Raw genomic sequence first — 56,745 nt, forward strand, 5'->3', positions numbered from 1 at the left:
TCTTGCACGAGACGTGTCTTTTCTAGGATTCCGGTATAGTCTTGGGCGCTGGAAATCAGCTCGTCTGGAATATATAGAGTGGTTTTGACAGCTATCATATATGGTAATATATGGTGAAAAATGCCATATGTCAAGAGAATGGGAGCGGAAAATCGTTTCGGAGGCGGAAAAGTGATTCCGCATGGTGCTTAGCAGAGAAAATTTCGAAAGTACGTAACCTTCTTCCCTAATGAGTGATTTACTTATGTCACATAATGCCCGCATATCACACTGAAGTCGAGCTGCGCATGAAGCTGAAGATCCAAAAATCCTTCTTCCTTGCATAAATAATGCCAGCAACTAGGGAATAGCTGCTAAAACCTTGACCAGGGACCCTGGGTAAAAATACTGTGTATTTCTAGCTCCTCTCTGGGAGCGGGTAGATAGACATGCCCTCTTAGCTCAGTGGTAGAGCACTTCCATGGTAAGGAAGGGGTCACCAGTTCAAGCCTGGTAGAGGGCTAAGTTCGAATAGGTCTGTAGTTTAATGGTAGAACAAGGATCTCCAAAGTCCTTGGTGGGAGTTCGATTCTCTCCAGACCTGGAGTTTTTCCGCAGGTTCTTTGAGTTTAGGAAGGATTTATATAGTGAAGTTTGGCGCATTTGTACAAGAATGTAGAGAAGAACTGAAAAAAGTTCAATGGCCGAATAGACAAGAGGTGATGCAGTCCACCATCGTTGTTCTAGTCACGGTGTTATTTTTCTCTGCCTTTCTATTCTTTTCGGATACTGCGATTGTGAAGCTTCTTACCGGATTCTGGAATCTGTAAGAACTTAGGATAAAATGTGATTATGATGGCTGATTTGAAATGGTATGCGTTACAGACTTATTCCGGTCACGAGAATAAGGTCCAGAAAAATCTGGAAAAGCTGATCCAACAGCGCAAGCTGGAGGAGAAGATTTCTCAAGTGCGTATTCCTACCATGGAAGTCGCCGAGATGAAGAACGGCAAAAAGAAGGTCACTAAGAAGAAACTTATGCCGGGCTATGTTCTTGTTGAAATGGATATGGACGAAGACCTTCGTTTCATGATCCAAAGTCTTCCTTCTGTTTCTACTTTTGTAGGATCAAAAGATGGAGGACCTGAACCTCTTTCCGTAGACGAAGTGAAAAATCTTTTCGCGGAAACCGGAGAGTTCCAATCAGAGGAGCCAGTTACTCCTAGATTGTTGTTTAAAGTGGGAGATAGCCTGAAGATTATCGATGGCCCTTTCGCGAATTTTACTGGAGTCGTAGACGAGATCTTCCCGGACAAAGGAAGGCTCAGAGTGAAGGTGGAGATTTTCGGACGCTCTACCCCTGTGGAATTAGATTATCTACAGGTCAAAACCGAACCCTGACCGGTGGGAGAACCGGGAGAAACAAATAAGGTGTTTCGCCAATGGCAGCAAAAAAAGTAGTAAAGCAGATTAAGCTCCAGGTTGAAGCCGGTAAGGCCAACCCTGCTCCTCCAGTCGGACCGGCACTCGGTCAGGCCGGATTGAACATCATGGAGTTCTGCAAGCAGTTCAACGAGAGATCTAAAAACCAAATGGGTTATAAGCTCCCCGTTGTAATCACAGTATTCTCCGACAGGAGTTTTACATTCATTACCAAGTCTCCTCCGGCAGCTCTTCTTGTTAAGAAGGCAATCGGATTAGAGTCTGGTTCCGCAACTCCTCACACCACTAAGGTTGGGAAGATCACTCGTAAGCAATTAGAAGAAATTGCTAAAACCAAAATGGAAGACCTAAACGCGAATGATCTGGACGCAGCTGTTCAAATTATCGCCGGAACTTGTCGTTCCATGGGCGTTACGGTAGAGGGTTAATTCATGAAACGCGGAAAAAAATATCGCGCGGCTAAAGAGAAAGTCGACGCAACTAAAGTTTATCCGATCGATAAAGCTGTAGAATTAGCTCAAGCTTCTTCTTATTCTAAATTCGATGGAACGATAGAAATCGCTACGAAAGTAAATTATAAATCTCTCCAAAACGTGAGGGGAACTATTTCTCTTCCTCACGGAACCGGTAAGCTGGTTCGGGTTCTTGTTTTCTGTAAAGGAGACAAACAAAACGACGCGAAAAACGCAGGTGCGGAATTCGTGGGCGATATGGACCTGATCGAGAAAGTTGCCGGCGGTTGGACCGACTTCGACGCTTGCGTTGCTACTCCTGATATGATGAAGGAAGTAGGTAAGCTTGGGCCGATCTTAGGACGTAAAGGTTTAATGCCTAAGCCTAAGGCTGGAACAGTGACTAACGATGTTGCGAAAGCAGTTGGCGAACTGAAATCAGGACGTATCGAATATCGTCCAGACAAAGGCGGAGTCGTTCACCTAGGTGTTGGTAAAGTCAGTTTTGATCACACCAAACTAGTAGAAAACATTCGTACAGTAGTTCAAACTCTTCTCCGGGATAAACCTTCGGATGCAAAGGGTGATTATCTGAAAACTTTCTCCGTTTCCCCAACTATGGGTGCCGGTGTGAAAGTAGACGTTAAGGAACTGGTCAACACATCCATTTAAGGATGTAGTAGACGGGAGTAGGAACAATGCCCAGCCAGGAAAAAATTGAAGCAGTTGCCGAATTAAAAGGCAGATTAGAAAAACGTAGCGACTTTATCCTAGCCAGCTACAGCGGACTCACAGTAGAAGATATCACTAATCTTCGCGCGAAACTTCGTAAAGAAGGTTCCGAGATGAAAGTGATCAAGAACAATCTCTTTCTACTCGCACTTAAAGAATCCGAGAAGCATAAGGATAAGAACATCGCCTTTGGATCCGAATACCAAGGACCTCTAGCGGCGATTTTCTCGGACGCAAATCTTCCAAACGCAGCGAAGATCCTAAAAGAATACGCTAAGACGAATAAAAATCTTATTCTGAAAGCGGGATATTTAGACGGATCCGTTCTGAACGCGGAAGATGTGGAAGCAATCGCAGGTCTTCCGTCAAGAGAGCAACTCTTGGCTCAGATCGCAGGCGGTATCAATGGTCCGGCAAGAAGCATCGCTTCTGGTCTAAACCAAATTATCGCAGGTCTTGCAAGAGCTATCCAAGCAGTCGCAGAGAAGAACAATCAGTAAGAACCAATTTAGTTAGTAAGTAGTTTAAAGGACCAAACGGAATCAAAGGAGCACCAAATGTCTACCACTGAAGCGTTATTAGAGCAACTCGGAAAACTTACCCTTGTGGAAGCAGCCGATCTAGTTAAAAAAATGGAGGAGAAGTTCGGAATTTCCGCAGCGGCTCCAGTAGCAGTAGCAGCTGCAGCACCAGCAGGTGGCGGAGCAGCGGCAGGAGCAGAAGAGCCTGCTTCTTTCAACGTTGTATTGAAAGGTTTCGGCGATAAAAAAATCGAAGTTATCAAGGTTGTTCGCGAGATCACTGGTCTTGGCTTGAAAGAAGCAAAAGATCTAGTAGAAGCTGGCGGAAAGTCTGTTAAAGACGGCGTTGCGAAAGCAGAAGCTGACGACATTAAAAAGAAATTAGAAGCTGTCGGAGCTCAAATCGAACTTAAGGCTGTCTAATCAGGGAGCCGAGGCTTTGTCTCCTCGATATCTGATTATAATCCTTTCACTCAGGCAAGGAGGCCAGCGTACTTCCTTGCCTTATTGCATTTTTTCGCGCAGTTATAATTTTCCATCATCCCAGGGAGCACACGAATGTACGGTCAAGTAGAAAGAAAACGGGTAAACTTCGGTAAGATCACCAATTTGGATTACCTTCCTAACTTGATTCAGATTCAGAAGAAGTCTTTCGATTGGTTTCTTCAATCAGAAGTTAAGGATCCCACAAAAAGAAAAAATCAGGGACTAGAAGCGGTTTTTAGAGAAACCTTCCCTATCGAAAGTCCAAACAACGATATGGTGATGGAATACAGTCACTATGTTTTAGGAGATGCTAAAAAATCTCCTCAAGAATGTAAGGACACAGATGCTACTTTCGCTCTTCCTTTAAAAGCGGTCATTCGACTCATTATCAAAGAAACCGGAGAGATCCGCGAGCAGGTCGTCTATATGGGCGATCTTCCTGTAATGACAGAGCAGGGAACTTTTATCATCAACGGAGCTGAGCGTGTTGTAGTTTCTCAGCTCCACCGTTCTCCTGGTATCTTCTTCTCTTATGATGAAGAAAGAGATACCTACTCCGCCAGAGTGATCCCTTATCGCGGATCCTGGTTGGAATTCGAAATGGACAATAAGGGAATTCTGGTCGCAAAGATCGACCGTAAGAAAAAATTCCCTGCAACTCTTCTTGTTAAGTCTTTAGGACACGGAACAAACGAAGAAATATTACGTTTATTTTATAAATCCTCCAAAGCAAAGATCGGAGGAGCTTCCACGAAAGAACTTAAACGTCTGATCGGACGCAGAGTGATCGCGGATGTGATCAACATGGAAACCGGAGAGGTAATGCTCGATGCCGGTTCCAAAATCAACGAAGACAACATTTCCATCTTAAAAGAGATGAAGGTGAAGGAAGTTGAACTCGTAGAATATCCTAAAGATAAGGATAATCCTGTTTTAGTAAACTGTTTGGAAAAAGACGGAGTCAACGATTACGAAGACGCAGTTCTAAAATTCCATGGCATCATGAGACAAGGTGAACCTTCTACGATCGAGAACGCGGAAGCGGAATTGAATCGTCTATTCTTCTCTCCTAAATCTTTTGATTTGGGCGACGTAGGTCGTTATAAGATCAATAGCAAATTTGAATTCAATAATCCAAAAGAATTCACAAGCGCGACAGAAAGAGTTCTTCGTCCTGCTGATATCATCGAGACTGTACGTTACCTTCTTAACTTGATCTCCGAGACAGAGAACTACTATCCGGATGATATTGACCACTTAGGAAACCGTCGTATTCGTTCTGTCGGTGAGTTGATCTCAAACCAACTTAAAGTTGGTTTCACTCGTGTAGAAAGAGTGATCAAAGAAAGAATGACTGTTCAAGAAGTTGGAACTCAAACACCACAACTTCTGATCTCAATCAAGCCGATCACTGCAGTTATCAATGAGTTCTTCGGATCCAGCCAATTGTCCCAGTTTATGGATCAGACAAACCCTCTGGCAGAGCTCACTCACAAACGTCGTTTGAACGCTTTAGGACCTGGGGGTCTTTCCAGAGATAGAGCAGGATTCGAAGTGCGTGACGTTCACTATAGCCACTACGGCCGTATGTGTCCGATTGAAACTCCTGAAGGTCCAAACATTGGTCTTATTCTCTCCATGTCTTCTTATGCGAGAGTGAACGATTACGGATTCTTGGAAACTCCTTACAGAGTAGTAAAAAACAGCAAAGTATCCAATAACATAGAATACTTAACCGCAGATAAGGAAGAATATCATTCTATCGCGGTATCTTCTTCTCCTGTAGATGAAAAGGGAGAGTTTAAAAATAAACTTATCTCTACTCGTCACAGATCTGATTACCCTTTCCGCAACCCGAACGAGATCCAATACATGGACTTAGCTCCAATGCAAGTGGTATCCGTTTCTACTGCGCTGATCCCATTCTTAGAGCATGATGACGCGAACCGTGCGCTCATGGGCTCTAACATGCAACGTCAGGCGGTTCCTCTTCTTCGCCAAGAGGCTCCTTTCGTTGGAACTGGAATGGAAACTCGCGCTGCTTACGATTCTCGTATTTGTATCATCTCTAAACAAGACGGTGTGGTTACATACGTTGATGCGGAGAAGGTGGTGATCGAACGCAAGGGCGGAAAAGAATCCGACACTTACGATCTAACTAAATTTAAGAAAACCAACCAAGGTACTTGTTTCAACCAAACTCCTGTAGTAGGAGTGGTTCACTCAGAGATCGACGGTAAAGTTACTAAAGTCGGAAAAGAGAAGATAGAAGTAACCGCAGACAACGGAAACGTTCGCGAATACAATCTAATCTCCGGAAACAAACAATACCAACCGATCGTTTCTAACGGCGAAGAAGTTCGCAGAGGAACTACTATCGCAGGTCAGATCGTGTCCGGCGAGAGAATGGATGATAACGGTAACATTCTACAGAAGGGAACTGTTCTTGCGGACGGTCCAGCGGTAGACAATGGAACTCTTGCACTAGGACGTAACGTTCTTGTGGCGTTCATGCCTTGGGAAGGTTACAACTTCGAGGATGCGATCTTAATTTCCGAAAAAGTTGTAAAAGACGATATTTTCTCTTCTATCCACATCGAAGAGTTCGAGATCCAAGCAAGAGAAACCAAACTTGGACAAGAACAGATCACAAGAGATATTCCGAATCTTTCGGACAAAGCTTTCCGTGATCTAGATGAAACCGGTGTGATCCGTGTCGGTGCAGAAGTAAAACCGGGAGACATCTTGGTAGGTATGGTGACTCCTAAAGGAGAAACTGATCTAACTCCTGAATACAAACTTCTTCACTCCATCTTCGGAGAAAAAGCGAAGGAAGTAAGAGACTCTTCTCTTCGTATGCCGAACGGTTTCGAGGGAACTGTAATCGATATCAAACGTTTCTCACGCGAGAAGGGAGATGAACTTCCTGCCGGCGTAGAAGAAATGGTGAAAGTTTTCGTAGCTCGTAAACGTAAACTTCTGGTCGGAGATAAAATGGCAGGACGCCACGGTAACAAGGGTGTCGTTGCGCGTATCATGGCGGAAGAAGACATGCCTTACATGGAAGACGGTACTCCAATGGATATCGTTCTAAACCCGTTAGGTGTTCCTTCTCGTATGAACCTCGGGCAGATTTTCGAAACTCAACTCGGACTTGCTGCAAGCAAACTGGGTATCAATTTCGAAACTCCAGTTTTCGACGGAGCTACTGAAGCAGATGTAGAGAAGTATTGCAAAGAAGCAAATCTTCCTCTTAGCTCTAAATTCAAATTATACGACGGACGTACCGGTTTGCCTTTCATGAATGAGGTATTCTGCGGTTACATCTACATGTTGAAACTCGCTCACTTGGTGGACGATAAGATCCACGCTCGTTCTACCGGACCTTACTCTTTGGTTACTCAACAACCACTTGGAGGAAAGGCTCAGTTCGGTGGTCAGCGTTTGGGAGAGATGGAGGTCTGGGCTCTCGAAGCTTATGGCGCATCTCATACTCTTCAGGAACTTCTTACCATCAAGTCGGACGATATGCTCGGAAGAGCAAGAATCTACGAAGCTATCGTTAAAGGTATCCATTCCATTAAACCTGGAATTCCGGAATCCTTCAACGTATTGGTACAGGAACTCAGGGGTCTTGCATTGGATATCGTCATCACCGACTCGGAAGGTAACAGCGTTGATATCTCCGACTACGAAGACGAATATTCCAAGAGCAAGAAGAAGATTAAGTTCGAAACGATCGAGAACGCCTAAGGGAAGAAAGGTAGCATGAGATCCAATAACGATTTTGAATCAATAACAATCAGATTAGCGTCTCCGGAAAGGATCAAAGAATGGTCTTACGGAGAAGTAAAGAAGCCTGAGACAATCAACTACCGTACTTTAAAGCCCGAGAGAGACGGTCTTTTCTGCGAGAAAATTTTCGGAACTACTAAGGACTGGGAATGTTACTGCGGAAAGTTCAAGTCCATCCGTTACAAGGGTGTAGTTTGCGATAAGTGTGGTGTTGAGGTAACTCACTCCAAAGTTCGTCGTGAGCGTATGGGTCATATCGAACTAGCTGCGCCGGTCTCTCATATCTGGTACTATCGTTCCGTTCCTTCCAGAATGGGACTTCTCTTGGACATGACTATCAATCAGCTCAAGAGCGTTCTTTATTTCGAAAAATATGTGATCATCGATCCGGCTGATACCGGAAGAAATCGCGGCGAGTTAATCGACGAAGAAGAATATCACGCTTACCTAGACGAATACGGCGACAAGTTTGTTGCCGGTATCGGTGCGGACGCGATCAAAGAACTTCTTTCTCGTATCGATGTTGATGCAGAAGCACGTATCATTCGCCAAAAGATCCAAGAAAAAGAAAAGATCTCCGATAAAAGAATCCTGAAACGTTTGGAAGTATTAGAAGCTTTCCGCGATTCAGGAAACCGTCCTGAATGGATGGTTCTGGATGTGGTTCCGGTCATTCCGCCTGAACTTCGTCCAATGGTTCAGTTAGAAGGTGGACGTTTTGCTACTTCCGACTTGAACGATCTATATCGTCGTGTTATCAACAGGAACAACCGTCTAAAACGCCTTCTTGCGTTAAAAGCTCCTGAGATCATCGTTCGTAACGAAAAACGTATGCTCCAAGAAGCGGTTGACGCGTTATTCGATAATAGCCGCCGCAAACGTACCGTAAAAGGTAAAGGTAACAGACCTTTAAAATCCATTTCAGATATGCTGAAAGGAAAACAAGGACGTTTCCGCCAGAACTTACTCGGTAAACGTGTGGATTACTCCGGTCGTTCCGTGATCGTAGTTGGTCCTGAGCTGAAATACCACGAGATGGGTCTTCCTAAGAAGATGGCTCTCGAACTATTTAAACCTTTCATAATGAAACGTTTGGTGGATCTGGACTTAGCTCCTAACATCAAATCTGCTAAGAAGAAAGTAGAAGCAGAAGAAAAAGAAGTTTTCGACGTTCTGGAAACAGTAGTGAAAGAGCACCCGGTAATGTTAAACCGTGCTCCTACTCTTCACCGTTTAGGGATCCAAGCATTCCTTCCAGTCCTTGTAGAAGGAAAAGCGATCAAACTTCACCCTCTTGTATGTCACGCATTCAACGCTGACTTCGACGGGGACCAGATGGCGATCCACGTTCCACTGACTCCAAAGGCTCAGTTGGAAGTATGGATGCTCATGCTTTCTCCTCATAATATCTTGAACCCTGCAAACGGTCACCCGATCTGCGGACCTACTCAGGATATCGTACTCGGAATTTATTATCTTACTTCGGAAGTTCCTTCCGAGGCGGGAGTTCCTCTTAAATCTTTCGCGAACCTCGACGAGGTTACTTACGCAATCGATAGAGGAGTGATCGAATACAGAACTAAAATTTCCGTTCTACACCAAGGTAAAATTCTGGAGACTACTCCGGGCCGTTTGATCTTCAACACGGTTCTTCCTGAAGGATATCCGTATGTAAACCGTGCGCTTTCCGATAAGGAGACAAACAGAATTATCGCAGAAGTGTATGAGAAATACGGACCGGCACAAACCGTTCTGATGCTAGACGATATTAAAAAATTAGGATATCGTTATGCTACTATCTTTAGCCCGACTATCTCTATCGAAGACATCAGAGTGTCTCCGGGTAAAGTTACTCTTGTTGGCGACGCTAACAAAGAAGTAGAGAGAGCCGACGGAGAATATCGTAAAGGTATTATCACTAACGAAGAACGTAAGAAAAAAGTGATCGAGATCTGGACTAAGACCAATGACCTCATCACCGACTCGATGTTCAAGGAATTGGAAAAAGATAAGGGTGGATATAACCCGGTCTTCATCATGGCTGCGTCCGGCGCTCGTGGATCTAAACAACAGATCCGTCAGTTGGCAGGTATGCGCGGTCTGATGGCGAAGCCTTCCGGAGAGATCATTGAACTTGCAATTCGTTCCAACTTCCGCGAGGGATTGAGCGTTCTTGAATTCTTCATCTCTACTCACGGTGCTCGTAAAGGTCTTGCGGATACCGCGTTAAAAACTGCGGACGCAGGTTACTTGACTCGTCGTTTGGTAGATATTTCTCAAGACGTGATCGTCGCTGAAGATGATTGCGGAACCGAAGAATGTATTACCCTCGGAACTGTAAAAGAAGGTGAGAACGTAATCGTTTCACTTAGCGACCGTGTATTCGGACGTTATACTTCAGAAGACATCGTTGACCCTGTTTCCGAAAGTGTAGTTTATCCTAAAGGATCTTTGATCACTAGAGAAGTAGGGCAGAAGCTTGAAAATCTTGGTTACGAAAAGATCAAGGTTCGTTCTCCTTTAACTTGCGAAGCTCGTTGGGGAATCTGTATTAAATGTTACGGAATGGATATGGCTCGTCTGACTCCAGCTGAGATTGGAGAAGCAGTCGGAACCATCGCGGCTCAGTCCATCGGACAACCTGGAACCCAGTTGACGATGAGAACATTCCACATCGGTGGTGCCGCTTCCGCAAAAGTACAAGAGAAGGAACACAAAGTCGGATACCGCGCAGTCGTTAACGCGATCAACGGTAGAACTTTACAGACGAATGATAGAGGTTTGATCTTCTCTCGTCGTGGATCGATTGTAGTTCAAAGATTGATCCAACAGTTTAATTCTTCCGACTTAACCAACCTTAGAGTTGAGAACGGTCAGAAAGTGGATAAAGGAGAGTTGGTTGCAACTCTTGCTTCCGGTGAGAACGTAACTTCAGACGCACCAGGAACAGTAAAAATCGCAGACGGACTCTTCAGAATTCTGGGAGAAGAAGCGGTTGTTCCTGTAAAAACTTCTACTACTCTGAACGTAAAAGTTGCACAGATCACCGAACCTAACCAAGCATTGGGAGAATTCGACCCGTTCAACGAGATTGGTGTTACCGAAATTGAAGGAACTGCCGCATGGGTGGATCTGGAAGTCGGTAAGAACGTTCGTAGGGACGAGGACGTTAAGACATCTAACGTTAATTATAAAGTCATCGAACAACGTAGGGAAAAATTGATCCCAAGGATCGTGGTATCTTCTGGCGGAAGCAAAGAAGAATATCTGGTTCCAGTGGATGCGATCATCTCCGTCCAAAACGGAGACAAAGTGAAAGCAGGAGATATCCTCTTCAAAATCCCAACTGTTGCAGAAAAAACCCGGGATATTACCGGTGGTCTTCCAAGGGTAGACGAACTTTTCGAAGCTCGTCGTCCTAAAGACGCAACCACTCTTGCAGAAACTGATGGAAAGATTGAAGATAACGGAGAGATCGTAAAAGAAAAACGAGTTCTCTATATCGTTCCTGATAACGAAGAGCTGGATAAAGTAAAAGTAACCATTCCGATCGGAAAACAATTACGTGTTCGTCACGGAGACTTCGTTAAACGCGGAGATCAAATGGACGATGGAAACCTGGATCCACACGATATCTTGAGAGTAAAAGGTGTTACTGCACTCCAAGTGTATCTTGTGCAAGAGGTTCAAGAGGTTTACAGACTACAAGGGGTGCATATCAACGATAAGCATATCGAAGTAGTTGTTCGCCAGATGATGCGTAAGGTTTTAATTACCGATTCCGGAGATACATCTTTTGTTAACCAACAACAAGTAGATCGTTTCGCCTTCTTGGAAGAAAACAAGAGAGTGATAGCTGAAGGAGGATCTCCTGCTCAGTGTGTTCCGATTCTATTAGGTTTAACGAAAGCATCTTTGAATACTGAGTCGTTCTTCTCGGCTGCTTCCTTCCAGGAAACAACTAAGGTGTTAACTGACGCTGCAATCAAAGGAAAAACTGATAACTTAGCGGGACTTAAAGAGAACGTTATTATCGGTCACATGATCCCTGCGGGAACCGGAATGAGAAAATATCGCGACGTCGCGGTGTTCAAAGAAACTTACGGGGATCTAGATCGTCCTCTGGAAGTGGAAGAGGAAGAAATTCCGATGGCCATACCGGAAGACAACGAGAATTAAAGGAAAGCTTTACAATAGAGCAGGGTCGGTAGAACTGGTAAAATAGGTCACCGGCCTGCTAAAAAGAAGAAACTCATGCCTACAATTAGCCAACTTATACGTCACGGCAGGAAGAAACAGGTTAACAAATCTAAATCTCCTGCATTAAAAAGTAGCCCGCAACGCCGGGGAGTGTGCACGAAGGTGACTACCTTCACACCAAAAAAACCGAACTCAGCTTTGAGAAAAGTTGCAAGGGTTCGTTTAACAACCGGTATCGAAGTGACCGCTTATATTCCCGGTGAGGGACATAACCTGCAAGAGCACAACGTTGTTCTGATTCGCGGGGGAAGGGTCAAAGACCTTCCAGGGGTTCGTTATCATATTATCCGTGGTACCTTGGATACTCTTGGTATCGATAAACGTCGTAAGAGTCGTTCTAAATATGGAACGAAAAAACCTAAGGCGTAAGGGAGTTAGGAATGTCTAGAAGAAGAGGAAAAGTAGAACCACGCAAAATCCAACCGGATTCGGTTTATGGAGATGCAAACATCGCGAAGTTTATTAACTGCTTGATGTTGGACGGAAAGAAATCCGTAGCAGAATCTTTGTTTTATGACGCTCTGGATCTGATCCAAAAAAAGACCGGAAACGATCCTTACGTTACTTTTAAAGAAGCATTAGAAAACGTTAAACCACAAGTGGAAGTAAAATCCCGTCGCGTGGGTGGTGTGACTTACCAAGTTCCGATCGAAGTTCGCCCGGAAAGACGTTTAGCTCTTGGAATCAGATGGTTGATCCGTTATTCCAGGGACAGAAACGAAAAAGGTATGGCTAACAAACTTGCTGCAGAATTTATCGAGGCTCAAAAAGGCACCGGAGCAGCAATCAAGAAGAAAGAAGATATCCGCAAAATGGCAGATGCTAACAAAGCATTCAGCCACTATCGCTGGTAAGAATCTTTTAACTTATAGTTCGCGGTTGCATGAGACCGCGGACAGGTTTGATGAAGGGACTCTCGAGAGAGTCCCTTTTTTATTTCTTCATGCCTACTAAGATAAGATTCCCTGCTTCTTTTATATGGACAAAAGAATTTCTCGGGAAAGAATCAGGTCATGGGACAAAAACTTTCTACCTTACTTCTCTTCTTCATAATACTTTTGCTTTCCTGCGGAGGGCCATACGTGAAAATTCCGGATTCCGCAGAATTAGGGAAAGAATACACTTTTCCCGAGGAAGAATCTATTGCTAAACGAACTTTGGAACTAACTCTAACTTCTCTTAAGGAATCCTATAAGGATGGAGCTCTAGTAAGAAGGGACGCACATCCAAAACATCACGGTTGTGTGGCCGCAACCTTTACTGTAAAAAAAGATTTAGACCCACAGTTTACATTGGGAGTCTTCCAGCCTGGAAAATCTTACCAAAGTTTAATCCGTTTCTCGAATGGATCTCAAAAGCCGAAAGCAGATCTGGAAGGGGATATTCGAGGGATCGGGATCAAACTTTTTGACATCCAAGGAAAAAAGATCCTAGCTGAAGAAGCGAAAGAAACAACTCAGGATTTTTTACTGATCAATCATCCCGTTCTTCCTGTAGGTGCACCTGATGAATACTTGGCTTTATTTGAGGCTGCGTTTGCAGGTAAACCAGGTTCATACTTTTTCGGTTGGAATCCGTTTGCTTGGAAACTGGGCGGCCTTTCTAAAGTAAGAGCGATCAGAGGTAAAAAAATTACCAGTCCATTAGAAATTCGTTATTGGTCTACAACCCCGTATGCTTTTGGAGAAGGAAAGGCGGTTAAATATTCCGTAAAACCCTGCTCTGAAACTAAATCTGAAATCTCTGATAGTCCTGCCGAAAATTATTTGAGAGACACAATGAGTAAACAACTGAAGGAATCTTCTGCTTGTTTTACTTTTATGGTTCAGGTCCAAAAAGATCCTAAGTCTATGCCTGTAGAAGATCCAGCAATTGTTTGGGACGAAGAGATTTCTCCATTTTATCCCGTAGCGGACATTCTGATCCCCAAGCAGGAGTTTACGAATGAAAAGATGGATTCTCTTTGTGAAAATGTATCATACACTCCTTGGCATTCTCTTCAAGAGCATAAACCTCTAGGCGGGATTAATCGAGTTAGAAAATCCGTTTATCAAGCTATTTCGGAATATAGACACGGACAGAATAAAACTCAGAGAAAGGAGATCAATAAGAAGGATATACCGACTAAGTTGCTTCCTTAGTATTAAACGTTTACAAATTATTAGGCCTGGACGTTCAAGCCAGGCTTAATAATTATAATTTTGATGAGAAAGATCTGTTTTATATTACTACTCCTATTTGCGATCTCTCCAAATCTCATATCCGCAAAGGCCCATTTCGAAACAAAACAATCAAATCTACTCGGAATTTATTGGGGACCTGAAAACAGGACTTTCGGTTGGTATTTAGAATTCAGAGAAGACTTTACATTTTTTGAAAATTACGATGGAGACGGATGCGGAGGATACTCCGGAACTTATAAGATAGAATCAAACAAGATTATTATGCAAGCTTCCGAAGAAGAACCTTGTAAACCATATAATTTCCAAGCTAATAGAACTTGCAGCATTGTCCCCACAAAATATTCCTTCCGTTATTCTGCAAAATTATACTGCTCCAATGATGCGAGCTATTTTGGAGGATTTCTTCTTCCTGAATCTACGGATAGAAAGATCGAAGGAGTTTCGGTTAAAACCATTCCAGGAAAATCGAAATACTTATCCAAATCAAGTCCTGCACGAATCGGTCCGGGTTATGAGTTTCCTTCTATAATTTGTAATACCAGTGAAGATGAAAAAAGGATCCAAACGGATAGATTTCCGGAAAGATCAAAGCTAGTACTTCTTGCTAAAGCTCAAGGAGCCAAGGATCCCAAAGGAAAATCCGAAACCTGGTATTATGCAGATATCCCATTAGATTGGGGTGGAGGCTGTTATTACAAAGGCAAAAGTTATACAAGCGCTTGGTTTCCGGAGTCGGTTCTTTTTGATTTGAGCGATTCGAGAATAGAGCGCTACGATTGAGTTAACGTTCCGTATTAAGAATTTAACAAATGAATTAATATTTTTTCTAATATACGCTCACTTTATTTTTTATTTTGATAAATTCTAATTTCTTCTTTTTTGTCGGAAAAATTTTTAATTAAGGTGAAAGATTTAAATATCTCATCATATCTTTTAATTTTATCGGGATACTTACTCGGATTTTTATAATACCTTTCGAATGAAGCGGTGCTTAGAACTAAAAAATCGAATTCATTTTTTATATACCAATCAAAAGTATTTTCTGAAAGATTTCCAAAGGCTGATACTTTGTAGCTTGTCGGATCTACGAAAGGCGAATAATTTTCTAAAGCAATTTTAGAGTTCTTCGGAATCTCCGCTTCAATCCAAACTCTGGCTTCGTTCCTTGCTTTTGGGCTATATAAATTCATATCGATGGTAACGGAACTGATAACAAGAGGTAAAATAAATCCTAAAGGAAGTAAAGATATCCACTTGGAAGCTGAGGAGAATTTAGTAGAACGACTTTGGATCCATTGAAAGGCTGTGCGAAAAAAGAGAAAAGACAGTAGTAATAAGTTAGGAATGATCGGAAGGATTGTTCTATCATTTCGAACTGTAAAAGTCGAAACAAATCCCAAATAGAGAATAACAAATGCAGAAAGAAGAATGGTCTCTTTATTTTTACGGTATAAACCGATAAAAATTTGAAGAATTGCAAAAGGAAAAAGGAAATTTAAATTTTCCCATAAGTAGCTTATGTACCAAGAGAATGTATTTCCCTCCATTCCCGGATGCTCGGTTGAATAATGAATTGCTTCTGATTGGAGTTGAAATAAAAAAATATTTTTTTCTATATAGGCATAGGGCGTTGTGAAAAGAAAGCCTAAGACACTGCAAGCGACAGCTTTATATAAATTTAGGTCTTTCCATCCGCTTACGCCAGTTCTTAAAAAATGTGCAGCAGGGATTACGATTCCAATTAAGACTGCATTGTATTTGCATGAGCCTGTAAATCCTAAGAAGAGCCCTGAGATTATGTACTGCCAGGGCTTACCTTCTTCTAAAATAGAAATTGAAAAATAAAGGGTAACTAAAACAAAGAAGGTAGCAAAAATATCCGGCGTAATCGTCTTACTTAATAAGATGATTGTAGGGCAACAGGCAACGGCTAGAGCGGAATAAATTCCTATCGAGCGATCTTTATATAACCGATTTGCAATTGCGTAAGTAAGTAAAATACATCCAATTCCAAAGAAGGCAGAAATAGATCTGATAAGTAAAAATAATCCGGGCTGCATGGTTTTTGCAGTTCCCATCGATAGAAAAATTAAACTTTGGATGTCGTAAGTGGTATTTATGGTTCCAAAGAGCTTGCCGATAATGTAATAAGGACCTATTGCTAAAAAATTAATATAAAAAGGTAAAGTCGGATACGCGAAAAAATTCGGATTTAAAGTTCCATAGGCAAACATGCGTCGACTAACATCAAAATTTGTGGGCTCATCCGGATGAAAAATATACGGTAAATCGTAATTGATGCCGGTAAGGATTAATAAAGCACCCAGGGATACTATAAAAGTTATTATTATATTGTTTTTCAATGTGAGTAAGTCTCTTTTCTTATTCTCAAAATATATTTTATCGCTTTCTATCGCAAGAGAAATTACTATACTTGAATTCTCTATTAATATATAACCCTAAATGCTCCTTGTGTTCCCGCAGGAACATCTTTGATCGGTTCGAACTTTAATCCTGTTTCCTGAGCATTTTCAAAAACAGTTTGAGTGATTAGGATCTCTCCCGCTTCCGCAGTATCTTCTCCCAACTTACTTGCAGTGTTTACTTCTGAACCGAAAACATCAGAGTCTCCGATTTTTAAAACCTTACCGTAGCCGAGTCCAACGCAGAGAAGTATCTTTTCTTCCGGGATTTTGTCCTTATTATATTCTAATAATTCTTTTTGCATTCTGATCGCAGCTTGAAGTCCTTTGGCTACGTTTCGGAAGATCACTAAAAAACTGTCTCCTTCCGATTTGAGAAGGATCCCGTCATGATCTTCTATGATTGGTACTAAAACTCTTTCGGATTCGTGAATGGTTTGTAGAAAATGAATGATCCCAAATTTTTCCACACCACGCGAAAATCCGGAAAGGTCCGTAAACATAATACACCAAACTTCTCCGAATAGATCCCAGATGCGGGCGTCTATTTTTTCCTTGTCGGCTCCAGGTTTTAATCTTTCTAAAACTAGGTTTTCCAATCTGTCTTCGGACGCGCTTGCGAATATACTTCTTTTGAATGCCATAAGAATCGATTATTGGAAGGTTTTTGTTCGGATCCGTCGACCTATTTTTTGACAGACTAAATCTTTATAATCGGTTATTCTAAACTTGGAAGGTTGGGATGAGATTTGTTTGTGAACTAAGTTGGGAATACTGCGTATCAGGTTTCGCTCTTTATCAGTTAAAAATGAATTTCCTGCGTTATTATCCGATTGCAGGCATTGCATTTCTGGTCTTTTGGGTCTGGAAAAAGGACTTCTTTCAAAAATTCAGGATCCAAAAAGATTTCCCAAAGAAGGAAAGGGTCATCTTTGAATTAAAACAATCTGCGATCACTCTCATCATGTTCAGCACGATTGCCGTTTCGGTGTATGTTCTCGGAAAATTAAAGATACTTCACATTAAAACGTATAAGGATTTTGCGGAATATGGGTTAAGCTATGCGATATTCAGTTTTGTTTTACTTACGATCTGGCATGAGACCTGGTTTTATTGGGCTCATAGGATCATGCATCATCGAAAGATTTACCCTTATATACATTCTGTTCATCATAGATCCGTAAATCCCTCTCCGATGGCTGCATATAATTTTCATTGGGTAGAGGCTTTTTTAGAAGGTGTATATGTCGTTCCCGCTCTTTGTATCCTTCCTCTTCATTTTTATGTTTTTCTAATCCATACTTTTTATGCGATGGTCATGAATATTTGGTGGCATCTGGGCTATGAATTATTTCCAAAAGGCTGGACCACTCATCCTGTCCTGAAATGGATCAACACTTCTACACATCATAACCTTCATCACCAGAAGTTTCACGGGAACTATAGTCTCTACTTTAATTTTTGGGATAGAATAATGGGAACGAACTTTAAGGATTATTCTGAAATTTTCGAGAATGGTGCGGGAGCGGAGAAGAAGAAGGAGATCTCCGTTATCTCCTCCAAATACTTGCAAAAATCTTAATTTATTCTTTGATCCTGACTTTTAGATATCTTCTTCTTAGGCGTATTTCATCCTCTAAAGATCTAGATAAGGCTCCAAACTTTTTGTTTTGAAGATCTACGTTTTCCACTAATGTCTCATACATCGGATTTGTTTTTCCATCAGGAACTAAAAAGCCGGGTTTAACTTCTCCTTCCGTATAAACCTTAAAAGAAGCAACGTTTGCGTCTTCGTCTATGAATAATACTGCTCCTCCATGAGATGTCATCGGTTGGATCGTATCTACTACCCAGCCCCCCGTGTTGAATACTTCTTTGCCGGAAATTTTTAAACCTAAGTCTTGGGTTTCGACTGCAAATGGTTTATGAGTATGGCCGAAGATAAGAGTGTAATCGTTTGGAAATTCCCTTTTAGTTTTTTGTGTCTCAGCTTTCCATTGTGCAGGAAGAGTTTCTCCTAAATAGGACTCCATATTATGCACGACTTCATCGCTTAGAACGGAATTGGACATTCCTCTTTCCGCTTGTCCTACTTTTACTACGATCTTTGTAAGAATGTAGGAAAAACCTTTATATAGGAGCCATTTGATCCCTAATATACGAAGTAAGAAAGGAAGATTCAAATTTCGTAATAAATAAGCCGATACGTTTTGAGCTAATTTTCCAACGGCTTTTGTATCTTGGAGCATATCATAAATGAGTCCGATGCCTGTTCCCACTTTTCCAGACCTTCCAAGTGTAGACCAGAAGAAGTCGATCCAAGCAAAATTCTCTCGCTCGAGAACGTAAATGGATTTTGGAGTGGTGATTTCCTTAGCCCTTTTAAATGGGTTATAATCGTTCATTTTGCTCCAGACGGAACGATTGAGCTTAGGTGCATCTGGATCGTCATCAATTTCTGGAAGCAAGACCCTTTGCACCGTACTCATCAAAGAATAGATGTTCTCTAAAAAATGTCCGTGTGTTAAGAACACGGAACGTTTTCCGCTCTTAGAAGAAATTTCCAAGTTCGGATACGCAATCACTGCTTCTGCTCTCTTTAACTTTTTATTTCTTCTTAAAATTCCCGTGAGCAGATCCGATTGTATAAAGTCGGGATTTACCATCTTTGTGGTATGCCAAGTTTGATTGATGTACTGATTCGGCTTTAAGTTTGCAATATAGTCCATATACTGCTTTTCTCTCGCAGTTTCCCAGAGATGGTGATCGTGATTGCCCGGAATATATAGAATACTTTCGGAAAAATGATGTTTTGTTTCCTTATATGCGATCTCTAAAAATCTTTCGAAGGTCATGGATGCTTCGTTAATATCACCTAATGCTAATTCAAGCACGTCACCTAATAGTATGAACTGAGGCGGTTTAGAAGAGCCATTTACCGAGTGGACGATATGTTTTAAACAGTTTAGAAGTTCTGCAAGTGCAGGAGAAGTTTTCTGAGGATTTACTTTGAATCTATCAGAGTCTTTTACTGGATCAGGAAACTCTTCGATGTATGTAAGTAAACTGTTATATGCTCCCAGGTGAATGTCGGAGATAACGATATATTTAATTTTACTCTTAGGCATTTAGGATGTGAATCATTCAAAAAACGTTAATAAAATCAATTAATTATTGCTATTTTTAGGTAAATGCGGCAAATAAGTAGATTTTTTGACGTTAGGAGGACTGCTTGAAATTTTACGAGGCTATAATAATCGGAACCGGCTTCGGCGGCTCGATCAATGCTTGTCGTTTGTCTAAAAAATGGCCAGGCAAAGTTTTAGTACTCGAACGAGGGAAAGAATATCCTAAAGGCTCTTTTCCGAGATCTCCGGAGGGAATGTCTAAAAACTTCTGGAATATTCCCGAAGAAGGTCCTATTCCCAGGTCTTCCAAGTTCAAAAGAGCAGGCAGACAAACTGGATTATTCGATATTCGTAATTATCCAAAACTAGATGTAGTTCTTTCAGCAGGTTTAGGCGGGGGTTCTTTAATTTATGCGAACGTATTTTTGGAACCTCCCGATCATATTTTCGATCATCGCTGGCCGGAAACTATTAAAAAGAAACATTTAAAACCTTATTATAAAATAGTAAAAGACATTTTAGGATCAAGGCCCATCCCCGATAATGGAGATGATAGACGTAAAGTAGTTCGGACCGAATTATACGAACATTTTGCCAAGCACGAGTCTAGAGTTTCCAAAAGAGCAGACCTTAACGTATTTTTCGGAAATGATTTTAAAAAGCCTACTCCGATCGGGGTCCAGGAAAAAAACCGTTTTGGAGCAGTTCAGACTTCTTGTACGTACTGTGCAGAATGTGATGTTGGATGTAATACCCATTCTAAAAATACTCTGGATCTGAATTATCTCTTTGTAGCAAGGCATTCAAATAAGGCGGAGATCAAGACAGAGCATCTTGCTACTAAAATTGTTCCTTTGAATAGTAAAGGAGAAGAAGATACTTCTCAATCAGGGGAATACGGCTATAGAGTTCATTATTTGAACTTACAAAATGGAAATCCTTCCGAATCTTTTGCAGACACAAAACGTATTGTGGTTTCTGCGGGGACTTTGGGATCTACGGAACTTTTACTTAAATGTAAAACAAAGTTTAAGACCTTAACCAAGATCTCGGATAAACTAGGAACTCAATTCTCAGGGAACGGTGACTTTCTTTCTTTTGCGGCAAAGGGGAAGAAGCCTGCGGATCCGAATTATGGCCCGGTGATCACTCAATATACTGATTATAATTTATTCTCCGGTTTCGATTCCAAAAAAGCGTTCTTGTTGGAAGATGCAAGTTATCCTGTATTTGCTTCCTATTTCGTTTCAGGCGCGATCCCTATCATATTCAAGTTGAAGTATGTTTTTCATTTTATCGGAGAGCTTTTCAAGAGTATCTTTAGCGGAAAAATTTTTGGTAGAGTAGGATTCCTTCTAAGTGAAGCTTTGAAAGGAGATCTTTCTTATACTTCTGCAGTTCTTCTCTGTATGGGGATAGATACTTCCGATGGGCAGATGTATCTGGATAAAAAGGGAAATCTTCAGATACGGTGGCCTCAAAAAGAGAACCTAACGCTTTATAATACCATAATGGACGTGAACAAAAGGTTCGCGAAATTTACAGACGCAAAAACCAGATTCCCAATGCCGACATATTCTTGGCCTGTCCGTAATAACGTTACTGTTCATCCTTTGGGTGGTTGTGTTTTAGGACCTTCTGCAAATGCTGGAGTTTGTTCTTCTGATCCTAAAACTTTCGGAAAGGTTTTCGGTTACGAAGGTTTATATGTTGCGGATGGTAGTTTACTTCCTACCGCAGTGGGTGCTAACCCTTCTATGACTATTTCTGCTCTTTCGGAAATGGTGGCTGAAGGGATTACAGGCAAGAAGCCGAATGCAAGTTTAAGGTAGGATATTCGATTGGCTACAGCAACAAAAAAGAAATCAAAGAAGAATGTCGGCAAATCTAAGCTAGGCAAAACAGGAGTCAATTCTCATCCGGTAAGTTTGGAATTCACGGAGGAAATGAAAGGTTTCGTTTCCATGCCTGGATCTTTTAATTATCAAGAAGATTATGCTGCAGGGAAGAAGGCCGGAAACTATCTGATGTTTCACCTAACGATCCGTGTTCCTGATACGCAATTTTTTGTGTATGATCCTGATGAAACAGGAGAGGCAATCGGTTGGGTAGAATGCCAACCTATAGGTGGGAGATTTGAAGTAGAAAAAGGGGTCTTCAATTGTTTCGTGGATTCCGGAAAACCTTCCGCCAATGAAAAACATATGAAGTATCGTTTGTTCCTGAAGAATAAAGCAGGAAAGAAGATCACGTTAAGCGGATTTAAGAAGGTAGTAGACGACGGTATCTTAAATATCTGGAGAGACACTTCTACTCTTTATACAACTGTATATGAAGGATATGTGGAAGAAAAGGCGGAACCGAAAGCAAAGGTTCTTGCTAAAGGTATTCTGCATATATTAGAAAAAGATTTTATTAAACAGATGACCACCTTCAAATCAAATGGTCGTACTTTTTCGGAAAGAAAAGATGCTTTATTCAGATTCGGTGAACTGTTTATGGGGAATCTTTGGGAAATCTACGGAGCGCAATTCAGAAAAGCGGAGCCTGAATTATGGAGAGAAAGAGATATTCCCGTATTCACTTTGGACGGGGTTAAAAATTCAAAGATCACTTTTCATCCATTCACAACGGATGATAAAATTTCTCTTAACTTAGTACGTTTTCAAAAGAAGGAGAGTAAGGACGTTGTAGTGCTCATGCACGGACTTACTACTTCCACGGATATGTTCGTTATGCCTGAGCATAAAAATCTTGTAACATACCTGCATGAGAGCGGCTTTACCGACGTATGGAGTTTTGACTGGAGAGGAAGTTTACGTTTTAATTATAATCTTTTTCCTCATCGGTATACTTTAGACGATATCGCTCTTTATGACGTACCTGCAGCATTAAAGGTAATAAGAGATGCAGTGGGTCCTGGAAAAAGAATACACTTTGTCGTACATTGTGTAGGTTCCATCTCATTCTTCATGAGCTTGTTTGGAGGAAAGATCGACGGAGTCACTAGCGTTGTCTCCAATAGTGTGTCTTTAACACCTAATGTCCCTACTTGGTCTAAGATCAAATTGGCATTCTCTCCTTTTTTAATGGAGTCGGTTTTCAGATTTCCGAATGTGAATCCTCGTTGGCATTACCTTCCTGGATTCGCTTCAGGCAAGGTGCTTGCAAAGTTCGTCAGTTTATTCCATCACGAATGCGACGAACCCGCTTGTCATATGCTGAGTTTGATGTGGGGAACAGGATGGCCTGCTTGTTATGAGCACGCAAATCTACCGGACATCACTCACAGAAGAGTGGGGGATCTATTCGGAGCAACTTCTATGAATTATTATAGGCACATTAGGAAAGCCGTGGGTCGCAAGGCTATGATCAAGTATACTCCTACAGATACTCGTTATAATTCCTTGCCGAATAATTATCTTGATAAGGCATCCGATATTAAAACTCCGGTCCTGTTTATGACCGGTGATCAAAATAAAGTATTCAAAGATTCTAATATTATCGCTTATGAAACATTGAATCGTTTGAATCCAGGAAATAAAAACGAACTGTTCATCGCCGAGGGTTATGGCCATCAGGATACTTTGATGGGGAAAAAGAGCGATAAGGATGTGTTCCCTCGGATAGTGGAGTTTTTACGTAAGAATTCCAACGGAGTGAAAAAAGGATAAATATGTCTAAGGAAAACCGCCCAGTCGTTTTTCTAACAGGAGCAGCAGGGGGGATTGGCAGGGAAACTGCGACCCTGCTTTCGGAAAAAGGATATCTTCTCTTTTTGACCGATCTTCAAAAACAATTTTCCGATCTGAAAAAGTTCGCAGATACATTAGGAAAAGATCATATTGTATTTCCTTGCGATATCTCTAAGGCTGCGGATTCGGAAAAAGCGATCCAAGAATGTGTAAAAAAATTCGGAAAGATCGACATACTAGTGAATAATGCCGGGATCATGAGGCCTTCTAAATTCGAAAACCTCACTCAAGAGGAGATAGATGAGCAAATAGAGATCAATATTATCGGCACCATTCGATTGACTAAATTGGGAATGCCTTCTCTTAAAAAATCCAAAGGTAAGCTAGTGATTTTGTCTTCTTTGGCAGGGATTGTCCCTGCTCCTAATCATTCTATTTACAGTGCGACTAAATTTGCGCTTAGAGGTTTTGCTTTAAGCTTATATTTGGAATGGAAAGAAATAGGTATACGAGTTAGTTCTATTTTGCCTGGGACCATTCAGTCTCCTATGACCAAGTATATGGCATCTAGAGATAGTTCTCCTATGGCTTATATCAATCCACCTTTGCCGCCTTCAGCAGTTGCAAAAGCAATTTGGAAAGCGATCCAAACGGATAAGTCCGAGATCTACGTTCCGTATTCTCAAGGACTGCTTGCGAGAGTTGCGTTATTATTCCCTTCTTTATTGTCTTTGATCTATCCGATCATGGCCAAAAAAGGAGCTCGAAATTTCGAATCATGGAAAAGAAAAGGGGTCTTTGACTAATAGCGAAATTAGAAATTGTTTTCGCTTAACTCTTTTAATTTTTGATTCATTTTGATATGTGAATTGCGTACTGCGGTTTGGATATGCGAACTAAATACACTAGGCATAATCCCGGTTAAGATTGCAGTGTGGCTAAATTTGGTGCGACCGGGAGTGATCTTTTCGAAAGTGAAACGATGATCTCCGGCAAACATGTATTTGAAAAAGAGTGGAAAGGCACCTTTCCAAGATATGGATTTAGAATTGGTGAGTTCGTATATCAATGCCTTGGTCGGTAGATACACTCCCGTAAAATAATAATCGAAAACAATAATCGTTCCGCCTTGCACCGGTTTGCCGAGAATCCTCTTTAAGAAAGGATTCCAGGAAGGAAACTTGGAGAAGTCGGTAAAAATACTCCAAATTTTTTCAGGGGATGCCTGGATTTCTATCGAGGTGACGATTGTTTGAGGATTCATTCGTCACATATCTGATGTTCTATCTGAAAAATGTCCATCTAATAAATGTTTAAAATTCGGTAATTTATGAATTGTAAAAGTTTTATTCTCTATATCATTTTCTCCACGTTATTCGCGAGTTCTTCTTTATTCGCTGTAGATAAGATCCGCGTTAGTAAGGATATTGAACGATTACCTTTGGGTAAGTCTGTATATTATCTCGAAGATCCCGAAAGAAAATTAACCTTCGAAGACATCTCTAAGCCCGACGCGGAACCCAAGTTTATCAAGTCCGATAAGGATTCTTTGGATTTTGGTCAGTTAAATTATAATTATTGGTTTCGACTAACTTTCGAAAACGATACTCCCGAATCTGTTTCCAAACTTGTAGAGATCAATTATAGTAATATAGATATAGTACAATTTTATAAACCGAATTCTGACGGTACATATTCTAAGGAAGAAAGTGGGATGCTTTTTCCCTTCTCTGCCAGAAGTTTCAAAAATAGAAATTTCGTTTATCAGATAGAGTTGCAGCCTGGACAACAAAAAACTTACTATTTAATGACTTGGACAAGTGGAGGTTTGAATATTCCGCTTACTCTTTGGGATAAGGAAACATTCTCTCAATACAATGCCGACGTTCAACATGGTTTAGGTTTATATTATGGAGTGATGATCGTAATGATCCTCTATAATATTTTCATCTTCTTCTCGGTAAGAGATGTGAGTTATTTTTACTATGTGTGTTATATTCTTGGATTTCTTGGAATACAGTTGGTTCTAACCGGACATGGATTCCAATATTTATGGCCTGCATTTCCCTTTTTGCAAAGGAATTTTTACGTGGTCTTTACAGGGATCTGTATGGCCTCGGTTCTGCTATTCACGAAAAGGTTTTTAAATACTAAGGAGAATGTTCCGAAGTGGCTGGATAAATCTATGAAAGCGTTGATCGTCGCTCATGGATTCATCATGCTGACTCCTTTGGTTTTACCTCCTGAGATTACCGTAAAATTAGCATTAGTTTTGACCCTTCCTGTTCTGATATTCATTCCCGCCGCTACAGTGATCAGCTTCATGAAGAAATTCCGTCCTGCACGTTATTTTCTCTTGGCGTTCACGGTTCTTACAGTTTCAGGAACCGTAGTGGTTCTTCGGTTTATTAATGTTTTAGGATCTACCTTCCTGACAGAATACGGATTGTATTTGGGTTCCACTATGGAAGTCATTCTTCTTTCTATCGCTTTGGCGGATCGTATTAATATTATGAAGAAGGAGAAAGAAGAAGCTCAGGCAAAAACTTTGGAGATGCAAAAGATCCTAACAGAGTCTTATGCCAGATTCGTTCCGAAAGACTTTTTGGCTAACTTAGGAAAGGACTCCATTCTGGATGTGAGATTAGGAGATCAGATCCAGAAAGAGATGGCAGTTCTATTCAGCGATATTCGTTCCTTTACTACGTTGTCCGAACAGATGACGCCAGCCGAAAATTTTAATTTTATCAATTCTTATTTAAGCAGGATGAGTCCCATTATTCAAAGGCATAACGGGTTTATCGATAAGTTTATAGGCGATGCAATTATGGCACTGTTTCAGAGAAACGTAATAGACGCAGTATCTGCCGGCGTCGAGATGCAAAGATATCTGAAAGAATATAACGAACATAGGAATCGCCAAGGTTACATTCCTATTCAGATCGGAGTCGGCATACATTCCGGTTCTTTAATGTTAGGAACGATAGGCGCGGAAGAAAGGTTAGAAGGTACAGTAATTTCAGACACAGTCAACCTGGCTTCTAGAATAGAAAGTCTCACCAAGGTATATGGATCAAGGATTGCGGTCAGCGAAAGTACAATCGAAGAAGTTAAAAAGGACGGAAAATTCCATTTCCGCTTTTTGGACAGAGTGAAAGTAAAAGGAAAACAAAGACCTGTTTCTGTTTATGAAGTGTTTGACGGAGATGAACCCCAATACCAGGATCTGAAATTAAAAACTAAAGAATCCTACGAAAAAGGTGTAAAGGCATTTTATTCTAACTCATTCGAGGATGCAAAACAACAGTTTGAGAATGTAATATCGATCTTTCCGGATGATAAGGCTACTCAACTTTACTTAAAACGTTTGTACCCTGTAACTCACGAACGCAAATTAGAAGAAGTAGAGGAATAACCGTCATCCCAGGACGGTTCTGGTACTGACAAATCACCCGTTATTGGGAACTTGAAAGGGCTATTTTATTCTTTCCTAAAGAAGGGAGGAGTAAAATATTCCTACAAACGTGTTCCAATGTACCTATTCAGGGCCTTCGTTCTAATTTTATGTTTTTCGGCCTCGCCTTTATTTTCGGAGGAGGCCATTCCCTTATCTTCTCAAATAGAACGTAAAAGAATTAGTACTGAGGTCTATTTTTTAGAAGATTCTAATAAGGGACTCGGAATAGAGAAAGTCTCTTCCGGAGAATATTCCGGAAAATTCAAAAAATCGGATATGGATCCTCTGAACTTCGGGCAGACTAACTTCGATTATTGGATTAGGATAACTCTTAAAAACCCAGAAAAGACACAGATCCGAAAAATTTTAGAACTAGATTATACGAATATTGATCGAGTGGATTTTTTTGCGGAGAATACTTCCGGCAAACAAGAGTTAGTCAATTCCAGCGGGATGGCTTTTCCTTATCCTGTTCGAAAAGTAAATCACAGAAACTTCATCTACAGCTTAGATTTCCAACCGGAACAGACACGCACTTTTTATCTGAAGTTGAACACGAGCGGCGGTTTGGTCTTCCCGCTGATACTATGGAATCCCGAGACATTCTATCATCATAATGCAGATATTCATTTAGGTCTCGGATTGTATTACGGGATCATGTGTGTGATGATCCTTTATCATTTATTGATATTCTTATCTACTCGGGATATCAGTTATCTATTTTTTGTGACTAATATTTTCGGATTTTTCGGGATACAATTGGTACTTACCGGTCATGGATTCCAATATCTTTGGTCGGAACATCCTGATCTTCAGAGGAATTTGTACGTAGTCTTTACCGGAATATGTATGTCTTCCTTGGTTTTATTCGCCCAAAAGTTTTTGAATACGGAAGAGAATATAAATCGTTATTTGAATTATTCTCTGCATTTCACTTGGGGCATTCATGCTCTCCTGACTTTTTCTCCTTTGTTTTTACCTCCTGAGTTTACGGTTAAAGTAAGTCTCGCTTTGAGTATCCTTGCTCCTTCTTTAGTCTTAATCGCCGCTTCTATTTGCTTTTTCAAAAATTACAGGCCTGCTAGGTACTTTTTATTAGCGTTCAGCTTCTTGTGTATTTCAGGGATGTTCGTGGTTTTAAAATTCGCGAATCTTGTGGGAGTTTCCAATTGGGCGGATGATGGATTGTATATCGGCTCTTCTATGTCTGCATTAATATTCTCGTTTGCATTGGCTGATAAGATCAACATTCTCAAAAAAGAGAAAGAAGACGCGCTACGCAAGATTTTCGAGGCTCAGAAAGAAAATCTGGAAATGCAAAAAACTCTCAACGATTCTTTGGAATCCTTGGTGATCGAAAGAACCAAAACAATAGAAGAGCAAAAGCTGGATATAGAAGCTAAGGCGAAGTTGATCGAAAAAGACTTAGCGATCGCAGGTAAGATCCAATTTTCACTTCTTCCTTCCGTTCTTCCTAAATCGCATAATGTAAGAATCGCATATAGATGTATTCCTATGCTCCATGTAGGTGGAGACTTTGTAGATCTGATCTCTGATCGGACAGGCAGGGCTTTAGGGATCTTTATCTGCGACGTGACTGGTCATGGAACTGGAGCTGCTATGGTTGCCGCCATGGTAAAGATGGCTCTTGCGGATTGGTCAGACTATTTAAGCGACCCTGGATATATGCTAGCAAAAATGAGGGCCCAGCTCATGGGAAAATTGAATGGAAATTTTGTGACTGCGACCATGATTACATTCTATCCGGAATCAGGACGAATACTGATCGCAAACGCAGGACATCCGGAAGCAATATTGATCCGTAAAGCGAATCGAAAACATGAGACTTATCGCCCCTCCGGGATTGCGATCAATGAGTTCTTATCCACTCCTAATTACCAAACCTTGAAGACCGAATTGGGCAAGGGTGATAAACTTATTCTTTATACGGACGGTCTTCCGGAAGCAAGATCTAAAGGAGGCGATTTTTACGGAGATGATAGATTTTTAGATCTACTCAAAAACTTTTCCGAATTAGAGCCAGAGCTGTTTTGTAATTCAGTGATCGGAAAGATCCAACATTTCACTGAAGAAGAACAAAGTTCTCATGACGACATGGCAATGGTAGTTCTGGAATATTTAGGTTAACCATTCTTTATCTTTTTCATACGAGTGCTGTAGAAATGGCTCTACTCGATCCGATACTTAAGTCAGCTTCTTAGGTAAAATTATGATAAGCTCGAATAATCGCGTTAGAGTATATTGGGATATACTTGTATTCGTATGTATATTTTGGGCTTCTTTGGAGTCTCCTCTTCGGATCGTTATTTCTTACGACCAAAATCTTCTTCTTACAGGTATTTATTTCTTCATAGATTCAGTCTTTGCATTAGATATCATATGGAATTGTATTACTCCTGAATACAAGGATGGTAAATGGGTTATCCTGCGCTCTCAAGTGATCCGTGATTATTTGAGATCATGGTTTATTCTGGATCTGATCGCCGCTTTCCCTTTCGAATACGCTACGTTCAAAATTTTTGGAGTACAACAGTCCCAGCATCCTTATCTATATCTGTTTTTAGGGATTACACGTATCTTAAAAGTTTTTCGGATCTCGGATATACTTCATAGGATCAATTTGGCATTCCAGCCCACGCCTGGGACCTTAAGATTGGTCCTTTTCGGTTTTTGGGTGACTTTAGTCGCTCATTGGTGTGCGGTTGGCTGGTTATACATGGATGATCTTCAGGATTATCAAACAGGTAAGTCCGAATATATTAGGGCATTGTATTGGACGGTGACCACTATCGCTACTGTAGGTTATGGGGATATTACTCCTTCTACGGATGTGCAAAGAATATATACTATATTCGTAATGATGCTCGGCGCAGGTGTATACGCGACGGTTATCGGTAATATTGCAAGTATATTAGGAAATCTAGATATTACTAAAGCCGCTCAGATGAAAAAAATGGCCCAAGTGGATTCTTTTTTGAAAGCAAGAAATATCCAAGCGGATATGCGCAGAAGAGTTAGAGATTATTATATGTACATTATAGATAGAGGGTGGGGAGAAGACGAAAGCCAACTTTTAAATGATCTCCCTTTATCCTTAAGGAAAGAAGTGAAAATACAATTGCATCGGAGTTTATTGGAGAAAGTACCTTTTCTAAAAGGAGCAGATCCTGCTTTAGTTGCAAGTTTGGTATTTTCTTTAACGCCTACGATCTTTCTAAAAGGCGATACGGTTTTTAAAAGAGGGGAGAAGGGCGATTGCCTATATATTTTGAGCGAAGGTTCTGTGGATATTTTAGGCTCCGACGATAAATCGATTTTGCTGAGCTTACAGGAAGGCCAATTCTTCGGTGAGTTGGCGTTAGTAACGGACGAGCCTAGGTCCGCAACAGTTCTGGCTACGAGCACTTGTGAAATTTATACTTTAAGCAAATCGGCTTTCGATCATTCATTGGAAAAATTTTCAGAATTCAGATCCGCTATAGAAGAGTCCGTTTCCAATTTGAAAAAATAATAATACTACTTGAATCGGCATGTCAATGTAAGTGTAGATCAACTCAAACCATAAATTTCGAAATTACTTGACCGGTTTGTAAATTCTGCTAAAAAGCTCAGGCTGAAATAGGAGATTTTATGTTACCGGTAATACCGTTAAATTATTTAGCAATTTTGGTAGGAGTTCTCGCAAACGTAGTGATCGGATTTCTTTGGTTTGGTCCAATCTTCGGTAAGGTTTGGGCAAAAGAGATGGGTTACGAAAATATGGAACCCGATAACAAGGCGATGATAAAATCTATGGTCATCATGATTATTGGTTCTTTTTTAACAGCGTATGTTTTAGCTCATAGTTTATTTGTCTGGAAACCTTCTTCCTGGAATCTTCCCGGCGATGGACCAGCTTGGATGTATGGAGCTTACGCTGCATTTTATACTTGGCTTGGTTTTTATATACCGATGCTTTTAGGCTCTGTGGCTTGGGAATCAAAATCATGGAAATTGTTTTTTATCAATGCAGGATATAATTTGGTTTCTTTAGCAGCTATTGGTCTTATCCTCGCGGTTTGGCCTGCTTAATAAAACAATTCACATTTCTAATATTAAAAAAGGGATTCCAAATCGGAATCCCTTTTTATACCCTAAGCTAAAATCAGATTTTTTTTTCCGAAGGATACTCGAAAGGTCTCTTGAAAAGTAAACATAACGTATTAATTTTTATTCCATCCTTGATCGGAACTTTAGTTCTATTCGGCTGGTTATTGGATATTGAGATCTTAAAACGACCCAGGGCTTCAATGGTCGCCATGAATCCGATGTCCGCACTATCTTTCGTATTCGTCGGATTTGCGCTATATCTCAACTTAAATCGGCCTGACTCGAATACTTCTCGCTATATTATTCGTTTGATCGCGTTATTCGTCCTTTTAGTGGGTCTTTCTAAATTGTATTCCATCATTAGCGGATTCGATCTTGGAATGGATAAGATCCTTTTTACGGAAAAGATCGCAAAAGATATTATAAAAGGTGTTCCAAACAGAATGGCTCCGAACACCGCTTTTGACTTTGTAGTAATTGGATCTGCAGTTTTCTTGAGTTCCTTTCGAAAGGAAGTTCTAAGTTCGATCTCTAATTATCTGTGCATTTTAGTACTTTTGATAGGACTCTTTTCCGTTATAGGTTATGTATATCAGGTCCAGGAATTTTATGGAATTCTTTCCTATATTCCTATGGCGATTCACACTGCTATTAGTTTTATTTTCTGCTCTTTCGCTCTTCTCTTGATCAACGGGCAAGCCGGATTTATGAAAGTGTTTACGAGCAAAAGTTCAGGAGGGATTTTAGCTCGAGTTTTAATCCCATTTTTGATCATTGTTCCTGTCTTGTTCGGATATGTCCGTATCTATCTGAATAAATTTAATCCGGTCAGTTTGGAATTGGGAGTAGGGTTCTTGATGACAGGGATCATTCTTACTTTTTTCGTTCTGGTTTGGTTTGTGGCCACTCAATTAGAAAGATCTGATATAGCAAGAACTGATGCAGAGAGAAAACTTTCTGAGCTGAACCATGAATTGGAGAAGTTGGTCAGTGCCAGAACTATGGACCTATTCAAAAGTGAGAATAGATTTCGGACAATTATAGAACAATTCCCTTATCCTGTTCTGACTTACGATCCGGAGGGAATTTGCACAGGGGCTAATTTTGCCTGGGAAGAAATGTGGAACGCCAGAAGAGATGTATTAGTTGATTATAATATATTAAAAGATCCGCAGATAAAGGAGGCCGGATTTTTTCCTTTTGTGGAGAAGGCGTTCAATGGGGAGCCCGCAATCTCCGAACCTTTTCCTTATGATCCTAAATTAATCGGAAGTTTAGGAAGAGAACGTTGGCTGCAAATGGTACTTTATCCCGTTAAAAATACTGCCGGAAGTATCTTAGAAGTGATCGTGGTGCACCAAGATGTTACTGCAAGTAAGGAAGCGGAGAATGAGATACGTTTATTGAACAATGAATTAGAAGAAAGAGTACGGGTCCGCACAGAACAACTGGTTTTGGCAAATAAAGAACTGGAATCATTCTCTTATTCCATCTCTCACGATTTAAGGGCCCCTATCCGGGGGATCAGCGGTTTCACTCAGATCTTGATGGAAGATTACGGTGTAAATTTTGATGCTGAGGGGAAAAGGATTATAGGAAAAATTATAGAGAATGCCAAGCAGATGGGACAGTTGGTGGATGATCTTTTGGAATTTTCAAGGTTGGGCAGAACCGAACTTGCCGAGAGAGAAATTTCAATGAAGGAATTGGCCGCCACAGTATATAAAGAATTAATAAACTTAGAACCTGGAAGAGAGATCCATTTTGAAATTCAAGACATTCCTAACGTAAGAGCGGATCAACCTGCAGTGCGTCAACTCTGGGTGAATTTGATCTCAAATGCTATCAAATATACGAAAAAGGCAGAATCACCTATCATTCAAATCGGTTCTACTGAATCCGAGGAAGGAACCGTTTTTTACGTAAAAGACAACGGTGCTGGTTTCAATATGCAATACTATCATAAACTATTTGGGGTCTTCCAGAGATTACATTCTAATTCGGATTTTGAAGGAACTGGAGTTGGCCTTGCTATAGTCAAAAGGATCGCTTCCCGTCATGGTGGAAAGGTATGGGCAGAATCAAAAGAAGGAGAAGGTGCTATCTTTTATTTCACTCTGCCCGGACAGAATGATAAATCAAAGTCTCAGTCTCAAAAATAAAAAGGTAGAAAGAAGGCGCTTTTGGTTCATCCATTGAAAACACAAATTTTAGATTTATAGTTCCTTCTTCTTCCAGGTAACTGCATCTATCTTTTTTTGGGATTTGGAGTCTGAGATGAGGATATCCAACCGTTTGAGTCTAGTTTCCTCCTTTTTGGGACTGATGACCCACCAAATGGAAGTTCGCTGGTAATAAGGTGCTTGGCCGTTAAAAAACTCCCAGGCTTTTGTGTGTTTCTGAAATTGTTTTTTATAAACGAAAGGCAGCTCTATCTTATTCTGTTCGAATGAATATTGTGCGGTCTTCTTTTTATCCGAATGGAAGGCTTGCAAACCAGACTCCTGGACTAAGCCTTCCTGGATCAACTCTTGGATGCGTTTTATGTTAACTTTACTCCAAATACTTCCGGTCTTTCGAGGAGTAAAACGAGCGGAATAACTCTCTTCATCTATACTCTTTCTGATCCCATCTATCCAGCCGAAACATAATGCCTGATCTATCGCATCTCCGTAAGAAATTCCCTTTTTATGCGATTTTGTTTTATAAAATCCAAGAAGAAGTTCTGATTCTTTTTTATAATTTTTGGAAAGCCAGGAGCGGAATTCCTTTCCGGTCTTAAAGAACTTTGGTATCATTAGAAATTTCTACTTGGCAGAAGTTTAAAGTGTATATAACTTTATGAAAGTTATTTTCGGTAGGTAGCATGAACATAAGAGGTTCCAGACTCACTTTTTTTAGTCTTTTGACTACGGTCGTATTATTGCAGAATTGTCTGACCTCTTCCGCGAATATCCAGGACTATAAGGAACATTTTATAGGTAATGATCTTAAAGATCTTTCTACGGAGATCCCGAAGGGAAAGGTAAGAGCGGTATTTTTAGGGACTAGCTCTATTCTATTGGATGATGGAGAAACGCAGATCCTAACGGATGGCTTTTTTTCCAGGCCTTCTCTTTTTAAAACTATGTTCTCTAAAATTTCTTCGGATGAGCAGGAAATAAAATACGTTATGCTTCTCGCAGGTATTAAACGTTTAAAGGGGATCTTAGTATGTCATTCCCATTATGATCATTCTATGGATTCTCCTTTTATTGCTAAGGAGACCGGAGCAATATTATACGGTTCTCTCTCCACAATGCAGATCGGAAAAGGGGGAGGGGTTCCGGAAGAGCAATTGGCCTTATTCCAACCAGGTAAAAAGATCCAGATAGGTAAATTTAAGATCACAGTTTTAAATTCAAAACATACTCCTCCTTTTAAAATTTTAGGAAAAACGAATGCTGCCGATCCGAATCGACCGGATTTAACGGAAGCTTTGTCTCAACCAGCTAAGGCGGAGGATTATATAGAAGGTGGGACCTATGATTTCTTAGTGGAGCATGGGAAACATTCCATCCTAATCAAAGGAAGTACGAATTACATAGAGAACGCTTGGGAAGGCTTAAAGGCGGATGTTCTCTTCTTAGGGATTGCAATGCTCGGTAAGCAAGAAGAAGAATTTAAGGCCAAGTATTACGAAGAAACCGTAACCAAAACTTCTCCCAAAATGGTGATCCCTGTACATTGGGATAATTTTTTCAAACCTTTAAGCGAGCCCTTGGAACCGAACTTGAGTTTGGGAGATGATGTAAAAACTGGAATGGAATATATGATACAAAAAACTTCCCAAGATCGGATACAGTTTAAGATCTTAAGAGGTTTTGAGAGCATTCTATTATTTTAATATACTGATTCGTAGGGATTGAGATGCCTTAGGAGGGGACATGGAAGAAGGGGACACGATGGAAAAAGTTTTAGAATATTTGGAACCTTTTGGTCCGGATCTAAAAAACGGATTAAGCAATCATGCTCCGATGGCCTGCGAGGCATTACTTACAATGGGTAAAAGAGAAAGTATTTTTCCTTGGTTGGAAAAATATGGAAACCAATTCTTAGAAAAAAAGAAACCTAGAAACAAAATTCATAGTAGTGATTGGAAAGATTTCCTGGGAATGCCTGATACTTATCCTGAATGGGAAAACTATTTCAATGCAGAGTTAGCGGAAGGTTCCTGGCAAAAAACTGTTTCTGAATGGACTATCAAACTTGCTCCTGGGATCTGCGCGGATGCTACTCATGGAGTGATCCGTACAGGACATGCGATCAGAAGTTTAACTAGGAAAGAGTCAAAACGAAGGAAGAGAGAACTTGCTTCCGGTTTAGCTGTCTGGGCCTCTGCTTATTTGGAACTGCCCACTTCTTTCGATTCTTTGCTAGGTTTACAACCGGAAGACGCGATCCAAAAGATCGATTTTGTTCCGGAAGAATCTAAAAACTTCTCAGGTACAATCGTTTCTTCTCTGCAAGAATTAGGAAATTATGAAAATTTTTCTCCTGTAATCGGATATCTAAACGTTTCTAATCAACCTGAGGAAATTATCTCCGGTTTGTCGGAAGGATTTTCCAGAGTGGTATTGAATAATGTGGAAGATAATCTATCCGCAATCGTTTTTATTCATTCCGTGACAAGCGTTTCCGCTCTTAGAAGTATATTGCCTTTTTTGAATGAGCATGAAAGAAAGTCCGTATTAAGATATTCCTGGCAGTCCGGAGCTGCACTGTTTTCCGCATTCGGTAAAAAGATAAATCTTGAGCTTCCCGAAAGATTGGAAAATGAATCCAGGGAGGAATTGATAGACAGGGCAATAGAACATGGGGACGAACATGCGATCAAATTTACGGAAGTATGTTTGAAAGAATATGAATTCAATCCCTCTCCTGCGTATTACGCGGCAGCTCGTTTAGCTCGAAAATTTCTGGAACCATTGTCTTAATAGCGCATCGTTCTAAAAGTCAGGTTTATTCTGGGCTGTTTAACCGACTTTGTTTTAGGAAGACTATGTAGCCAAGATTCTTGTGCTCCTTTCATCAATAATAAACTTCCATGTTCTAATATTAAAGAAATCTGTTCTTTTGTGGATTTATGTTTGAAATAGAATTTTCTCTCTGCTCCAAAGGATAAAGAAGCGATTGTGGAATTTTTTCCCAATGCTTTTTCATCGTCGCTATGCCAGGCCATACCTTCTTCTCCATCATTGTATAAATTGAGCAGGCAGGAATTAAATTTAGTTTCGGTAATTTTTTCCGCTAAACTTTTGAGATCAGAAAGTTCTTTTGTCCAAGGTAGAGCCTTCTTTGTCGTGTTTGAATATGTATATTCGTAATCGGAATCTCCAAACCAGGCTACCATTCTTTTTGTGATGATATGTTTTCCGAAAATAATGGCCTCATCATTTTTCCAAGGGATATCTTTTAGAAGTATTTTCAAATAATCATCTGAAGAGTCTTTGGAAAGAATTGGACCAAAATATTGCACGATCCCTTCGTATGGCAAAAGATTTCGATCTGTTTCTTCTCGGAACAAACTCATAGATCGTTCCTATTGATCAGATCCGTCTTCGCAGCTTCCCAACCGATCATCGCAACTTTGCGGGAATCTCCCCAATGATATTCTCCGAATTCTCCGGAAGAGCGGATCACTCTATGACAAGGGATTAGAAATGCCACTGGATTATTTCCAATCGCAGTCCCTATAGCTCTTGTCGCCTTAGGATTTCCCATTTGCTCTCCGATCTGTCCGTAAGTGGAAAGTTTTCCCATAGGTATCTTCAAAAGAGTTTCCCATACCTTGAGTTGGAATTCCGTTCCTTTTAGATGTAATTTGATATTACCTAATTGGCTCCAATCATGAGTGAATATGAATAAAGCATGTTGCTGGATCATATCAACCGTCTGATTATAGTTTGCGTTCGGAAAGATGGACTTTAGCTCTTGAAATACCTTCTTCTCATTTTCAAAAAATGAAATATAACAAATTCCTTTCGGAGTAGAAGCCACGAGTAATTTTCCAAAGGGACATTCCGCATAACTATAGTTAATTGAAAGATCCTTTCCTCCGTTTTTGTATTCTCCGGGGGTCATTCCTTCTATATTGATAAATAGATCATGCAATCTACCTGTGCCGGAAAGTCCTGAATCTAAGGCGGTGTCCAATAAGGAAGAACCATTCTCCTTTAATAAACCTTTTGCGTATTCCAAAGTAGTGTATTGTAAAAATTTCTTTGGACTTACTCCTGCCCAGTCGGTGAACATTCTTTGGAAATGATGAGGGCTAAGTTTTAATTTGCCCGCCACATCTTCCAAGCTTGGTTGTGTTTTGAAATTTTTACGAAGATAAAAGATCGCATCTGCAATCCTATCGAAGTCTGTATTTTGTTGTCCTTTCATGATTTTGGAGTATAGATAGGAAAGAGATAACTCGAAACCCGATACTTGCTATTTGTATCAGAAATTCCAGCTATTAAAAAGACCTTCTTCTTTCTGAATTTTAGTGAAAACAAGGCTTGACGATTTTTTGTTTTTAGGCCACTTTTAGAAGAATGTCACATATTGTGACATTTGAAAAAGAGGGGATGTGGGAACAAGGGAGCAAACCAGAGAACTTGTCTTAGAAGCAGCAGAATCCCTGTTTCTGGCCAAAGGACTCCTAGATGTTTCTATGGAAGACATCGCCGCCAAGGCCTCATGCACTAGACGAAATCTGTATCGTTATTTTGATACGAAAGAGGCACTCAGTATCGAAGTTCTCAGAAAACTTCTCTCTCCTTGGAATCAATTTCAGCTCCAAACATTTGAACAGCTTCGAAGTTTAAATGTTTCGGGAAGGGAAGAACTTGTTTCCTTTCTCAAAACTCTCGCGAAATATTTAGAAACTCATAAACCGCTGCTACGCTTTACTGCGGAGTTCGACTTTGTATTTAGAGAGCGTAGTTCTTTTCAATTAGATACTTCTTCTGAAGAGTCTTTATTTGCAGAGTTCTTATTCACTGAAAAACTTATCACACAAATTATAGAAAGGGGAGAAGGAGACGGAAGTCTTAGAGTCCCTTCATCCTTAGCAATACTAGTTCCTACAATTACAACAGTCTTATGGAGTTTAGGGCAAAGAGTTGCTCTAAGAGAAACTTTAATCCCAAGAGAATTCGGTGTGAACGGTATGGAACTTGTACAAACACAAATTGATCTATTAGTGCTCGCTTTAGAAACGAAAAAAGGTCCTGGAGAAAAGAAGGAGAATGAATATGTCTAAAAGTTTCGAACTTCCTAAAGATTTTTTATTGGGTTCTGCAACTGCAGCAACTCAGATAGAAGGTGGAGACATCTACAATAATTGGTATGCTTGGTCTCTCATCGGAAAAGTCGGAAATGGAGAATCTTCCATCACTGGAGCGGATCATTATCGTAGATATGCGGAGGATATAGAACTTCTTTCTCAACTTCACCAAGAATGTTATCGTATGAGTATTGAGTGGAGTAGGATAGAACCGAAACAAGGAGAATGGTCCAAGGAAGGAGTGGAACATTACCGTGATGAATTCCAAAGACTCATTAAAGCCGGGATCAAACCTCTTGTAACTCTTCATCATTTTTCTTGCCCTCAATGGTTTCAGGAAAAAGGAGGCTGGCTGTCTGAAAATGCAGTAGAAGACTTTATTCGATTCGTGGACTTCTCGGTTAAAAGTTTTGGAGATTTGGTTTCAGAATGGTGCACGATCAATGAGCCGAATGTATTTGCAAATGATAGTTATATGGATGGGAAATATCCTCCGGGAAGCCACGGTGATATAGCTGCATATATGAAAGTCACTAAACGTCTAGTGATCGCTCATTTAAAATCTTATAAACTCATTCACAAGATCCGAAAAGAACACGGTTTTGCGGGAGAAACAAAAGTAGGTTTCGCTCATCATCTTGCTATATTCGAACCTTTCGATTCTCATCCACTTGCTAAGCTTGGCCGTTTTTTGAGCGATTATCTATTTCATGAAATTCATATGAAAGGTTTTGTAGAAGGTAAACTATGTTTTCCTCTCGGTTTCGGTTATCCTGAAGGAAAAGGGATCTTCTGTGATTTTATAGGGATCAATTATTATTCAAGACATCTATTCAAGGCCAGTTATAATCCTGGAAATTTATTCGCCACTCCTATGGTAGATCCTAGTATTTCAGATTCAGAGAAGAATGATCTGGGCTGGGAAATTTATCCGGAAGGACTCTATAAGGTTTGTCATCGAGCTTGGGACAAATACAAACTTCCGATCTACATCACGGAGAATGGAATTCCAGACGCGAAAGATGAGAAGAGAGAAAAATATATCGTAGATCATCTCTATCAGATCAAACTACTTTTGGACGAAGGTGTTAAAGTAGAACGTTACTACCATTGGTCCTTCTTGGATAATTTAGAATGGAACGACGGCTATGGTCCTAGATTCGGTTTGGTAGAAGTGGATTATACTACTATGAAAAGAAAACCTAGACTGAGTGCACTTCGTTATGCGGAGATTTGCAGGACCAAGAGGATCGAAAATAGGTCCACTTGAATGGATCATTATTGAATATGAGGCTATAAAATTCGGGGGCCTCCCGCATTATACCAATTCGATCCCGGAATCGGCTGCGATCGATTGCAAATAGCTCTTCATCATATTCAGAAATAGAATGGAAGATTTACGGTCTCCAGATCCTTTCAGGAAACCGTAGACACCTTCATGAAACATTACTATGAAGGAAGCTGCTTCCAGAGTATTAATATTTTGGAGGATCAGTCCTTTCTCTTTAGCTCGGACCAATTCTTTCTCTAATTCTTTGATCCAAAGTTGAAGAGCGGATTTTAGGCGAGTATGGAAACCTTTGTCCACAGGCGACATCTCCTGCATGAAATTATTCAAGGGACATCCATAACGGATTAAGTCAGGCTTGGTATCACAAATATGTTTTTGCATTAGATCCAGGATACCTTGCATAGGATTTTCGTAATCCTGGAGGGGACGGATCCATCGATCCAGGATGAGGGGGCGAATAACCTCCTCTACTACTGCGTATCCCAAAACAAACTTTGTAGGAAATTGGTGGTAAAAGGCTCCTTTGCTCAGATCGGTTTCCTTTACGATATCGTCCATGCTCGTGGCCTGGAAGCCGGATTGAAAGAACTTCTGAAAGGCGGTGTATAGGATCCGCTCTCTAGTCTTTTGCAGATCTCTGGTTTTAGCCGATTTTTTTGCTACCTTCTTCATTTACTTTAGAACCGGATCTCTCCTACTAACTAAGTTATTTTCCCGAATTCCGCAACAAAAAAGGATAAAGATAAATATTTTTCTTGTAACATACTAATTGGTATGTTAGTTAAATGGTCCTGCTCGCAAGATATTATGCGGCAGAAAAATCTATTGGATAATAGTATGTTACCGATCAATTTAATCTCAGTTTTGTTAGCTACCCTTGCCGCTATGGTTTTGGGGTTTCTTTTGCATGGGCCCATTCTTGGCAAAGTTTGGATGAGACTCGCGAATATCGTGCCCACAGGAAATGAAAAGTTCTCGGATATGCTTCCGAATTTATTTTGGAATCTAGTCGCAAACTTTGTGACCGCTTACGTGATTGCCGTCATTTATCTGTTCGCAATGCCTTCCCCTTATTTAGTAGGCGAGGGTATTTGGAGAGGAGTAATTTGTGCACTTTGGCTCTGGCTTGGTTTCGTAGTGACTTCTAGTTCTATGGAAGTGATCTGGATGGGAAGAAAACTCGGTCTGTGGTTATTCGAATGTGGATGTTCTTTTCTCGTAATGTCCGTCATGGGTGCGATCATCGCAGGATATTAAAAATAACTGAGTAGTCGGCCCGACTTTTTTGCGCATGAGCTTTGAGAATTGACTTACGCGTTCATCGACGAACGAATGGACTTTCGATCGGCCGACTATGAATCTCCCATTCTTAAATCCAGGTATATTCGCACATATTGATGCTGGCAAGACCACACTATTAGAAAGGATCTTATTCGAGACCGGCAAAATTTCCGCGCCGGGAAGAATAGAAGAAGGTACCACCGAATCCGACTATCTTCCGGAAGAGATAGAAAGAGGGATCTCTATCCAGTCAACCGTGGCCAGGATACCTTATCCAGACCGGGAAAAGCCTCGGGTCATTCTACAGTTCGTGGATAATCCTGGGCATTTGGATTTTCAGGCACAGGCAAATGCCTCTCTGCTCGTTTCCGATTTTGGCTTAGTTCTTATAGATTCTTTCGAAGGATTAAAGTCACAGACCTTCCAAAATGTGGAAGCACTTAAAAAGTCAGGGAAGCCAATATTATTTTTTCTTAATAAACTGGATCGCCCGGGTGCGGATATACTTTCTCCTTTGGTGGATTTGGAAGTCGCCTTGGAAAAAGAGCCGATTCTTTTGTTTAAAGAAGATGGATCCATTCCGGTATTAAAGGGAGAAGGAGTGGAGCCGGAGTTCCTACCATTGATAGAATGGGATCCTGGACTTTCTGAAGAATATCTTAAAGATCATAACGTTCTTCCTAAGCTTGCTCTTAAGGGTTTGGTAAAGGGATTCTGGGAAGGTAAAATTTTCCCCGTACTCGGAGGTTCCGCGCTGCATGGACTTGGGGTAAAGGAATTACTTTCTATCTTGGAGATACTTGCCCAAGGGAAGCCTGCTCACCCTTCTTCTAAAGAACAAATAGGGATCGTTTTCAAAAGAGAGATCCATCCTGAACTTGGAAAGCTTCTGCATTTCCAAGCCTCGGCACCCGTCAAAGTCGGAGACTTCTTCCTTCATGGAGAAACAAAACACAAGATAGAGAACTTATACCAAATTTCCGCAAGAGACTATGAAGAAGTTTCCAAAGGAGAAGCTGGAGAGCTCCTCGCAACGACTTCTCTTCTGGATTGGGTCCCCGGAGAAATTCTTTCGAGACATAACACTGAAAACAAAACTCTACTCGCTCCGATTCGAAAACAATTTCAGATATTGATAGAACCGCAAAAGGAAGAAGATCGACAGGAGCTTTGGGATCGTTTGCAAGATTTGGCGTGGTTGGACGAAGCGGTGAGTGTGGATATTCTCTCGGAGACCGGCCAATTTCGTTTATCAGGCACCGGTGAGTTGCATTTAGAGATCTCTCTTTCTCGTTTGAAAGAATCTTTTTCGAAAAGTTTTCAAACAAGTGGAATCAAAGTTGCAAGATTTGCTCTATGGAAAAATTTGGTTCAAAAGGTCGCATTTCAGCATACCGCGTTCGATCAAAAGATCTCGAGCGGTCAGGTGCTCGCGTCCTTGGAAAGTTCTCACAACTTTTCTAAGGGAGTGCGGTTTAATGTTCAGCTAGCTGATCCAATCAAAGAGGCGATTTCATCCGCGTTTACGGAAGTCACTGCCCGGGGAATAGACGGAGAAGAAGTTCTCGGTCTACAAATGATCGTCGAGAGTTACGAGCCTCCAAGTGAGACGAAGTCTTTCGATCTTTCTTCCCTGATCAAAGTAGCTGTCATCAAAGGTTTAAAGGACATAATTCCGGATCATTCGGATTTCATTGGTCCCCTTTCTGAGTTAGAGATTCTTACACCGAATCAATATCTCGGAGATATATTGGCCAGTTTGGCTAAGAGGGACGCGAAGATTCGCAAGGTCACTGAGTTGACCGAAGGGCGTCATTTGATCCAGGCAAGCGCTTCTACGCAAAACTTGCTTGGCTTTAGCGGTGTCCTTAGAAATATGGCACAGGGAAGGGGCGTCCTATCTTTGGACACCCTTTTCGACTTTGATAACCATTCTGTATTGTTTTAACAAACAAGTCTGAATTCAGATTTGTTAATAAAGTAAGGAGTTAAAAACGCTATGGCTAAGGAGAAATTCGACAGGTCCAAACCACACTTAAACGTTGGTACAATTGGACACGTTGACCATGGAAAAACCACGCTAACGGCAGCAATCACCACTACGCTTGCAAAAGTATTGGGTGGAAAAAACAAAGCCGTAGCGTACGACCAAATCGATAACGCACCTGAGGAAAAAGCTCGTGGGATCACCATCGCTACTTCTCACCAAGAGTATGAGACTGTGAATCGTCACTATGCTCACGTAGACTGCCCAGGTCACGCTGACTATGTTAAAAACATGATCACTGGTGCTGCTCAGATGGACGCTGCGATCCTAGTTGTTTCTGCAACTGACGGACCAATGCCTCAAACGAAAGAGCATATCCTGCTCGCTCGTCAGGTAGGTGTTCCTTACATCATCGTATTCATCAACAAAGCGGACATGCTTGCTGCAGACGAACGCGAAGAGATGATCCAAATGGTTGAGATGGACGTTCGTGACTTGTTAAACAAGTACAGCTTCCCTGGTGATGACACCCCAATCATTTACGGATCCGCTCTTAAGGCTCTTGAAGGCGACGAGTCCGAATTAGGAACTAAATCCGTAATTAAATTGATGGAAGCTCTGGACACTTACGTTCCGAATCCAAAACGTATTACTGATAAACCATTCCTAATGCCAGTAGAGGACGTATTCTCTATCACTGGTCGTGGAACTGTTGCAACTGGAAGAGTAGAGCAAGGAACTTTGAAAATCAACGACGAAGTTGAAATCGTTGGTGTTCGTCCTACTACTAAAACAGTTGTTACCGGTATCGAAATGTTCCGTAAACTTTTAGATTCCGCAGAAGCTGGAGACAATATCGGTGCTCTTCTTCGTGGAACTAAAAAAGAGGACATCGAGAGAGGACAAGTTCTTGCTAAGCCAGGATCAATCACTCCTCACAAAAAGTTCAACGCGGAAGTTTACGTTCTTACTAAGGACGAAGGTGGACGTCACACTCCATTCTTCAATAACTACCGTCCACAGTTCTATTTTAGAACTACCGACATCACTGGCGTTTGCAACCTGCCTAACGGTATGGAAATGGTAATGCCTGGTGACAACGTTACAATGAGCATCGAGTTGATTCACCCGATCGCTATGGACAAAGGTCTTAAATTCGCGATTCGCGAAGGTGGAAAGACTATCGGTTCTGGCGTAGTGGCTGAGATCACCGAGTAAGAGAAAGGAAATGGCTGGCCAAAAGATCAGAGTAAAGCTTAAAGCTTTCGATCATAAGTTGATCGACCAATCAACTTACGAGATCGTTGCGACTGCCAAAAGGACCGGAGCTACTGTCTCCGGTCCGATTCCTCTTCCAACGAAGAAGGAAATATACACAGTCCTCCGTTCTCCACACGTAAATAAAAAATCAAGAGAGCAGTTTGAGATGAAAACTCACAAAAGGCTCATAGACATTCTGGACACCAACGAAGACACAGTTGAAGCTTTAATGAAGCTACAACTTCCAGCAGGTGTTTCAGTGGATATTAAATCCTAAGGGAAGAAGAAATGGCAAAGGGATTAATCGGTAAAAAGATAGGGATGTCCCAAATCTTCGACGAACAAGGAAACATTATTCCTGTAACCGTCTTAGAGGTAGGTCCCTGCGCAGTTTCCCAAGTCAAGTCCGCAACTACGGACGGTTACGACGCGATACAATTAGCTTATCAGGATGATAAAGAAAAACACCTGACCAAAAGCGAGATAAAGCATTTGGCTAAAGCTGGACTAACTCCTAAGAGAGTGTTGAAGGAATTCCGGAATTTCGGCGAAGAGCCTGCTAACGGGTCTGTGCTAAAAGCTCAAGACGTGTTTGCAGTTTCGGATATTGTAAAAGTTACAGGAACCAGCAAAGGTAAAGGTTTCCAAGGTGTTATCAAAAGATACGGACACCATGGTGGACCAGGAGCTCACGGTTCTCGTTTTCATAGACATCCAGGATCCATGGGATCCAACACCACTCCAGGTAGAGTGTTCAAAGGTCGTAAATTACCGGGCCGTATGGGTTTTGATACAAAAACTGTATTGAACCTGAAAGTGGTTCGTATTCACGAAGCAGAAAATTTGGTTTTTGTAAGCGGATCCGTTCCGGGACGTGCAAACTCCATTATCACTATTGAGAAGATATAAAGACCGCGGTTAGTCATGAAAGCACAGAAGTATTCAAAAGAAGGAAAACTGCTCTCGGAAATCGAACTTCCTGCATCGTTGTTCGAATCCAAATACAGCAGTGGCGCAATTTACGACGCCATCAAAGCGGAGAATGCGAACCTTCGCTCCGGGAATCATCATACCAAAACTCGCTCGGAAGTTTCCGGGGGTGGTAAAAAGCCTTGGTCCCAAAAAGGAACCGGTAGAGCTCGTCAAGGTTCTATCCGTGCGCCTCAGTGGGTGGGCGGTGGTACTGTTCACGGGCCTCGCAAGAGAGATTATTCTTATAACGTTTCTCCAAAAGTGAAGCGCAGAGCGGTTCTTTCCGTTTTGAATAAGAAAGCTCAAGACGCGGTCATTAAAGTAATAGAAGACCTGGATCCAAAAGAATTCAGCACTAAAGCATTCTCTACTTTATTCAGCAATATCGGACTTAAGAACACCGGAGTGATCGGATTCTTAGTAGATGGAGAGAACGATTTCCTTAAAAAGTCAGTTCGCAATATCCCTACTGTAAAATACATCAACTCTAAACGTATCGCGGTTCGTGACATTCTATATAATAGAAATCTTGTAATTACCGAAGCAGCTTTGGGAGAAATTCTCAAACATTACGGAGAAGGAAAATGAATCTTAACGAAGTAATTTTATCTCCGATCATCACCGAGAAGTCCCAAGACCTGGAGACTATCGGTGAAAAAGCCGGTAAAAGAACCGTAAAATACACTGTGGAAATCCACCCAAGAGCGAACAAAACTCTAGTGAAGGAAGCTTTCCGCAAAATTTACAACGTAGTACCTTCTTCCGTAAACATCCAAGTGTATCGCGGAAAGATAAAAAGATTCCGTCATCTACCTGCTCCTAAAGCTCATTGGAAAAAAGCAATCGTGACTTTCCAAGACGGAGCAAGCATCGACTTCGGAAAGGAAGCATAAGAAATGGGAATTAAAAAGTTTAAACCCGTTACTTCCGCCAGCCGTTTTAAATCGGTATTAACTTTCGAGGAAATCACCGAGACAGAACCGTATCGCCCTTTAACGATCAGCTTAAATTACAAAGCAGGTCGCGGAGAAGGTGGTAAAATTGCAGTTCGCAGAAAAGGCGGAAGAGTAAAACGTAAATATCGTATCATCGACTTCAAACGTCGCAAAGTAGGGATCCCTGCTACAGTTAAGACTGTAGAATACGATCCGTACCGTTCGGCGTTTATTTCTCTCGTTAGTTATTCTGACGGAGAATACGCTTATATCCTAAATGCTGAAGGCATGAAAGTTGGAGACAAAGTTTCCAATGGAGAAGCGGCTGAAATCAAAGTTGGAAACGCACTTCCACTCGGAAAAATTCCTCCAGGCACTAACGTGCATAACGTGGAATTGAAAATCGGAAGAGGCGGGCAAATCGCAAGAACTGCAGGATCCTTCGCTACTATCGCAGGTAGAGACGGAGAGTATGTTCTTCTGAAACTTCCAAGCTCCGAAGTTCGTAAAGTTCACCAGAACTGCTACGCTACTATAGGAATTTGCAGCAATAGAGATCATAACCTTGTTTCCATCGGTAAAGCCGGTAGAAACAGATGGTTGGGAAAACGTCCTAAGGTCAGAGGGGTCGTAATGAACCCGGTTGATCACCCACATGGTGGTGGTGAAGGACGTACTTCCGGAGGACGTCACCCAGTGACTCCTTGGGGTATTCCAACTAAAGGATACAAAACTCGTCGTAGGGCAAAACCTTCTGACAAGTTCATTATCCAGAAGAGAAAGGGAAATAGGAGCAGGTAATCATCATGAGATCTTCTAAAAAAGGTCCGTTCATCGACAGTCACCTCATGAGCAAGGTGATCAAGCTGAACTCTGAAAACCAAAAGAAACCGTTTAAAACCTGGTCTCGTAGAAGTACGATTTTCCCGGACATGATCGGTCACACCATCATGGTTCATAACGGAAACAAATTTATCCCTGTTTTCATCAATGATAACATGGTAGGGCACAAGTTAGGAGAATTCGCTCCAACTCGTACTTATCGTGGTCATGGAAACACCGATAAAAAGGCGGCTAAGAAATAATGGAAGCCGTAGCAATCGCAAGATTTATTAGAATGTCCCCTCGCAAACTTCGTCTTGTTGCGGATGAGATCCGTGGCTATGAAGTTGCTGAAGCTCTGGATATTCTGAAATATACTAATAAGAGAGCGATCGAGCCTATCTTCAAACTTATCAAATCCGCTTCTGCAAACGCAGTCGTGAAAAGTGATAACGCTGATCCAGGCAAGATGTTCATTAAAAAGATCCTAGTGGACGAAGGCCCAATTCTTAAACGCTTCCGTCCTCGCGCTCGTGGTAGAGCAGCAAGGATCCGTAAGAGAACCAGCCACGTTACTGTGGTAATCTCGGATTAATAGGGGAAATCATGGGACAGAAAGTTAACCCAATCGGACTTCGTATCGGAATTACCCGCGGATGGGATTCCATCTGGTTCTCGCAAGCTGACTACAGAAAGAACCTGCACGAAGATATTAGAATTCGTAGATTTATCCAAGGCCGTTTCAAAGAAGCAGGCGTTGTAAAAGTTGTAGTGGAGCGTTTTCCTGAGAAGATCAACGTTAACCTTCACACTGCTAAGCCGGGCGTGGTAATCGGTAAAAACGGAGCGAATATCGAAGCCGTAAAAAAAGTCCTTAAGACTATGACCGAAAAACCTCTTAATCTTAACATTATCGAAGTTAAGAAGCCTGAGACTATTGCACAATGTATCGCTGAGTCTATCGCGATCCAAATCCAAGAACGTCAACCGTTCCGCCGCGTGATGAAACAAGAACTTCGTCGTGCGATGAGAGGTGGAGTAGAAGGAATTAAGATCCTTATCTCCGGACGTTTGAATGGAGCGGACATGGCTCGTCGCGAAGGTTATCGTGAAGGAAGAATTCCTCTTCATACACTTAGAGCGAAAATCGATCTAGGATTCCGTGAAGCCAGCACCACTTTCGGACAAATCGGAGTGAAGGTTTGGACTTACACCGGAGACTTCATCAACAATAAAGAAGAATCCGAAGAAGATAAATACGCCGTTAAGAGAAGGACCAACTGATCGTCTCTGATGATCCAAAGGTAAAAAACGATGTTATCACCTAAAAGAGTTAAGTTCAGAAAAAGACAAAGGGGCCGCTTGAAAGGAAACGACGAGCGTGGTTCCAAAGTGTCCTTTGGAGAGTTCGGTCTTAAAGCCGTTACTTCCGGGCGTTTGACTGCAAGACAGATCGAAGCAGCAAGGATCACTATCAACCGTCAGGTAAAAAGAGGCGGGAAACTTTGGATTAGGATCTTCCCTCATCTACCTATTACCAAAAAACCAGCGGAAACTCGTATGGGTAAAGGTAAAGGTAACCCTGAGTTCTGGATCGCAGAGATCAGACCAGGTAGAGTTTTATTCGAAATGAGCGGGATTGATGAAGCGACCGCTAAAAAAGCTTTGGATCTGGCTGCTTATAAACTGCCTGTTCAAACTGAATTCGTGAAGAGGTCTACGCTGTGAAAAAGATCAAACTCGCAGAGTTGAAAGACGCAGAAATTTTAGCACAATTGGAAGATGCTTACAAAATCATTCGTACAGCACGTTTCCAATACGGAGTGGCTCGTTCTTTGGAGAACCCGAAGGTGATTACTAACGCGAAGAAAAAAATCGCGCGCCTTTTAACTATCCAAAAGAGCAGAGAGTTAGCTGCGAAGTCTGGCGCTACTAAAGCTAGACGTTATTCGAGAGCTACTCGTAAGACGCAAGCTTTAGCAAAAGCGAATGCTTCCGCTAAGAAAGCTGCTAAAGGAACGAACTGATTATGGAAACTGCAAAGAAGCATATAAAAAAATCACTTCTTAGCGAAGGTAGAGTAGTGAGCACCGCTATGGATAAAACCTTAGTGATGATCGTAGAGGCTCGCAAGACTCACCCTAAGTTTAAGAAGATCGTTCGTAGAACCGTTAAAATGAAGGTTCATGACGAAAGAAATGAGTGCCAAGTAGGAGATAGAATTCTGGCGATTGAAACCAGACCTCTATCCCGTGAAAAGCGTCACCGTCTATTTAAGATCGTAGAAAAGGCAAAGTAAGATGATCCAACAGGAAACCATCCTCCAAGTCGCCGATAACTCCGGAATCAAAAGAGTTATGTGTATTAAAGTCTTAGGAGGCTCTAAGAAACGTTACGCCTCCGTAGGAGACGAGATCATCGTCGCCGTTAAAGACGCACAACCAGCTTATGGTTTAAAAGATTCCACGGGGAAGAAGGTCCATAACAAGGCCGTTCAGCGCGCAGTAGTCGTCAGAACTAAAAAAGAAATCCGTCGTCCAGATGGATCTTATATTCGTTTCGATGATAACGCAGTCGCAATTATCGACGACAAAGGAAACCCGAAAGGGACCCGTATTTTCGGGCCAGTAGCTCGCGAACTTCGCGATAAAAAATACGCTAAGATCATCTCCCTAGCGCCGGAGGTTCTATAATGTCTAAACTGACGTATCGGGGATCCGAATATACAAAATTCAAGACCGTTCGCCTGCACAAAGATGACGAAGTAGTTGTCATCGCAGGAAAAGAGAAAGGTAAAAAAGGCAAGATCCTAGTTATCGATAAGAAAAGGGATCGTGTAGTAGTAGAAGGACTGAACAAACGTAAACGTTTTTTAAGACCTACCCAAGAAAACCCTCAAGGTGGTATCGTAGAAGTGGAAGCTCCAATGCACATTTCCAACGTAATGTTCTACGATTCCAAAAAGAAGAAGGGAGTTCGTTTGGGCTACCAAGAGAACAAAGGTAAAAAAGTCCGCGTTTCTAAGCCGGAAGGGAAAGAGATCTAAGTCATGGCAGCAGCTAGATTAAGAGATAAATACGGGAAAGAAATCGTTCCCGCTCTTCAGAAACAATTTAACTTCAAGTCCATTATGCAAGTTCCTCGTTTGGAAAAAATTGTTCTGAACGTGGGAATGGGCGAGGCTCATACCAACCCTAAAGCATTGGAAGCGGCAGTAGAAGAACTCGCATTGATCACCGGACAACGCCCGGTCAAAACCAAGGCTAAAAAATCCATCGCAGGATTCAAACTCCGCGAAGGTATGAGCCTTGGAACCACAGTTACCTTACGTGGAAACTATATGTATGAGTTTCTAGATCGTTTGGTGAACGTGGCTCTACCAAGGGTGCGTGACTTTAAAGGAGTTTCCGAGAAAGGTTTTGACGGACGCGGAAACTACAACTTCAGCATCAAAGAACAAATCATTTTCCCAGAGATCAAAGTGGATAAGATCAACACTCTCTACGGAATGAACCTGACCTTCGTAACGAACACCAAGGTAGACGCAGAAGCTTATAGCCTTCTGACTGCTTTCGGTATGCCGTTCCGGAACCTGAGATAAGGAGCCCGCAATCATGGCTAAGACCTCTTTAATCGAAAGACATAAGAAAAAAAAGAAATTCAAAGTAAGGGTTCACAATCGTTGCCCACTTTGCGGACGCCCTCGCGGTTACCTAAGAAGATTCGACATGTGCAGAATTTGCTTCCGGAAGCTTGCTAGCCAAGCTCAAATTCCGGGAGTAGTTAAGGCATCTTGGTAAGGACTGGAGGACATTATAATGAGTTTATCTGATCCAATTGGTGATATGCTCACCCGCATTCGTAATGCTGGTCGTGCGAAACATGAAAGTTGTGTGATTCCAGGAAGTAAGATCAAACGTTCTATTCTGGAATTATTGAAAGAAGAAGGATTTATCAACGGCTATGAGCCGGTGACTAATGGAAGTTTCGAAGATTTCAAAGTTGCTTTGAAATATGATGTAACCAAAAAGCCGGTGATCCGCGAGTTAGTTCGTGTATCGAAACCTGGTCGTAGGGTTTACATGAAAAGCGAAGAGATCCGCCCGTATAAAAATAATATGGGAACTATGATTCTCTCTACTTCCAGAGGAATTATGACCGGCAAAAAAGCTCGGAAATTACGCGTAGGAGGAGAGGTTATCTGTAAACTCTCTTAAGAGTAACGGAAACTTATAAAGACCTATGTCCAGGATTGGAAAAGCAGAAATCAAACTTCCAGAGAAAGTGGAAGTGAAACAGGACAGCACCGTAATTAAAGTGAAAGGTCCTCTAGGTGAGTTACAAACTCCTATTTTTGCGGGAATCTCTCTGAAAAACGAGGGCGGAACTGTAAAATTAGAAAGATCTAGCGAAGAGCAAAACGTAGTAGCTCTTCACGGATTGACTCGCGCTCTTCTTATGAATAGCGTAAAGGGTGTAACCGCTGGTTGGGAAAAAAACCTGGAGATCACAGGGGTTGGTTATCGTGCTGCTAAGCGCGGTGAAGACTTGGTGATGAACCTTGGATATTCCCATGAGGTTGTTTACAAGGCTCCTAAAGGAATTAAGATCGAAGTCATTGAACAAGTGAAGATCAAAATTTCCGGGATCGACAAACAACTAGTCGGACAAGTTGCGGCAGATATCCGTTCTAAGAGACCTCCTGAGCCTTACAAAGGTAAAGGGATCAAGTACAACGACGAATTTATCAAGAGAAAGGCCGGAAAAACCGGTAAGAAGTAAGGCCATGATTAATAAACTGAAAAAAATCGCAGCCAAACGCAGAAGAGCTGAGCGTTCCAGATTCAAACTGAGACAATCCAGCTCTCGCCCTAGATTGGTATTTAACAAATCCAATCGTTATCTTTCCTGCCAAATCGTGGATGATGTCCAAGGAACAACTTTGGTAGCTGCTTCTACTTTAGAAGCTACTTTTGCTGGTAAAAGCCGCAAAGATAAAGAAGCTGCTAAGGCTTTGGGAAAAGCGATCGGAGAGAGAGCCGCTTCTAAAGGTGTGAAGGTAGTTATGCTGGATCGTTCCGGAATGATCTACCACGGAAGAATCGCGGCTTTCGCGGACTCGGCTAGAGAAGCCGGATTGGAGTTCTAATAATGGCGTACGAACAAGATCAAGAACAAAAAGAGTTTAACGAGAAGGTCGTAAAGATCGATCGCGTTGCTAAAGTTGTAAAAGGTGGACGTCGTTTCTCCTTTAACGCTCTAACAGTAGTTGGGGATGCAAAGGGAAAAGTAGGGATCGGATTCGGTAAAGCGAACGAGGTTCCGGATGCGATCCGTAAATCCATCGAGTCCGCTAAGAAGAATTTGGTGAAAATCCAATTCAGAGGACATACCATTCCTCATGAAGTGATCGGAAAATTCAAATCGGCAAGAGTGATCCTGAAACCGTCTACTGCGGGAACTGGAATCATCGCCGGAGGATCCGTTCGTTCCGTAGTGGAGAAGGTTGGGATCCAAGATATTCTTAGCAAATCTTGGGGTTCTTCGAATCCAGTAAACATCGTAAAGGCGACTCTGGACGCTCTTCAACAATTGGAGACTCCGGTATTAGCAGCTCGTAAAAGAGGGATCACTCTGGCTCGTCTTTTCGGAAACGACGTAGGATAATAAACATGGAAACCGTAATCGTTACTCAAATTAAAAGTAATATCGGGATTAAAAAAGGCCAGAAACTAACTCTGGCTGCTTTGGGACTCCGTAAAACCGGACAACAAAGAAAACATACTCTAACTCCGCAGGTGAAAGGAATGATCAATGACGTTCAGCACCTGGTCCGAGTCGAAAAGGCGTAATTAGGTAAGGGAAATGAGTAAAGAAAGAATTAAGGCTGCCCTCGCGTTCGGAAGAGAACGCACTGAAAAGGGAGACAAGCCGGCAGGGAACACCATTCCAGTTCCAGCAGGTTCTACTAAGAATAAGAAACGTTTAGGTCGTGGTATCGGTTCCAAAACCGGTAAGACCGGGGGCCGTGGATCTAAAGGACAGTATGCTCGTAATACCGTTCGTAGAGGATTCGAAGGTGGGCAGATGCCTATCCACAGAAGACTTCCAAAACGCGGATTTACCTCCATATTTCACAAGGATTTCTTCCCAATCAACCTCAGAGACATAGAGAAAAGCGGGTTGACCGGCAACATAGATGCCAAAATTATGGTTGAATCGAAGATTCTTGATAAAGAGAGCTCTCTTTTCAAGATTCTGGGAACCGGTGAGATCACAAAAGCCGTTCATATAGTAGCGGATGGATTCTCCGCTTCTGCCAAGGAAAAGATAGAGAAAGCAGGCGGTTCCATTAAACTTCGCTCAGAATTAGCTTCTAAAGAAGCTTAATCCGAGTCGTTTTCAACCGTTTGGAAGACCGATTCTTTTATTTCGTAAAGGGACTCAATACTCGAGTCCCTTTTGCCCGAAAGGGCAATGACCAAGGACTAAGGAAAGAGAACAAAGCCGCATGCTGACTTCGATTGCAAATATTTTCAAAATTCCAGAGTTGAGGAACAAGGTTTTCTTTACTCTTGGCATGCTTTTACTCTTCCGTCTTGGAACTCATATTACTATTCCTGGTATCGATCCTAAAGTAGTTTCCGCAATCGCTTTGGATGCAAACGCAGCCGAAGGTCTTGTGGGAATGTTCGATATGTTCGCTGGAGGAGCTCTTTTGAACTTCTCCATTTTTGCTCTTGGGATCATGCCTTATATTTCTTCTTCCATCATTATGCAGTTAGTGATGGTTCTTGTGCCTTCTTTACAAAAACTTCAAAAAGAAGGAGAAGAAGGTCGTAAGAAGATCAGCCAATATACTAAATACGGAACGATCCTACTTTGCGGAGTTCAGTCTTTAGCGGTGATCCGTTTGGCTCAACGTTGGTCTTATGGAGCGGACAATGCACCTGCTCTGCACCCTGGTTTGATCCACTCATCCGTTGAATCTTGGTTCTTCTTTATCGCCCTTTTATCCATCACTACTGGAACAGTTCTTTTAATCTGGTTAGGTGAACAAATCACTGAGAGAGGGATCGGTAACGGTATTTCTCTTTTGATCTTCGCTGGTATCGTAGGACGTCTTCCAGTTTCCGTAGCTCAGTTGTTCCGTGAGAACTTCGTAGACGGACTGAACATTATCATCCTTCTTCTTTTATTCATTCTACTCATCGCGTTAACCGTTCTTCTTACTCAAGGTGTCCGTAAGGTTCCTTTACAGTATGGAAAACAAATGGTGGGAAGAAAAATGGTCCAAGCTAAGTCTCAAAGCATTCCTTTTAAAGTGAACGGCGCGAGCGTAATGCCGATCATATTCGCTTCTTCTTTATTACTTTTTCCTCAAACGATCATCCAACAGATCTCCGAGCTTCCTAACTGGGCGGGCTGGGTTCTCCTATTGGATTATCTGAATCCATTCTCTCAGACTTGGTATCACGCTGCGTTTTACTTCTTCGTATATATCGCACTGATCGTTTTCTTCGCGTATTTTTATACTGCGATCCAATTCAATCCGGGAGAACTTGCGGAGAATCTTCGTAAGTATAATGGATTTATTCCTGGAATTCGTCCAGGTTCTCATACTAAGGAATATATCGAGAAGGTCCTAAACAGAATCACTCTTCCTGGTGCGGTTTTCTTGGCAGGACTTGCATTAGCTCCTTATATCATTATTCGTTTCTTAAATTTAGGAACTAACTCCGGTGGTGGATCCTTGGTTTATACCTTCGGCGGAACTTCTCTACTGATCATGGTAGGGGTGGCATTGGAAACTCTGAAACAATTAGAGTCTCAATTACTTATGAGAAACTATGATGGTTTCTTGAAAAAAACTAAAATCAAGGGAAGGTCTTAAGAAAATGAATTCCATCATTTTCATGGGCCCACCGGGTGCTGGTAAAGGTACCCAAGCAAAGATCCTTTGTGATACTTTGGGAATTCCTCAGATTTCTACTGGAGATATTCTGAGAGCTGCCGTTAAAAACGGTACTCAAATGGGATTAGAAGCAAAGAGATATATGGATGCCGGAGATTTAGTTCCGGATTCAGTTGTTATTGGCATTATCAAAGATCGTCTCGTAGAGCCTGATTGCAAAAACGGATTCTTATTGGATGGATTTCCAAGAACCGTAGAGCAAGCGGATGCCTTGGATAAGATCCTAAGCACTGAAGGTTTAAAGATCAAGAGAGCGATCAATCTAGAAGTTCCTGATCAAGAACTTCTGGAACGTTTATTAAAACGTGCAGAAATCGAAGGTCGTTCCGACGACAACGAAACAACGATCAAGAGTCGTTTGGAAACTTATAACAAGAAGACTCTTCCGTTATTGGACTACTATGCTGCAAAAGGAAATCTCTCCCGTGTAAACGGTGTAGGGAACTTGGATACAGTCACAAAACTGATCGAGAAGGAGTTAGCTTAACTTGGCGAAAGAAGATGCAATCACCGTGGACGGTACCGTTTTGGAACCTCTCCCAAACGCAATGTTCCGCGTTGAGCTGGAAAATGGTCACAAGGTTTTGGCCCATATTTCCGGTAAAATGAGAATGCATTATATCAGGATCCTTCCAGGCGACAAAGTCACTGTGGAGCTTTCTCCTTACGATTTAACCAAGGGTAGGATTACCTACCGCAAAAAATAGGAACACGTTATGAAAGTAAGAACTTCCGTAAAAAAAATCTGCACTAGCTGCAAAGTTATCAGAAGAAAAGGTGTGATCAGAGTGATTTGCACCAACCCTAAACACAAGCAAAGGCAAGCATAATCATGGCTCGTATCGCAGGTATCGATCTTCCAAGAGAAAAAAGAATCGTTGTTGGCCTAACGTATATTTTCGGAATCGGCCGCTCCACTTCTCGCAAACTTCTCGCTAAGGCGGGAGTTGATGAGGCAATCAGAGTGAAAGATTTAACTGACACTCAAGAAGCTGCTCTCAGAAAAGCGATCGAAGAAAGTATCAAGGTAGAAGGTGATCTTCGCTCCGAGAACCAACTCAATATCAAAAGATTGATGGATATCGGATGTTACAGAGGCCTGCGTCATAGAAGAGGTCTTCCAGTTCGCGGTCAAAGAACCAGAACAAATGCCCGTACTCGTAAGGGTGTTAAGAAGACCGTTGCCAATAAGAAGAAGGTGACTAAGTAATCATGGCTGAAGATAAAAAAGGCAAAAAAGAGAAAAAGGTTAAGAAGAAGGAGAAAAAGGTCGTTCCTCGCGGAAAGGTCTATATTACCGCTTCTTTTAACAATACTATCATCACCATTACTGACTTGGCAGGAAATACTCTGTCTTGGTCAACCGCTGGTGCTATGGGCTTCCGTGGATCCAAAAAATCTACTCCTTATGCGGCTCAGATCGCTGCGGGAAATGCTGCCGAGAAAGCAATCGACTCTACCGGTTTAGCTGAAGTGGATGTTCTGGTTTCTGGCCCGGGTATCGGACGCGAATCTGCGATCCGTTCCTTAGTCGCAAGAGGACTTTCCATTAAAATGATCAAAGACGTTACACCTTTACCGCATAACGGCTGTCGTCCGCGTAAGAGAAGAAGGGTTTAAGGTAGGAATAATATGGCAAGATATAGAGGACCTGTCGTTAAACTAATGAGGAGAGAAGGTGTTAACCTTTACCTCAAATCCAGTTTTACTTTCAATAGAGATAAGTTCCACAAAAAGGGACCTCCTGGAATGCAACCTAAAAGGAAACCGAAAGTTTCCGAGTATGGTTCTCAGCTTCGTGAAAAACAGAAGTTGAAAAGAGCTTACGGACTTTTAGAAAAACAATTCCGTAGTCTTTACGAAGAAGCGTCTCACGCTCACGGTGTAACCGGTGAAATTCTTCTCCAACTTTTGGAAAGAAGATTGGATAACGTTGTATATCGTTTAGGTTTCGCAGTGACTAGACGTCAGGCGAGAAACTTCATCGCTCACAACCATATTTTGGTAAATGGAGAGAAAGTGGATATCCCATCTTTCCGTTTGAAAGTAGGCGATAAGATCGAGATCAAACCTAAATTTAGAACTTCTGGTTTCATTACCCAGAATATCCAATTGGCTCAATCTCTGAATAATATTCCTTCTTGGGTGTCTTCTGATTTCATTCAGTTCTCAGGAGAAATTCTGTCTTTGCCGGAACGTCATCATATCGACATTCCAGTGAAAGAGCAGGTGATCGTGGAGTT

The 56,745-nt window shown here is 41.5% G+C and carries 65 protein-coding genes and 2 tRNA genes (2 of these 67 running past the window's edge); 58 read left to right on the forward strand and 9 right to left on the reverse strand.

Annotated features, from left to right (window positions below; genetic code table 11):
• Positions 1–98, reverse strand: the start of a protein-coding gene (locus CH352_RS03725; RefSeq protein WP_100705593.1) for a type II toxin-antitoxin system VapB family antitoxin. The gene continues 106 nt to the left of window position 1, outside the view; only the first 98 of its 204 coding nucleotides appear in the window; its start codon is at positions 96–98; its stop codon lies beyond the left edge, outside the window.
• A gap of 332 nt (positions 99–430) precedes the next feature.
• On the opposite strand from CH352_RS03725, the gene CH352_RS03730 reads away from it, so the two are divergent.
• The 14 genes from CH352_RS03730 (at position 431) to CH352_RS03795 (ending at position 14,631) form a co-directional block, all read left to right on the forward strand.
• Positions 431–502, forward strand: a tRNA-Thr gene (locus CH352_RS03730).
• Between the two features lie 10 nt (positions 503–512).
• Positions 513–583: transfer RNA gene (locus CH352_RS03735), tRNA-Trp, on the forward strand.
• A 43-nt stretch (positions 584–626) separates the two neighbouring features.
• Entirely contained in the window at positions 627–809 is a 183-nt protein-coding gene (secE, locus tag CH352_RS03740) for a preprotein translocase subunit SecE (protein WP_086448612.1), read from the forward strand.
• A 25-nt stretch (positions 810–834) separates the two neighbouring features.
• Positions 835–1,380, forward strand: a complete 546-nt coding sequence (nusG, locus tag CH352_RS03745; RefSeq protein WP_020770487.1) for a transcription termination/antitermination protein NusG — start codon at positions 835–837, stop codon at positions 1,378–1,380.
• A gap of 41 nt (positions 1,381–1,421) precedes the next feature.
• Positions 1,422–1,850 (forward strand): 50S ribosomal protein L11, encoded by a 429-nt coding sequence (gene rplK, locus CH352_RS03750; RefSeq protein ID WP_100705592.1) that lies wholly within the window; start codon positions 1,422–1,424, stop codon positions 1,848–1,850.
• 3 nt (positions 1,851–1,853) lie between these two features.
• The gene (rplA, locus tag CH352_RS03755; protein ID WP_100705591.1) at positions 1,854–2,546 is read left to right on the forward strand and encodes a 50S ribosomal protein L1; all 693 of its coding nucleotides are present in this window, start codon (positions 1,854–1,856) and stop codon (positions 2,544–2,546) included.
• A 26-nt stretch (positions 2,547–2,572) separates the two neighbouring features.
• Entirely contained in the window at positions 2,573–3,106 is a 534-nt protein-coding gene (rplJ, locus tag CH352_RS03760; protein ID WP_100705590.1) for a 50S ribosomal protein L10, read from the forward strand.
• Between the two features lie 57 nt (positions 3,107–3,163).
• A complete protein-coding gene (gene rplL, locus CH352_RS03765; protein WP_100705589.1) occupies positions 3,164–3,550 on the forward strand; it encodes a 50S ribosomal protein L7/L12 in 387 nt (128 codons plus the stop codon).
• 135 nt (positions 3,551–3,685) lie between these two features.
• Positions 3,686–7,366: a DNA-directed RNA polymerase subunit beta gene (rpoB, locus tag CH352_RS03770; protein ID WP_100705588.1), complete on the forward strand. Its 3,681-nt coding sequence runs from the start codon at positions 3,686–3,688 to the stop codon at positions 7,364–7,366.
• A gap of 15 nt (positions 7,367–7,381) precedes the next feature.
• Positions 7,382–11,587 (forward strand): DNA-directed RNA polymerase subunit beta', encoded by a 4,206-nt coding sequence (gene rpoC, locus CH352_RS03775; RefSeq protein WP_100705587.1) that lies wholly within the window; start codon positions 7,382–7,384, stop codon positions 11,585–11,587.
• A 75-nt stretch (positions 11,588–11,662) separates the two neighbouring features.
• Positions 11,663–12,037: a 30S ribosomal protein S12 gene (rpsL, locus tag CH352_RS03780; protein ID WP_008596375.1), complete on the forward strand. Its 375-nt coding sequence runs from the start codon at positions 11,663–11,665 to the stop codon at positions 12,035–12,037.
• Between the two features lie 11 nt (positions 12,038–12,048).
• Complete coding sequence (gene rpsG / locus CH352_RS03785; RefSeq protein WP_008594381.1) at positions 12,049–12,522, forward strand: 30S ribosomal protein S7; 474 nt, start codon at positions 12,049–12,051, stop codon at positions 12,520–12,522.
• A 159-nt stretch (positions 12,523–12,681) separates the two neighbouring features.
• Positions 12,682–13,809, forward strand: a complete 1,128-nt coding sequence (locus CH352_RS03790; RefSeq protein WP_100705586.1) for a catalase family protein — start codon at positions 12,682–12,684, stop codon at positions 13,807–13,809.
• A gap of 60 nt (positions 13,810–13,869) precedes the next feature.
• A complete protein-coding gene (locus CH352_RS03795; protein ID WP_125169471.1) occupies positions 13,870–14,631 on the forward strand; it encodes a hypothetical protein in 762 nt (253 codons plus the stop codon).
• Between the two features lie 62 nt (positions 14,632–14,693).
• Here the strand turns inward: CH352_RS03795 and CH352_RS03800 are convergent, their stop codons facing one another.
• The gene (locus CH352_RS03800) at positions 14,694–16,085 is read right to left on the reverse strand and encodes an ArnT family glycosyltransferase (RefSeq protein ID WP_100705584.1); all 1,392 of its coding nucleotides are present in this window, start codon (positions 16,083–16,085) and stop codon (positions 14,694–14,696) included.
• Between the two features lie 212 nt (positions 16,086–16,297).
• Complete coding sequence (locus tag CH352_RS03805; RefSeq protein WP_100705583.1) at positions 16,298–16,918, reverse strand: adenylate/guanylate cyclase domain-containing protein; 621 nt, start codon at positions 16,916–16,918, stop codon at positions 16,298–16,300.
• Between the two features lie 98 nt (positions 16,919–17,016).
• Between CH352_RS03805 and CH352_RS03810 the strand changes: the two genes are divergently transcribed.
• The gene (locus CH352_RS03810; protein WP_100705582.1) at positions 17,017–17,856 is read left to right on the forward strand and encodes a sterol desaturase family protein; all 840 of its coding nucleotides are present in this window, start codon (positions 17,017–17,019) and stop codon (positions 17,854–17,856) included.
• A gap of 1 nt (position 17,857) precedes the next feature.
• Here CH352_RS03810 and CH352_RS03815 read toward each other — a convergent pair whose 3' ends face one another.
• Complete coding sequence (locus CH352_RS03815) at positions 17,858–19,402, reverse strand: metallophosphoesterase (RefSeq protein ID WP_100705581.1); 1,545 nt, start codon at positions 19,400–19,402, stop codon at positions 17,858–17,860.
• A 104-nt stretch (positions 19,403–19,506) separates the two neighbouring features.
• On the opposite strand from CH352_RS03815, the gene CH352_RS03820 reads away from it, so the two are divergent.
• From CH352_RS03820 to CH352_RS03830, 3 genes are read left to right on the forward strand one after another with little or no spacing between them, the layout of a single operon-like run.
• Positions 19,507–21,234, forward strand: coding sequence for a GMC oxidoreductase (locus CH352_RS03820; RefSeq protein WP_100705580.1), 1,728 nt, complete (start codon positions 19,507–19,509; stop codon positions 21,232–21,234).
• Positions 21,235–21,243: 9 nt separating this feature from the next.
• A complete protein-coding gene (locus tag CH352_RS03825; protein WP_100705579.1) occupies positions 21,244–23,076 on the forward strand; it encodes an alpha/beta hydrolase in 1,833 nt (610 codons plus the stop codon).
• A gap of 2 nt (positions 23,077–23,078) precedes the next feature.
• Positions 23,079–23,903 (forward strand): SDR family NAD(P)-dependent oxidoreductase, encoded by an 825-nt coding sequence (locus CH352_RS03830; RefSeq protein ID WP_100705578.1) that lies wholly within the window; start codon positions 23,079–23,081, stop codon positions 23,901–23,903.
• 8 nt (positions 23,904–23,911) lie between these two features.
• Here CH352_RS03830 and CH352_RS03835 read toward each other — a convergent pair whose 3' ends face one another.
• Positions 23,912–24,361, reverse strand: a complete 450-nt coding sequence (locus CH352_RS03835; protein WP_100705577.1) for an SRPBCC domain-containing protein — start codon at positions 24,359–24,361, stop codon at positions 23,912–23,914.
• 66 nt (positions 24,362–24,427) lie between these two features.
• On the opposite strand from CH352_RS03835, the gene CH352_RS03840 reads away from it, so the two are divergent.
• The 5 genes from CH352_RS03840 (at position 24,428) to CH352_RS03860 (ending at position 32,826) form a co-directional block, all read left to right on the forward strand.
• Positions 24,428–26,512 (forward strand): 7TM diverse intracellular signaling domain-containing protein, encoded by a 2,085-nt coding sequence (locus tag CH352_RS03840; protein ID WP_100705576.1) that lies wholly within the window; start codon positions 24,428–24,430, stop codon positions 26,510–26,512.
• Between the two features lie 51 nt (positions 26,513–26,563).
• Positions 26,564–28,702 (forward strand): 7TM diverse intracellular signaling domain-containing protein, encoded by a 2,139-nt coding sequence (locus tag CH352_RS03845; protein ID WP_100705575.1) that lies wholly within the window; start codon positions 26,564–26,566, stop codon positions 28,700–28,702.
• A gap of 82 nt (positions 28,703–28,784) precedes the next feature.
• Positions 28,785–30,086, forward strand: a complete 1,302-nt coding sequence (locus CH352_RS03850; protein WP_100705574.1) for a cyclic nucleotide-binding domain-containing protein — start codon at positions 28,785–28,787, stop codon at positions 30,084–30,086.
• 119 nt (positions 30,087–30,205) lie between these two features.
• Positions 30,206–30,646, forward strand: coding sequence for a DUF1761 domain-containing protein (locus tag CH352_RS03855; protein WP_100705573.1), 441 nt, complete (start codon positions 30,206–30,208; stop codon positions 30,644–30,646).
• Between the two features lie 110 nt (positions 30,647–30,756).
• A complete protein-coding gene (locus tag CH352_RS03860) occupies positions 30,757–32,826 on the forward strand; it encodes a sensor histidine kinase (RefSeq protein WP_100705572.1) in 2,070 nt (689 codons plus the stop codon).
• Between the two features lie 54 nt (positions 32,827–32,880).
• Here CH352_RS03860 and CH352_RS03865 read toward each other — a convergent pair whose 3' ends face one another.
• Positions 32,881–33,462 carry a YdeI/OmpD-associated family protein gene (locus tag CH352_RS03865; protein ID WP_100705571.1) on the reverse strand — a complete coding sequence of 194 codons (582 nt, stop codon included), beginning with the start codon at positions 33,460–33,462 and terminating at the stop codon, positions 32,881–32,883.
• A gap of 68 nt (positions 33,463–33,530) precedes the next feature.
• Here CH352_RS03865 and CH352_RS03870 point away from each other — a divergent pair, with 68 nt between their 5' ends.
• On the forward strand, positions 33,531–34,550 hold the full coding sequence (locus CH352_RS03870; RefSeq protein ID WP_100705570.1) for an MBL fold metallo-hydrolase: 1,020 nt from the start codon (positions 33,531–33,533) through the stop codon (positions 34,548–34,550).
• Positions 34,551–34,590: 40 nt separating this feature from the next.
• Positions 34,591–35,640 carry a questin oxidase family protein gene (locus CH352_RS03875; protein WP_100705569.1) on the forward strand — a complete coding sequence of 350 codons (1,050 nt, stop codon included), beginning with the start codon at positions 34,591–34,593 and terminating at the stop codon, positions 35,638–35,640.
• Here CH352_RS03875 and CH352_RS03880 read toward each other — a convergent pair.
• Positions 35,637–36,236 carry an alpha-ketoglutarate-dependent dioxygenase AlkB family protein gene (locus tag CH352_RS03880; RefSeq protein ID WP_100705568.1) on the reverse strand — a complete coding sequence of 200 codons (600 nt, stop codon included), beginning with the start codon at positions 36,234–36,236 and terminating at the stop codon, positions 35,637–35,639. The two genes, CH352_RS03875 and CH352_RS03880, sit on opposite strands and share 4 nt — an antisense overlap.
• Complete coding sequence (locus CH352_RS03885) at positions 36,233–37,093, reverse strand: bifunctional helix-turn-helix domain-containing protein/methylated-DNA--[protein]-cysteine S-methyltransferase (RefSeq protein ID WP_100705567.1); 861 nt, start codon at positions 37,091–37,093, stop codon at positions 36,233–36,235. The genes CH352_RS03880 and CH352_RS03885 overlap by 4 nt, the downstream gene beginning before the upstream one ends.
• 187 nt (positions 37,094–37,280) lie before the next feature.
• On the opposite strand from CH352_RS03885, the gene CH352_RS03890 reads away from it, so the two are divergent.
• Positions 37,281–37,955: a TetR/AcrR family transcriptional regulator gene (locus CH352_RS03890; protein WP_100705566.1), complete on the forward strand. Its 675-nt coding sequence runs from the start codon at positions 37,281–37,283 to the stop codon at positions 37,953–37,955.
• Positions 37,948–39,249, forward strand: coding sequence for a glycoside hydrolase family 1 protein (locus tag CH352_RS03895; RefSeq protein WP_100705565.1), 1,302 nt, complete (start codon positions 37,948–37,950; stop codon positions 39,247–39,249). The genes CH352_RS03890 and CH352_RS03895 overlap by 8 nt, the downstream gene beginning before the upstream one ends.
• A 48-nt stretch (positions 39,250–39,297) precedes the next feature.
• Here the strand turns inward: CH352_RS03895 and CH352_RS03900 are convergent, their stop codons facing one another.
• Positions 39,298–39,942 carry a TetR/AcrR family transcriptional regulator gene (locus CH352_RS03900; RefSeq protein WP_100705564.1) on the reverse strand — a complete coding sequence of 215 codons (645 nt, stop codon included), beginning with the start codon at positions 39,940–39,942 and terminating at the stop codon, positions 39,298–39,300.
• Between the two features lie 165 nt (positions 39,943–40,107).
• Between CH352_RS03900 and CH352_RS03905 the strand changes: the two genes are divergently transcribed.
• The 31 genes from CH352_RS03905 to rpsD form a co-directional block, all read left to right on the forward strand.
• Entirely contained in the window at positions 40,108–40,527 is a 420-nt protein-coding gene (locus CH352_RS03905) for a DUF1761 domain-containing protein (RefSeq protein WP_100705563.1), read from the forward strand.
• Positions 40,528–40,624: 97 nt separating this feature from the next.
• Entirely contained in the window at positions 40,625–42,499 is a 1,875-nt protein-coding gene (locus tag CH352_RS03910) for an elongation factor G-like protein (protein ID WP_100705562.1), read from the forward strand.
• A 51-nt stretch (positions 42,500–42,550) separates the two neighbouring features.
• A complete protein-coding gene (gene tuf, locus CH352_RS03915; protein ID WP_100705561.1) occupies positions 42,551–43,756 on the forward strand; it encodes an elongation factor Tu in 1,206 nt (401 codons plus the stop codon).
• A gap of 10 nt (positions 43,757–43,766) precedes the next feature.
• Entirely contained in the window at positions 43,767–44,075 is a 309-nt protein-coding gene (gene rpsJ, locus CH352_RS03920) for a 30S ribosomal protein S10 (RefSeq protein WP_008593919.1), read from the forward strand.
• A gap of 11 nt (positions 44,076–44,086) precedes the next feature.
• Positions 44,087–44,707, forward strand: coding sequence for a 50S ribosomal protein L3 (gene rplC / locus CH352_RS03925; protein WP_100705560.1), 621 nt, complete (start codon positions 44,087–44,089; stop codon positions 44,705–44,707).
• A gap of 15 nt (positions 44,708–44,722) precedes the next feature.
• Positions 44,723–45,358 (forward strand): 50S ribosomal protein L4, encoded by a 636-nt coding sequence (gene rplD, locus CH352_RS03930; protein WP_100705559.1) that lies wholly within the window; start codon positions 44,723–44,725, stop codon positions 45,356–45,358.
• A complete protein-coding gene (locus CH352_RS03935; RefSeq protein ID WP_086448201.1) occupies positions 45,355–45,663 on the forward strand; it encodes a 50S ribosomal protein L23 in 309 nt (102 codons plus the stop codon). Before rplD ends, CH352_RS03935 begins: the two co-directional genes overlap by 4 nt.
• 3 nt (positions 45,664–45,666) lie before the next feature.
• Positions 45,667–46,506, forward strand: a complete 840-nt coding sequence (gene rplB, locus CH352_RS03940; protein WP_100705558.1) for a 50S ribosomal protein L2 — start codon at positions 45,667–45,669, stop codon at positions 46,504–46,506.
• 2 nt (positions 46,507–46,508) lie between these two features.
• On the forward strand, positions 46,509–46,790 hold the full coding sequence (rpsS, locus tag CH352_RS03945) for a 30S ribosomal protein S19 (protein ID WP_024863921.1): 282 nt from the start codon (positions 46,509–46,511) through the stop codon (positions 46,788–46,790).
• Complete coding sequence (rplV, locus tag CH352_RS03950) at positions 46,790–47,122, forward strand: 50S ribosomal protein L22 (RefSeq protein ID WP_086448203.1); 333 nt, start codon at positions 46,790–46,792, stop codon at positions 47,120–47,122. The genes rpsS and rplV overlap by 1 nt, the downstream gene beginning before the upstream one ends.
• A gap of 11 nt (positions 47,123–47,133) precedes the next feature.
• Positions 47,134–47,811, forward strand: coding sequence for a 30S ribosomal protein S3 (gene rpsC / locus CH352_RS03955; protein WP_100705557.1), 678 nt, complete (start codon positions 47,134–47,136; stop codon positions 47,809–47,811).
• 30 nt (positions 47,812–47,841) lie between these two features.
• Positions 47,842–48,255: a 50S ribosomal protein L16 gene (rplP, locus tag CH352_RS03960; protein ID WP_008593851.1), complete on the forward strand. Its 414-nt coding sequence runs from the start codon at positions 47,842–47,844 to the stop codon at positions 48,253–48,255.
• A complete protein-coding gene (gene rpmC, locus CH352_RS03965) occupies positions 48,252–48,554 on the forward strand; it encodes a 50S ribosomal protein L29 (protein ID WP_100705556.1) in 303 nt (100 codons plus the stop codon). Before rplP ends, rpmC begins: the two co-directional genes overlap by 4 nt.
• A 2-nt stretch (positions 48,555–48,556) precedes the next feature.
• Entirely contained in the window at positions 48,557–48,826 is a 270-nt protein-coding gene (gene rpsQ / locus CH352_RS03970; RefSeq protein ID WP_100705555.1) for a 30S ribosomal protein S17, read from the forward strand.
• Position 48,827: 1 nt separating this feature from the next.
• Complete coding sequence (gene rplN, locus CH352_RS03975) at positions 48,828–49,220, forward strand: 50S ribosomal protein L14 (protein ID WP_008596038.1); 393 nt, start codon at positions 48,828–48,830, stop codon at positions 49,218–49,220.
• Entirely contained in the window at positions 49,220–49,573 is a 354-nt protein-coding gene (gene rplX / locus CH352_RS03980) for a 50S ribosomal protein L24 (RefSeq protein ID WP_100705554.1), read from the forward strand. Before rplN ends, rplX begins: the two co-directional genes overlap by 1 nt.
• A 3-nt stretch (positions 49,574–49,576) precedes the next feature.
• Positions 49,577–50,128, forward strand: coding sequence for a 50S ribosomal protein L5 (rplE, locus tag CH352_RS03985; protein WP_100705553.1), 552 nt, complete (start codon positions 49,577–49,579; stop codon positions 50,126–50,128).
• A 13-nt stretch (positions 50,129–50,141) separates the two neighbouring features.
• Complete coding sequence (locus tag CH352_RS03990; protein ID WP_010513640.1) at positions 50,142–50,327, forward strand: type Z 30S ribosomal protein S14; 186 nt, start codon at positions 50,142–50,144, stop codon at positions 50,325–50,327.
• 18 nt (positions 50,328–50,345) lie between these two features.
• Positions 50,346–50,744 carry a 30S ribosomal protein S8 gene (gene rpsH, locus CH352_RS03995; RefSeq protein WP_100705552.1) on the forward strand — a complete coding sequence of 133 codons (399 nt, stop codon included), beginning with the start codon at positions 50,346–50,348 and terminating at the stop codon, positions 50,742–50,744.
• A 25-nt stretch (positions 50,745–50,769) separates the two neighbouring features.
• Positions 50,770–51,309: a 50S ribosomal protein L6 gene (gene rplF, locus CH352_RS04000; protein WP_100705551.1), complete on the forward strand. Its 540-nt coding sequence runs from the start codon at positions 50,770–50,772 to the stop codon at positions 51,307–51,309.
• 4 nt (positions 51,310–51,313) lie between these two features.
• Positions 51,314–51,676 (forward strand): 50S ribosomal protein L18, encoded by a 363-nt coding sequence (gene rplR, locus CH352_RS04005; RefSeq protein WP_100705550.1) that lies wholly within the window; start codon positions 51,314–51,316, stop codon positions 51,674–51,676.
• A 2-nt stretch (positions 51,677–51,678) separates the two neighbouring features.
• Complete coding sequence (gene rpsE / locus CH352_RS04010; protein WP_020770439.1) at positions 51,679–52,194, forward strand: 30S ribosomal protein S5; 516 nt, start codon at positions 51,679–51,681, stop codon at positions 52,192–52,194.
• 5 nt (positions 52,195–52,199) lie between these two features.
• Complete coding sequence (gene rpmD, locus CH352_RS04015) at positions 52,200–52,379, forward strand: 50S ribosomal protein L30 (RefSeq protein WP_008594182.1); 180 nt, start codon at positions 52,200–52,202, stop codon at positions 52,377–52,379.
• A 13-nt stretch (positions 52,380–52,392) separates the two neighbouring features.
• The gene (gene rplO / locus CH352_RS04020; RefSeq protein ID WP_100705549.1) at positions 52,393–52,917 is read left to right on the forward strand and encodes a 50S ribosomal protein L15; all 525 of its coding nucleotides are present in this window, start codon (positions 52,393–52,395) and stop codon (positions 52,915–52,917) included.
• A 121-nt stretch (positions 52,918–53,038) separates the two neighbouring features.
• On the forward strand, positions 53,039–54,421 hold the full coding sequence (gene secY / locus CH352_RS04025) for a preprotein translocase subunit SecY (RefSeq protein ID WP_086448211.1): 1,383 nt from the start codon (positions 53,039–53,041) through the stop codon (positions 54,419–54,421).
• 4 nt (positions 54,422–54,425) lie between these two features.
• Positions 54,426–54,989 carry an adenylate kinase gene (locus CH352_RS04030; RefSeq protein WP_086448212.1) on the forward strand — a complete coding sequence of 188 codons (564 nt, stop codon included), beginning with the start codon at positions 54,426–54,428 and terminating at the stop codon, positions 54,987–54,989.
• Position 54,990: 1 nt separating this feature from the next.
• Positions 54,991–55,209 carry a translation initiation factor IF-1 gene (infA, locus tag CH352_RS04035; protein ID WP_008595303.1) on the forward strand — a complete coding sequence of 73 codons (219 nt, stop codon included), beginning with the start codon at positions 54,991–54,993 and terminating at the stop codon, positions 55,207–55,209.
• 9 nt (positions 55,210–55,218) lie between these two features.
• Positions 55,219–55,332, forward strand: a complete 114-nt coding sequence (rpmJ, locus tag CH352_RS04040; protein ID WP_008594142.1) for a 50S ribosomal protein L36 — start codon at positions 55,219–55,221, stop codon at positions 55,330–55,332.
• Positions 55,333–55,334: 2 nt separating this feature from the next.
• The gene (gene rpsM / locus CH352_RS04045) at positions 55,335–55,712 is read left to right on the forward strand and encodes a 30S ribosomal protein S13 (RefSeq protein WP_086448213.1); all 378 of its coding nucleotides are present in this window, start codon (positions 55,335–55,337) and stop codon (positions 55,710–55,712) included.
• A gap of 2 nt (positions 55,713–55,714) precedes the next feature.
• Positions 55,715–56,122 carry a 30S ribosomal protein S11 gene (gene rpsK, locus CH352_RS04050; RefSeq protein WP_008595617.1) on the forward strand — a complete coding sequence of 136 codons (408 nt, stop codon included), beginning with the start codon at positions 55,715–55,717 and terminating at the stop codon, positions 56,120–56,122.
• A gap of 12 nt (positions 56,123–56,134) precedes the next feature.
• Positions 56,135–56,745, forward strand: the 5' portion of a protein-coding gene (rpsD, locus tag CH352_RS04055) for a 30S ribosomal protein S4 (RefSeq protein ID WP_008595182.1). Its footprint extends 13 nt past the window's final position; 611 of the gene's 624 nt are visible here — the first part of the coding sequence; the start codon lies at positions 56,135–56,137; its stop codon lies off the right edge, out of view.

It is taken from the genome of Leptospira hartskeerlii (assembly GCF_002811475.1).
Lineage (GTDB): Bacteria > Spirochaetota > Leptospiria > Leptospirales > Leptospiraceae > Leptospira_B > Leptospira_B hartskeerlii.

Coding starts and splice junctions, on each gene's coding strand:
- nusG (WP_020770487.1), top strand. CDS start 835: ATGGCTGATTTGAAATGGTATGCGTTACAGACTTATTCCGGTCACGAG.
- rplK (WP_100705592.1), top strand. CDS start 1,422: ATGGCAGCAAAAAAAGTAGTAAAGCAGATTAAGCTCCAGGTTGAAGCC.
- rplA (WP_100705591.1), top strand. CDS start 1,854: ATGAAACGCGGAAAAAAATATCGCGCGGCTAAAGAGAAAGTCGACGCA.
- rplJ (WP_100705590.1), top strand. CDS start 2,573: ATGCCCAGCCAGGAAAAAATTGAAGCAGTTGCCGAATTAAAAGGCAGA.
- rplL (WP_100705589.1), top strand. CDS start 3,164: ATGTCTACCACTGAAGCGTTATTAGAGCAACTCGGAAAACTTACCCTT.
- rpoB (WP_100705588.1), top strand. CDS start 3,686: ATGTACGGTCAAGTAGAAAGAAAACGGGTAAACTTCGGTAAGATCACC.
- rpoC (WP_100705587.1), top strand. CDS start 7,382: ATGAGATCCAATAACGATTTTGAATCAATAACAATCAGATTAGCGTCT.
- rpsL (WP_008596375.1), top strand. CDS start 11,663: ATGCCTACAATTAGCCAACTTATACGTCACGGCAGGAAGAAACAGGTT.
- rpsG (WP_008594381.1), top strand. CDS start 12,049: ATGTCTAGAAGAAGAGGAAAAGTAGAACCACGCAAAATCCAACCGGAT.
- CH352_RS03790 (WP_100705586.1), top strand. CDS start 12,682: ATGGGACAAAAACTTTCTACCTTACTTCTCTTCTTCATAATACTTTTG.
- CH352_RS03800 (WP_100705584.1), bottom strand. CDS start 16,085: ATGTTTGCCTATGGAACTTTAAATCCGAATTTTTTCGCGTATCCGACT.
- CH352_RS03805 (WP_100705583.1), bottom strand. CDS start 16,918: ATGGCATTCAAAAGAAGTATATTCGCAAGCGCGTCCGAAGACAGATTG.
- CH352_RS03810 (WP_100705582.1), top strand. CDS start 17,017: ATGAGATTTGTTTGTGAACTAAGTTGGGAATACTGCGTATCAGGTTTC.
- CH352_RS03815 (WP_100705581.1), bottom strand. CDS start 19,402: ATGCCTAAGAGTAAAATTAAATATATCGTTATCTCCGACATTCACCTG.
- CH352_RS03830 (WP_100705578.1), top strand. CDS start 23,079: ATGTCTAAGGAAAACCGCCCAGTCGTTTTTCTAACAGGAGCAGCAGGG.
- CH352_RS03835 (WP_100705577.1), bottom strand. CDS start 24,361: ATGAATCCTCAAACAATCGTCACCTCGATAGAAATCCAGGCATCCCCT.
- CH352_RS03840 (WP_100705576.1), top strand. CDS start 24,428: ATGAATTGTAAAAGTTTTATTCTCTATATCATTTTCTCCACGTTATTC.
- CH352_RS03850 (WP_100705574.1), top strand. CDS start 28,785: ATGATAAGCTCGAATAATCGCGTTAGAGTATATTGGGATATACTTGTA.
- CH352_RS03855 (WP_100705573.1), top strand. CDS start 30,206: ATGTTACCGGTAATACCGTTAAATTATTTAGCAATTTTGGTAGGAGTT.
- CH352_RS03865 (WP_100705571.1), bottom strand. CDS start 33,462: ATGATACCAAAGTTCTTTAAGACCGGAAAGGAATTCCGCTCCTGGCTT.
- CH352_RS03870 (WP_100705570.1), top strand. CDS start 33,531: ATGAACATAAGAGGTTCCAGACTCACTTTTTTTAGTCTTTTGACTACG.
- CH352_RS03875 (WP_100705569.1), top strand. CDS start 34,591: ATGGAAGAAGGGGACACGATGGAAAAAGTTTTAGAATATTTGGAACCT.
- CH352_RS03880 (WP_100705568.1), bottom strand. CDS start 36,236: ATGAGTTTGTTCCGAGAAGAAACAGATCGAAATCTTTTGCCATACGAA.
- CH352_RS03885 (WP_100705567.1), bottom strand. CDS start 37,093: ATGAAAGGACAACAAAATACAGACTTCGATAGGATTGCAGATGCGATC.
- CH352_RS03895 (WP_100705565.1), top strand. CDS start 37,948: ATGTCTAAAAGTTTCGAACTTCCTAAAGATTTTTTATTGGGTTCTGCA.
- CH352_RS03900 (WP_100705564.1), bottom strand. CDS start 39,942: ATGAAGAAGGTAGCAAAAAAATCGGCTAAAACCAGAGATCTGCAAAAG.
- CH352_RS03905 (WP_100705563.1), top strand. CDS start 40,108: ATGTTACCGATCAATTTAATCTCAGTTTTGTTAGCTACCCTTGCCGCT.
- CH352_RS03910 (WP_100705562.1), top strand. CDS start 40,625: ATGAATCTCCCATTCTTAAATCCAGGTATATTCGCACATATTGATGCT.
- tuf (WP_100705561.1), top strand. CDS start 42,551: ATGGCTAAGGAGAAATTCGACAGGTCCAAACCACACTTAAACGTTGGT.
- rpsJ (WP_008593919.1), top strand. CDS start 43,767: ATGGCTGGCCAAAAGATCAGAGTAAAGCTTAAAGCTTTCGATCATAAG.
- rplC (WP_100705560.1), top strand. CDS start 44,087: ATGGCAAAGGGATTAATCGGTAAAAAGATAGGGATGTCCCAAATCTTC.
- rplD (WP_100705559.1), top strand. CDS start 44,723: ATGAAAGCACAGAAGTATTCAAAAGAAGGAAAACTGCTCTCGGAAATC.
- CH352_RS03935 (WP_086448201.1), top strand. CDS start 45,355: ATGAATCTTAACGAAGTAATTTTATCTCCGATCATCACCGAGAAGTCC.
- rplB (WP_100705558.1), top strand. CDS start 45,667: ATGGGAATTAAAAAGTTTAAACCCGTTACTTCCGCCAGCCGTTTTAAA.
- rplV (WP_086448203.1), top strand. CDS start 46,790: ATGGAAGCCGTAGCAATCGCAAGATTTATTAGAATGTCCCCTCGCAAA.
- rpsC (WP_100705557.1), top strand. CDS start 47,134: ATGGGACAGAAAGTTAACCCAATCGGACTTCGTATCGGAATTACCCGC.
- rplP (WP_008593851.1), top strand. CDS start 47,842: ATGTTATCACCTAAAAGAGTTAAGTTCAGAAAAAGACAAAGGGGCCGC.
- rpsQ (WP_100705555.1), top strand. CDS start 48,557: ATGGAAACTGCAAAGAAGCATATAAAAAAATCACTTCTTAGCGAAGGT.
- rplN (WP_008596038.1), top strand. CDS start 48,828: ATGATCCAACAGGAAACCATCCTCCAAGTCGCCGATAACTCCGGAATC.
- rplX (WP_100705554.1), top strand. CDS start 49,220: ATGTCTAAACTGACGTATCGGGGATCCGAATATACAAAATTCAAGACC.
- rplE (WP_100705553.1), top strand. CDS start 49,577: ATGGCAGCAGCTAGATTAAGAGATAAATACGGGAAAGAAATCGTTCCC.
- CH352_RS03990 (WP_010513640.1), top strand. CDS start 50,142: ATGGCTAAGACCTCTTTAATCGAAAGACATAAGAAAAAAAAGAAATTC.
- rpsH (WP_100705552.1), top strand. CDS start 50,346: ATGAGTTTATCTGATCCAATTGGTGATATGCTCACCCGCATTCGTAAT.
- rplF (WP_100705551.1), top strand. CDS start 50,770: ATGTCCAGGATTGGAAAAGCAGAAATCAAACTTCCAGAGAAAGTGGAA.
- rplR (WP_100705550.1), top strand. CDS start 51,314: ATGATTAATAAACTGAAAAAAATCGCAGCCAAACGCAGAAGAGCTGAG.
- rpsE (WP_020770439.1), top strand. CDS start 51,679: ATGGCGTACGAACAAGATCAAGAACAAAAAGAGTTTAACGAGAAGGTC.
- rpmD (WP_008594182.1), top strand. CDS start 52,200: ATGGAAACCGTAATCGTTACTCAAATTAAAAGTAATATCGGGATTAAA.
- rplO (WP_100705549.1), top strand. CDS start 52,393: ATGAGTAAAGAAAGAATTAAGGCTGCCCTCGCGTTCGGAAGAGAACGC.
- secY (WP_086448211.1), top strand. CDS start 53,039: ATGCTGACTTCGATTGCAAATATTTTCAAAATTCCAGAGTTGAGGAAC.
- CH352_RS04030 (WP_086448212.1), top strand. CDS start 54,426: ATGAATTCCATCATTTTCATGGGCCCACCGGGTGCTGGTAAAGGTACC.
- rpmJ (WP_008594142.1), top strand. CDS start 55,219: ATGAAAGTAAGAACTTCCGTAAAAAAAATCTGCACTAGCTGCAAAGTT.
- rpsM (WP_086448213.1), top strand. CDS start 55,335: ATGGCTCGTATCGCAGGTATCGATCTTCCAAGAGAAAAAAGAATCGTT.
- rpsK (WP_008595617.1), top strand. CDS start 55,715: ATGGCTGAAGATAAAAAAGGCAAAAAAGAGAAAAAGGTTAAGAAGAAG.